The organism is Paenibacillus sp. JCM 10914 (assembly GCF_001315105.1).
Lineage (GTDB): Bacteria > Bacillota > Bacilli > Paenibacillales > Paenibacillaceae > Paenibacillus_AQ.
Genome location: NZ_BAZR01000008.1, coordinates 115,343 through 173,013 on the forward strand (window position 1 = coordinate 115,343; position 57,671 = coordinate 173,013).

Sequence of the window (57,671 nt, forward strand, 5' to 3'; positions counted from 1 at the left end):
TTCTCTCCGCCAACGATAACATGCTCTTCTCCGTTGTAGGTAACGGATCGCAAGGAGCGGGAAGGCTGATCCACGCTCAAGTACATGCCTCCAGGATATGTGGTTTCAGGCTTGACGGCGATAGCATAAGAACGCTCCGCATGCAGCCTCGTAAAGTATAAACCTCCTCCGTCATAGAAAGGGAAGTGGGAGGCGGATACGGCATATTCGCACGTAATTTTATGTCCGCCACGTTTGGTGAATAGCGTGATAGGGCCATCGGATTCTATTTTTTCATCCATGGTTGTGTTTTCATAGACCCTTCCACCGAGCTTGAGGAATTGCTCCGTCATATGTTTCAGGAACGCCAGTGGGTGAAATTGATATTGGCCCGGCATCTTGATGGAGCCGCGGCTTGGAATTGGGAGAGGGAGATGATCTATCCATTCGCCCGGTATGCCAAGCCGCTCATATGCCTTCATCTCATCTTCTAATTTATTTCGGAACTGCTCGTCCTCTTGCACATAGATATAAGCATCTTCAAGCTTGAGTCCGTAGTGGTCCTCTTCAGCACCAATGATGCTTCGAATGAACTCGATAGCCTCCCGATTCCCTTCGTAATACATACGGGCTTGTTCATCCCCGAAATGACTCGACAATTCGTGATAGATCATGCCATGTTGTGCAGTGACCTTGGCCGTCGTAAATCCGGTTGCCCCGTTCAGGATGCGACCTGCATCAAGCAGCACGACGGTTTTACCGGCTTTGGCTAGCAAGTAGGCTGTCGTCACGCCGGTAATGCCTGCTCCGATGACGGCAACCTCCGTGTTAATGTCCTCGGCAAGGCGGGGATACGATGAGAATTCCGTTGTTGCTCTCCATAAGGACTCCGGGTATCGCGGAAGTTCCTGAAACGATTGATTGGATACATTCATGCTTATTCCTCCTCAACATTAAGCGAACCGAATCGATTGTCACCACTAAAATAGATGTCTTGTTCTCATTATTACCACGAATGAATCATTAGAAACGAAAGGGCGGCACATAACGCGTGTACTCTTTTTTTCAGATTAAACGCTCATAATTTGGGAGCATTACGCAGAAGCTAAGGCTCAAGCGGAAGATTCGGCATTCTATGAAAATGAGGGATTCTATATGGCCAGCACGCAGAAACTCGATGCAGAACAAGTCAAACAATGGCTGCAAACACGGCTTCACGACGTTGCGGATCTCGAGCAGCGCGCGATGAAGTGTGAGGACGAGCAGACTTATTTAATGTATATCAAAAGCATGAGTAATCCGCTGTCCGTACACGAGAACCTGGTTAATCGATTTTATGAGCTGGGGTCGGAGGATCTTTACGAAGAATATATTCGATCTTTCCCCTCCAGCAGTGAAGCGGAGGATCAGGAAGAGATCGTTCGCCTGCTCCTTAAAGGCTATGTTGTTGTTATCGTTAATGGAAAAGTACTGTTGTTCGATGCCGTGCTCGTACTTACCAGCTTTATTCAACCGGCGAGCACGGAGAACGTCATACAGGGACCCGACGATTCGTTCACAGAGAATATTGAGATCAATCTGAATTTGATACGCCATCGTTATCAGACCACGGATTTGAAGGCTGATTTCATGAGTGTCGGCAAAATCTCACAAACCAGGGTCATCATTATGTACGACGATAAGAAAGTGGACAAAGGCGTGTTAAAAGAGCTCAAAAAACGTTTATCTGAGCTGAAGTCGGACATCCTGCAATCCGCGTCCGAGATTGAGAAACATACGATGCATCCAAGCTCCGCCTCTTCCCCACGCTGATGTTAACCGAGCGGCCCGATCGGACGGTTATGAATATTTCCCAAGGGAAAATTGCTGTGCTTGTGGACTCTACCGGTTATGCGATTCTGCTGCCGGCCATATTCAATGATTTCTTCACGGCGATGGATGACAAGATTCAGTTGCCGCCGATTGGGTGGTTCTTAAAGGGCGTTCGTTATATCGCTTTGTTCGTAACCGTATTGATGCCAAGCTTCTATGTGGCCTTTACATCGTACAACCCGGAGATACTCAAATTGCAGATAACCCTTCTGGTTGCTGGGAGTCGTGCTACCGTCCCATACCCGTCTTTCTTTGAGGTGCTGTTCATGCTGCTGGCGATGGAATTCTTGACCGAGGCGAGCGTTCGGTTACCTAAAGCGATCGGTCAGACGGCAACCACGGTAGGCGGTCTCATTCTTGGAACAGCCGCAACAGAGGCGGGGCTCGTGAGTAACGTTATGATCATTTTGGTTGCGGCAGTGGCAATTACGAATTTTGTCATCCCGATCAATATGATGAGTTCAGGCATCCGGGTGACCAAATATTTGTTCATCGTGCTGTCGATCTTGTTCGGGCTGGTAGGGATCGTCCTGGGCATGATAGCGATGATTCTGTATCTGACGAGTCTTCGATCCTTCGGTCAACCTTATCTGAGAATGTTCTCGATGGATTGGAAGCGGAAGGGGGATCAGCAGAGTGGTTAAGAATAAATATTTCTATTACCTCTTTCTGCTCAATGCATCGATCAACCTGATCAATTACGTGCCGCGGATTCTGATCCAGGACCGATTCCAAGGGGCGTTAATGTCCATTTTGATTGCGATTCCGGTCGGTTTGCTCTGTATGTTCATCTTCATCAAATTGATACAGAAGTTCCCGAACGAAGGATTGCCAGAAATTCTGAATTCGACCTTTCCAAGGTGGCTCTCCACCATCTTGTTGATTCTCTATGGGTTAGGCTGGTTTTTCTCCAGTGTGATTACGCTTGTGAGCTTTGTGGATATTACTTCAAGATATATCAATCCGGATGTTGCACCCCAGATTGTGCTCATTGGTTTCCTCGTCGTCGTGGGGCTCGGGGCGAGACTGGATTCAGAGTCGCTGCTCTATGCGCTTGAGATGATTTTGTATATGGCGATGCCGCTCATTACATATATTAGCTGGCGGATTTTCAGTAATCCGTATTTCAGTTGGGATTCGGTACGGCAAGTGATCACTTATCTATGGCATCTCCCCACGTATCGGAGCTTGGCTGCGGCCACTTATATCTATACGGGATATATCAATATGGTGGTATTCAATCGAATCTTTCACAAGTTCAAGGTGAGGCATATCTGGGCGATTGGGTTGGTCAGTATACTGGCATTGGTCGTGTCGATAATTGCCCCGATCGGAATCCTGGGTGCTGACGGCGCAGGCGCGCATGTCTATCCCGCGTTCTCCACCGTCGACGCGCTTCGCATCCGGTATTTTATTATTGAGCGCATGATTTATGTGTTCTTTGTGGTGTATATGTGCCTCTCGCTCGTAAATTCCGTTATTCACTGGCATGTCGGCAAGGAGCTCATACTAGGTGGATTGGGGCAGAAAACCGAACAACCGTCCGATCTACCCAAAGATATTCGTAAGAAACGCAAGTTGGAGTGGTGGGTACTTGGAGTGTTTGCGAGCATCACTTTCTGCGCAATGGTTATCATTAACCAATACACGCTGAATGACATGGCGATCGTTTTTCTTGACGTGCGTTTCGCCGGCGAGTTTGTATTGCTTGCCCTTCTGTCAGCTGCTCTTTGGAGAAGAAGGAGGAAGAGAGCGTGAAGACATTGAAGAGATGGTTGGTCGTTTTCCTGTGCGGTTCCTTGATCTTTCTATCAGGTTGCGAATTTCGCGATATTGACCTAAGGCTGTTCGTCGTATCGATTGGCATCGATTTATCGGAGAATCCCCAGATGTACCGTTTTACGTTTAAGATCGCCATTCCGACAGGTGACCCGATGTCTGGTGAAGAGAAATCATTGTTGATTACGCAGGAATCTGTCAGCATTGCCCAGGCGATCCGGGAAGTGAAATCGAAGGTGGATAAAGAGCTGGATTTCGGTCATTGCAAGGGTGTCATGTACGGGGAGCCTTACGCCCGTAGGGATATTAGTAAAATCCAGGATTGGACCGTACGCCGGCGGGACATGCAACTTCTGATGTATCCGGCCGTTGCCGTTCCTACTGCCGAAGAAGTGCTGAAGGCCGAACCGCCTACCGAGCGAATTGCGGGAAATGCCATCTTTTTGGCACTAAGCGAGGAGGGGACGGAGTCTCCGTTTATAACGAAGACCTATTCCTTTGACCTGACCAGACGAATGGTGGAGCGAGGGGAGGATCCCGTGATGCCGGTCGTGGAGATTATGGGCAACAACATATTGAACATCAACCGGGTGGCACTGATGGACAAGAAGAAAGTGAAGATGATTCTAAGTCCGGATGATACCAGACTGTTCAACCTATTGGATTTACGCAATCTGAGTACGAACCTCGGAATTACAGAGAATGGAAATCTGCTTGAGATCAATACAGATCGAACGCGGGCCAAATACAAGATTCGCAAAGACAAGGCCGGTCATGAAGCTATCGATTACACGATCCGAATTACCGCAATTCTGGAAGAGAAGGAAGATCCGCAGCAATTCACACCCGAAGATCTGAAGCGAGTGGAGGATAAGTTCAACAAACATTTATCCCAGGAGATCAAGGACATGCTGGTAAAGGTGCAAAAGACTGGTCTTGATCCCCTTGGCTTCGGTCTCCGGTACGGAGGAACGCACTGGAATAACAACACGGAGATGGAGGAATGGGCGGACATGTACCCTCAGATCAAGTTTAATGTCAACGTCAAGGTTACGATTAAATCCACGGGATATAAGCGTTAGCGGAAGCCTGCCTATTATGGAGGAAGATGTTACAATAACAGGGAAGCATCTATCTTGTATGAAGGAGGTTTCACAGATGGAGTTTAGAAGATTGGGCGGAAGCGGCCTTAAGGTCAGTGAAATCAGTCTCGGCAGCTGGCTTACGTATGGCGGGTATGTGGAGCGGGAGAATGCCGTCAAATCGATACAGACCGCATATGGTCTGGGTGTGAATTTCTTTGATACGGCGAATGTGTACGAACAGGGTGCAGCTGAAGTCGTGGTGGGTGAGACCCTGCGAGCATTCCCACGGGAATCGTATGTACTAGCAACGAAAGTGTTCGGGAAGATGGGGGATGGCCCCAATGATCTCGGATTGTCTCGCAAACATATTAAAGAGCAGTGCGATGCAAGCTTGAAGCGGCTTGGAACCGATTATATCGATATTTATTATTGCCACCGTTACCATGAGGAGACGCCGCTGGAAGAAACACTGCGGGCTCTGGACGATCTCGTGAGACAAGGCAAGGTACTTTATGTTGGGGTGAGCATGTGGACGGCCGCCCAGATGGAAGCCGCGCTGGCTGTTGCTGACCGTTATCTGCTGGATCGGATCGTAGTAAACCAGCCACTGTACAACATGTTTGAGCGCAAGATCGAAGAGGAAATTATGCCGCTCGGGGAGAAAAAGGGGATCGGGCAAGTTGTATATTCGCCTCTGGCCCAGGGTCTTCTGACCGGTAAATATGCTTCTAGACAGGACGTGCCGGATAACAGCCGTGCATCCAAGCTTGGTGCGGACCGACTTCGAATCAGCGACGATCGCATCCAGAAGGTACAGGCGCTTGGCCGCATTGCGGATGAGCTTGGGCTTACCATAGGTCAGCTGGCATTAGCCTGGATTCTTCGTCAGGAGAACGTCTCCAGCGCGCTTATAGGCGCTAGCCGTCCGGAGCAGGTTGAAGAGAACGTGAAGGCTTCGGGGATCAAGCTGTCCTCAGATACACTGACGGTAATTGAAGAGGTTCTGAACTAGTCTAGGTTAAGATCAGATCTTGAATTTCGGGGGCAGAGCACACTTGATTTCGGCCGTTGTTCTTGGCCCGGTACAATTCACGGTCTGCTTGTTCGAGCAACGCCTTGGCATCCTTGGACCGGATCGTGTCCGGATGGACGGCAGCGCCAATCGACACCGTTATCTGAAGTCGCTTCCCGTCCTCTAGCACGAATACATGTTGTTCTACGGCCGCCCGAATTCGTTCGGCGATGGCTGCGGTTTCTTCAATCGTGGCCTCCGGCACCAAGACGGAGAACTCTTCCCCTCCGTTGCGTGATACTTCATCGAAGGAACGGGAATAATCTCTCAGCACTTTGCTGAGCTGTTGCAGAACGACATCTCCGGCCGCATGGCCGTAGGTGTCGTTTATTCGTTTGAAGTGATCGATGTCCACGACAAGCACCCCAAGCCGTTCGCTGAAGTGCTGGGCCTCCAGAAAACGTTCGGACAGCAATTGTTCGAATTGTCGCAGATTGTTCAAGCTGGTGAGGTGATCGGTCTGTGCATTTTTTTTCATCTGCAGGAACAGTTGGTTGGAAGTGTTAATATACTCTGTCAATACGTAGATGAACATGGTAGCCAGTACCGTGATGATCAGATGTTGAGTGAAAACGTTAAGTACCTTGGCGTGATCCTGGATATTCATCCACATAATAAACAGGAGGATGACCATGCTGGAAGTGCTCATGATCAGCATCATGTAAAATCGGTTCCAGCTTGTTCGTGAGAGCGTGCCGCAGATGATCCCGATTAACAGCATGCCGATGCCGGCAATGAGCGAGGAGAGCGACAGGCCGAACAGCAGCATACGTCCAATGGCAATCAGCAGACCCGCAATCAGGAGGGCAGCCAACCTAAATAAGTAGCGATCACTACAATCGCCAAGTGACGTAAATCAGCAAAAAAACGAGGGTCGATCGGAAACGAGTAGTACATTAGTATAATGCCGTAGATGCCAAATAACAGCCCGGCATTAATCTTCACGGTGGTGGAGGGCGACGTGACCCCGGTTACATAGCGCTTGGATAACAAGCCGGAGGCATATAGGAATGTGACGAGTATGCAGAAATTGGTGAACAATATATTAGTCATGGGACGAATTTCATTCCTTTCAAGTACCCCTGTCAGCGCGGACAGGGCCAAGAGGACAGTCATCCCTATTTTATCGGATAATGGAATTGTATGTCGAATAGTAAATACGGTTTCCCGATTTTTTCTGAATTTATTGCACGGTTTGCAAAGGAAGGCGCACTTCGAACGTCGTCATCTCGGTATTGCTTGTGACATGTATGGTCCCGTGATGGGCGTCAATAATTGCCTTCACAATCGCCAAACCCAGCCCGGAACCACCGGTCTGCGTTGTTCGGGATTCATCCACGCGGTAGAATCGCTCGAAGAGATGTGGAATCGCATGCTGTGGGATAGGTGAGCCATAATTGATGACTTGTACGATGGCATGAACGGAATCGCGGGCTACGTTTAGATCGACTCTTCCCGCATCTTTGCCGTGTCTGACTGCATTGGCGAGCAGGTTCTCGAAGGTGCGCATTAATTTATCTCCATCCGATGAGATCATAATCTTCTCTGTGGACGGGGTAAAGACGACCTTAACCTGATCCGTCTGCCCGGGTAAGGAGAAGTCCACGGCCAGTTGGCCGAGTAGTTCCACCAGATTGATATCTGCCCGATTGATAGGGGAGTACCCCATCCGCGTGTATTCGAACAGATCGTTCACGAGCCGGCCTAACCGAAGAGACTTATCGTAGGCAATATCCGTATAATAGCGTAGTTCAACCTCATCTTTATACTGATCCTCATTGACTAGACGCAGATAGCCGATAATGGACGTGAGCGGGGTACGCAGATCGTGGGATACGTTGCTGATCAGCTCATTCTTGGACTGGACGGCTGTTCTCTCCTCAGCGAGCGAGAGCTTAAGCTGCGCTGCCATCTGATTGATCTGTACCGCCATTTGTCCAAGCTCATCGCTCGAGCTTACGACGATCTCTTCGTCCAGCTCACCTCTGGCTAACCGTTTGGTGCCGAGCATCAGTTGATTGATCTGACGAATGGTTCCTTGGCTGAGCAGCATTACTATACCAATAAAGAGCAGGATGCCAATCACGGTCGCGACAACGGGGAACCCGAAGAAATTCTGCAAGGATCGATTGACATAGAACAGGCTCTGCACCCACGATTCCCGCCACATCTCCTTCCCAATCAACCGCATCAATTGCTGCGTAATGAACAGAATGGCTAACGTTAAGGCACCGCTGAGAAAGAACAGCATAATGATTTTCCACTGAAGTTTACGCATGAATCTTATACCCAACTCCCCAGACGGTTTGAATGAGCTTGTACCCCAATTCTTTCTCAAGCTTGTCTCTCAGATTACTGATATGGACCATGACGGTATTGTTAGACACATAATATTTCTCTTTCCATACCTGTTGAAAAATATCCTCGCTGCTGAAGATTCGCCCTGGCTGGCGTGCAAGCAAATAGAGGATATCGAACTCGCGAGCCGTGAGTGCGATCGCTGTACCACTTGCTGTCACTTCATGGGTGGAGCGATTGATTTCAAGTCCGTCGATGCGCAGCCGATCGCTCTCCCCTTGTTGCAGTCCGGGGTTATATTGGGTGGAGCGGCGAAGCAGTGTTTTGACACGCGTGGTTAACTCGAGTGGATTGAACGGCTTGATCATATAATCATCGGCACCGGTCATCAGTCCCAGTATTTTATCCATGTCCTCGCTCTTGGCGCTCAACATCAGAATCGGAATCGGGGAAGTTTCCCTGATTTTGCGGCACGTGTCAATTCCGTTAAGTTTGGGCATCATCACATCCAGGATAACGAGATCCACGGTATCCGGATGTTCCTTCAACGTGAGCAAGGCTTCTTCGCCGTCGTGTGCCTGCAGGACGCGATATCCTTCATTCTCCAGATAGATTGTGATCAATCCGGATATTTCTTTATCGTCATCTACGATTAATACGTTTCGCATAAGGCCCTCCAAATGAATCGGTAAATTACCATACTTCTGTGCGGCTGATAGAAACAGTGTTCCCACAAACAAACGCTCTATTTATATTGTACATGATTAGAACAAGTTTGAAATCAGACTCGGAATAGCCGCACGCCGATTAAATCCATAATCCATCAACTTTTTCGTTTCAGCAAATCGTTGATCAGGATTGCTTGTCCCCATAACAACCGTAATGAGCCGGCTTCCATTACGGGATGCCGTTCCGGTGAAGCAATACCCGGCAGAGCCCGTGTAACCCGTCTTAAAGCCATCATTTCCGTCATAAGCATGGGGCTCTCCCGGCAGCATGAGATTGGTGGTGTGAAGGGAGATTCCTTTTTGAGACCATGAAAGGTCGGGCTGTACAGTTACATCGAGCAGCTCCGGATGATGATTCATCAGCCATCTGGCGAGCGTTGCTGCATCTCGGGCGGTCATGACGGTATCCTGCTGGGCGGCCGCCTCGGCAAATGGAAGTAGATCGGCTGCGGGCAAGCCGGATGCGTTGGCGAATACGGTCCGGCTTGAAAGCCCGATTTCTTTGGCCCTTCGGTTCATCTCCGCCACGAATGTGGTCTCACTGCCGTGGATGAACTCGGCGATGGCTACAGCGGCATCGTTAGCCGAGTGGACAACTAATGCATCGAACAGCTCTTTTAATGTATAAGTGTCACCTTCGTTCATTCCGATCCGAGAGCCTGGTACTTCCGCGGCGTAGCGACTGATGTGCACGTTGTCATTCCATTGGCGCTTTCCTGAGCTGACAGCATCCAGTGTGAGCAGTTCCGTCATCATTTTGGACATGCTTGCAGGCGGGAGTGGAAGATCAGCATGGCGCGAATACAGAATCTTGCCGGTATCGGCATGCATCAGGATGGCCGAGCTCGCTTTGATGGAGGGCGGAATAAATACGTTCAATATGTAAACCGCGAGGACCATGATGCCCAGAATCAGAACAAATAAAATATAGACAGTCTGACGCTGGTGTTTCCTCGTTGATGTAGAGTGTACTTCTGATGGCGTATCCATGCGGGTCTTAACTCCTTTCGTAACGCTGGGATTCGTATGCATCTGTAATCAAGTTTAACTCTGCAAGCTAAAGGAATTGTAAACGGAACCTTAAGAAAACTTTAAGTTTGTCTTCCTATATAGATTGAACTAAACAGTAAATGCTCGATACATATATCAGGATTTAATATGCGGGTTGACCTGAGCATGATTAGGATTTATACTTGATCTAAAAATAAATTAAAAGGGTGAATACCTTGAAAGCTCTAAATCTAACCACACAACGCCAAGCGGTATATGATGTTCTGCGAGAGTCGCATGATCATCCGACGGCTGCTGACATCATGAACCGGCTGGTGGAGAGAGGATATAATTTAGCGTACGGGACCGTGTATAATTCCCTGCGTTACTTGACGGATAAGCAGTTAATTCGAGAACTCAAGCTCGGCGAAAGCGCAAGTCGTTATGATGCCCGGACTGACGAGCATCAGCACATTATTTGCGAAGTATGCGGCAAGGTGGATGAGGTCATGACCGAAGTGCCGGAAGATTGGTCGACACAAGTAGCAGGTGAAACGAACTACATCATCCATCATGCGCACGTTGTATTCGGGGGGGTGTGTCCAGAATGTCAAGCCAAACGCAAGAGATCATGAACCCGGGAGCAGGAAGCTATCCGTTCCCGAACTGGAAATCAGACAGTGTGTACACGAGACCAGATAATGGTATTGCCATAGGCGATGCTTGTCTCACCACGCTGCGGGCAGCTCTGCTGACCCGATCACCCGGACGTGTTCAGGAGATGTTCATTACATTGACGGAGAACTGTTTCGAAGTGATGTTGTTCCGCAAATGGGAACCAAGGCTTCAGTCGGCACTGCATACCGGTCTGATCATTGCGGATATGACCGGGTGCCGCAATATCGTGGCTTTTAATAAAGAGAAGGAATTGCTGCTTCTGGATCATTCAACGCTTCCAATTCTTTATCTGGTCAGTGAGGAACTGATGAGCAATGCCAGCGCAAGTCTGCTGAATGAAGAACTCATGATCTGGCCCGCCGTATCGAAGGATACGATGCTGTATCAGGTGCAGCGAACGATCCGATTATTTGCGCCAGCAGCAGGTAATCAAGAAGATGGATCCTTGCGAGGCCTGATGTTTAAAGATTTGATCATTGATCGTGATCGCATGACGATTCACCGTGAAGGCTTCCCGATTCATTTGACCAAGACGGAGTATCAATTGCTAATATTGCTGCTGGATAGCGAAGGCGCAGTGTGCACGCGTGAGGACCTGATGTGCAAGATCTGGGATACCGACTTCATGGGCGGCAGCAATGTGGTGGACGTGCATGTCAAAAGCTTGCGCAAAAAGCTGGGCGACAATGCCGGAGCACCGCGATATATCGCAACCGTAAGAGGAGTGGGATACCGCCTGGCGGATTAATCCCCTTCTTTTTTTGTCTGTATTCAGGCCGGATGATGCAATTGTCTACGCTTCATGCGAACTTCATAGAAGGATCATGGGACCTCATGACCTGGCAGCTGGTCCGGTGATACAATCATTTCATAAATTTAGATTCAGTCTAAAATCAATTATAGAATGATGGAGGGTTACGCATGGATCGATTAACGACTAACCAAGGGGCTCCCGTAGGAGACAATCAACATTCCAAGACAGCAGGCCGACGCGGACCGACGTTACTGGAAGACTACCACCTGATTGAGAAGATCGCCCACTTCGATCGTGAGCGGATCCCTGAGCGCGTGGTACACGCACGCGGAGCCGGAGCGCATGGCGTGTTCGTGGTAGAGAATGATATGAAGCCGTACACAAGAGCGGCGTTCCTGCAAGAGATCGGGAAGGAGACGCCGGTGCTCGTGCGGTTCTCTACCGTTATTCATGGAACGGGCTCGCCCGAGACCGCTCGCGACCCACGCGGCTTCGCAGTGAAATTCTATACGGAGGAAGGCAATTACGATATCGTTGGGAATCATCTGCCCGTCTTCTTCATCCGCGACGCCCTTAAATTTCCGGATATGGTGCATTCCTTGAAGCCATCGCCTGAGAGCAACATTCAGGAGCCAGGACGCTATTGGGACTTTATGACGTTAAGTCCTGAATCGACGCATATGATGACTTGGTTGTTCTCTGACCATGGCACGCCAGCCAATTATCGCGAGCTTGACGGTTTTGGCGTACATGCCTTTAAATGGGTGAACAGCGAAGGCAAGGTAACCTATGTCAAGTACAAGTGGGAATCCTTGCAGGGTGTACGTAGCTTAATGCCGAGGAAGGAGAGGCGCAGCAGGGCAAGGACTTCAATCATGCGACGCGTGATCTGCGCGAACACATCGACAACGGGCAAGCTCCAAAGTGGCGGTTGCTGGTGCAATTGATGACCGATGACGCGATTGATGATCTAGCATTCGATCCACTGGACCCGACGAAGACATGGCCGGAGGATCGCTTCCCGTTCGTGACCGTTGGCACAATGACACTGAACCGTAATCCGCAGAACTATTTTGCCGAAGTCGAGCAGGCTGCTTTCTCGCCAAGCGCTGTGGTACCGGGCATTGAGCCTTCCGAAGATAAGCTGCTGCAAGGCCGCTTGTTCTCCTATCCTGATACGCAGCGGCATCGCTTGGGTGCCAATTACTTGCAGATTCCGGTCAACTGCCCGTACGCTCCGGTGCGTAACCATCAGCGTGATGGCCTCATGAACGTGAACCAGGATCCGTCACCGGTCAATTACGAGCCGAACAGTTATACCTCTGGACCTGTGGAAGATCCGTCTTATCGTGAGAGTGAGGCTCCGCTCCAGGGTCATGTGACCCGCCAGCGTATCGAGAAGACCGATGATTTCACGCAGGCGGGTGAACTCTACCGTTCGTTTACTGCGGAACAGCAGGATAACCTGATTCGTAATTTGGTCGCAGATTTAAGCCAGACCAAGGACGATATCCAGCTTCGGGCGGTATGCAATTTCTATCGTGCCGATGCCGAGTATGGATCGAGAGTTGCTGCAGGATTAGGCGTCGATCTTAGCGCCTTTGTCCCTCAATCTCCTTCACTATAAGCAATCGAACCTAAATAAGAGCTTGCCCATGCCAAGCCGTTGCATGGAGATGGCAGGCAATGATATAGATCAAGATGAAGAGAGAGGCCCCTAGAATAGGGACCTCTCTCTTGCATTTCCAAGAATAAGACCTAAGTGGCTTTCACTATAGGGGCATGGCTATTATACTTGAAGCATGTGATCTAAAGCTGTACTACTCTAGGAGAGCGAGGCTTATAGAATGGCACAACATATGAAGGATCGGATCGTGGCATTGGCCGGCCCCCGCAAAGCGGCAGATATGGCCAAACTGGTTGAGAAGATGGGGGGGACAGCGTTGCTCCGTCCGGCGCAAGGTACTGTCTTTCTGGATGACGAGGTGCTCAGAGCATCGATTGATGCCTGGCTTAAACAGCCGGCGCCGTGGGCGATATTTACGACGGGAATCGGCCTGGAGGCCATATATAATACGGCGGAGCAAATGGGACTTTTGCCCGCATTGAACGAGATCTTGCAGCATACGTCGATTGCGGCTAGAGGCTACAAGACCGTAAATGCGTTGAGAAAAAGAGACCTGTCTCCGCTCGTCAGAGACGATGATGGAAGCACCATGGGTTTGATTCGTGCATTGGAGCCATACGATTTGTCTGGTCAGCGCGTATTGCTGCAGCTGCACGGCGAGTCGGCACCGAAACTGGTATCGTGGCTGGAGCAACGCGGAGCCGAGGTGCAGCAAATATTGCCTTATCAACATATTCCTCCTTTAGAAGAGGATATCTCGCTTCTTATAGATGAGATTATCGGCGCAAAGGTCGATGCCGTGACGTTCACCAGCGCCCCCCAATTTAGATTTCTGGCTGATTATGCGCGCGAGCAAGGAACGCTCGAGGCGGTACTGGAAGCCTTTCGCGGGCCGGTGCTTGCTGTCGCTGTCGGCAAGGTCACCGCGCAAGGCCTTCGCGAAGAAGGGATCGAGCGAATGGTGGTGCCGGAGGAAGAGCGAATGGGCGCGATGATGGTGACGCTTGGCCGTTATTTTGCCCAACAGTCATGATCGATTGGAGCAGAGATGCATGTAATGCATGCTCCCGTGAAATATTGATACTAATAGGAGGATAACGATGGATAAAAGAAAAGCATTGCTGCTTGGCAGCTATACACACCCGAAGTTTCATCCGTTGCAAGGAATCGATAAACAGGTGACACATCTGCTCAATGACATGTTTACGGTGCAGTGCACCGAGAATCACAAGATGTTGCATGAGAGTAATCTCTATCCCTATGAGCTATGCATCGCATACAGCGATTTATGGGACGAGCGAGTGTCACCGCGCCAAACGGCGGGCCTCTTATCGTACGTCAGCGGCGGCGGCGGTCTGTTGGTCATTCATAATGGCGTGACACTGGCGAACCGCTACGAGTTGGCACAGCTTATCGGTGCCCGCTTTGATGGCCATCCGCCGATGGAGAAGCTGTATTTCGTTCCGTCCGAGACGGAGCATGATATTACGGAAGGCGTGGAGCCGTTCGTGCTGGATGAGGAACCATACCGGTTCGTCTTTGATCCGTTTACCGAGAAGACGGTATTGCTCCATTACGAGTATGAAGGGAAGCAATGGCCGGCAGCCTGGTGTCATACATATGGTATCGGACGCGTGGTGTTCCTGATGGCAGGCCACCATGAGCCTTCATTCCTGCAACCTCAATTGCGTACGTTAATCACCCAGGCGGCCAAGTGGGCCGCGCGCGTTCCCGGCTAATAGGACGTGAGAAATAATCGGTAGGAGGGACGCTTGTGGGCGGGAGAATCCTGATCGTGGAAGATGAAGAGAAAATATCCCGGTTGTTGGAGATCGAGCTTACGAGTGAGGGCTACCAAGTGACAAAAGCCTTCACCGGACCTGATGCGCTGGAGGCATACCGCAGCCGGGAAGTAGACTTGATACTGCTGGATGTGATGCTGCCCGGGATGAGCGGGATCGAGCTGCTTCGGCGCATACGCGCCCAGGATACGCATACCGCCGTGCTGCTGCTAACCGCCAAGGGTTCGGTTGAAGATAAAGTGTCGGGACTTGATCTGGGCGCAAATGATTATATTACCAAGCCGTTTCAGATTGAGGAACTGCTGGCTAGGATTCGTGCTGCCCTTCGCCTGCAAGGCACCCAACGTATGGAAGAAGTGGAGCAGGGAGAATGGCTTGCGGCTGCGGACCTGAAGCTGAACGAGCGCACGCGCGAAGTGCTGCGTGACGGAAGGAGCATCGAGCTGACGCCGCGCGAGTTCGATCTGCTGGTTTATTTGCTGAAGAATAAGCGTCAAGTGCTGAGCCGGGATCAGATTCTGGCAGCCGTATGGGGTTACGACTATTACGGTGATACGAATGTCGTTGACGTCTATATTCGGTATGTACGCAAAAAAATCGATCAGGACAGCACGATGGAACTGATTCACACCGTCCGCGGCGTGGGTTATGTGCTGAAGGACAGTCCATGAAGCTGAGCAGCAAGATTCATCTCTATTCCTCCGTGCTGATGGCAATCATCCTGGTCGTGATGAACCTAAGCGTCTATTATGTGTTCAGCAAAATGGCGCTGGACAGCCAGATGGCGCAAGCGGAAGTGGAGGCATCCAGCATTGCGCAGGGCGTGGCTCGCTCATCTCGGTCCATTCCGATCGGCGATTTGCTGAGAAGCTACGTCCCAGCGAATGGGAAGATTCAGTTCGTTCCGGCTGATCCAAGTGCCGGCTCCCCGTCGGTCACTTCGTCCGGAGAGGATATGGAAGAGCTGCGCGTGCCGTACAGCACCGATAAACAGGTCCGGCAAATTCAGTACGAAGGGACTCGGTATGTGCTGGTCTCATTGCCCGTCATATGGAACGACGGTACAGTCTCGAACATTCAGATTTCCAGAAGTCTGGCTGCCACGATGGAGACGCTGCAAGTGCTGCGGATTGTATTGTTGGCCGTAACCGCGATAGCGCTGATTCCGATCATCGTGTCTACCCGGGTGTTAGGGCGCTTAATTATGCAGCCCATAACCGTCTTAACCCGTACCATGCAGGATATCCGTCACAGCGGACGTTTCAGGCGGATCGAGCTGAAGCAGAGCTCCAAGGATGAACTGTTCGAGATGGGGTCCGCCTTCAACGATATGATTACGCTGCTGGAGAGCAATTACGCCAAGCAGGAACAGTTCGTGTCCAATGCATCCCATGAACTCAAGACACCCCTGACGATCATCGAGAGTTACGCCAGCTTGCTGAAGCGCAGAGGACTTGGTCGACCGGAGCTGTTTCAAGAATCGGTCGAAGCCATTCATTCCGAGGCGATTCGGATGAAAGAGATGACCGAACAACTGCTGCTTCTGGCACGCAATCCGGAGGATTGGCAGGTGGAGATGGAGCGAGTGGATCTGGTCGCCTTAACCAAGTCCTCGGCCAAGGCGTTCCATGACGCATACAATCGTCAGGTCGAGGTGAAAGCCGAAGCGACGATGATGGGTTGGACCGACAGCCGGAGGCTCAAACAGCTGTTATTCATTTTGCTTGATAATGCTCTCAAATACAGTGATGAGTTGATCGTGATCGAGGTGGTAAGGAAGCAGTCGGAAATTCATGTTCAGATCACGGACCGGGGGATCGGGATTCCCAGAGACGAACTTGAACGTGTCTTTGATCGTTTTTATCGGGTGGATGAAGCGCGAAGTCGCCGGGGAGGCGGTGCCGGTCTTGGCTTATCTTTGGCGCTAGATATCGCACAAGCCATCTCCGCGCAGATTGAACTCGATAGTTTGCCGGGGGTGGGTACGACGGCAACGATTCGAATCCAAGCGGCACCATGAACGAATATGCCGTTTCTCATCGAATTCTAACCATGGTGCGATATACTGACCCCGTAAGCCACAATGTACCTGAGGTGATAGAATGCGCAATAAAATCGGTTTGATACTAGGATCGGTTCTGGTCGCTGCCGGACTTATCGTCACAGCCGCCTTGTGGAATCCGCTGGGTAGCACTACAACGGCCCTGTCTTCAGATGAGGCTGTGGAACATGTGTTGGGTCAGTACGATGGCGAGGTCATGGAGACGGTAAGAGAAGGCGATGCGTATCGGTTGGTGCTTCAGTCGGAGACGGGGCGTTATGAGCTGCGGGTCGATGCCTATACAGGCGGGATGGTCTCCATTAACCAGCTCTCGGCAGCCGAACCGGAACCAGATACGGGCCTTGAGCCTAATCCTGATTCTGAAGGGCCTGTAAATCAACCTGATTCAGCCGAAGGGCCGACCGAAGGTGCACCGGGGGACCCGAAAGATCCGGGTGCAGCGGATTTTCCGACTACCATGATCACGAAGGAACAAGCCGTGAAACTGTCACTGGAGAAAGTAGCGGGAACGATCGAAGACGTGGAATACCGCGAGAGTAAGCGAAGTCGATATTATCTCGTGGAAATTGAGCAGGCTGACGGACGAGAGGCTACGGTTCAGGTTCACGCGATCACCGGCGAGATCATGTCGCTCACCTGGGACGATGAGGATAATGACTGATTATTTTAGATTCAGCTTCTCATGATTCTCATCGTTTTCTAATCTTGCTCTTCATTCACTCTCATGTTTGCCGGTTATATTGAAGTTGTACGAATAACCGAGAGAACATAGGAGGCGTTACATGATGAGGCAAAAAATGTGGTGGGCAGGTGCGTTGACGGTTGTTATCGCTGCCAGCGGAATCTATGGATATAACGCGGTGCAAGCGGCGGGGGCTGGTTCGACACCAGCAACTGGCAATCAACATGCAGCGACTCAGACGGATACGAGTGGACAGACTTTAATCGGGATGGAGAAGGCAGAGCAGCTAGCCTTGGCCGAAGCGAAGGGCCAGGTGGAGAGCATTGAACTTGACCGCAAACGCGGCAAGCTTGTATACGAGGTTGACATCCAGCAAGACAACCAGGATGTAGATGTGTGGATCGATGCCTATACTGGCCAATCGCTGGGGATGAAGGTTGACCGTGATGATGACGATGACCGTGATTCTGTGCCGGGTAATCTGATCAATGCCAGCCGGGCTGCTCATATTGCGGTGCAGCACGCCAAGGGCGGAACCGCCGTTGACGTGGATCTGGACCGAGAAGATGATGGGCGCTGGGTTTACGAAGTGGACGTCAAGCATGCCAATGGTGAGACTGAGGTTGAGATCGATGCCGTGAGCGGCAAGGTGCTGAAGGCGGAATATGATAAATTGGATGACGATCATGATGATGATTGAGGCGAATGGCCGGGAAACTCCCCGGCCTTCGCTTTTTTTATGTCGATATGCTACATATTCCAAGTCGTATCCGGGGAACGCTAAATCGAGAGTTTATTCATACTTAGAGCAGCAAGTGTCCAAGGGTAGATGTTTTTATGATCGCAAAAGGGTATAATGGAACGAAGAATTGACCGGGAGGGATATACCGTGAGTGATCTTTTCAAGAAAGCTTTCTCGTTAGGAGTGGGCCTTACCGTCGTCAGCAAGGAAAAAGTGGAGAAAATCGTGGATGATCTGGTGAAACGCGGGGAACTCGCCCCCGCTGAATCCAAGGCGTTCGTCGACCGGCTTGTCGAACGCGGCGAGGAGGAGCAGTCCCAGATCAAGACTTACATCTATGAGCAGGTCGGACGTGTGCTGGCTGAACTGGATGTACCTAAAGAAAGCGATGTTGCCAGCCTTGAGCAGCGCATCGCCGCACTTGAGAAGAAGGTTGTAGAACTCGAAGGACTGCAGCAGGAGTAGATATGGCGGTCCGTATAAGACATGCCGGACGTTACCGGGAAATCGCCATGGCGCTGATGCGTCATGGCTTTGGTTATATGGTGGAGGAGATGGGGTTATTCTATTTCCTGTCGTTGCCTGTGCGATGGAATGCAAGAGAACAGGTAGAGACGGTGACTTTGGGCGAGCGAATACGCAGGGTGCTGGAGGATTTAGGCCCCGCCTTCGTGAAGCTGGGTCAGCTGGCAAGCACGAGATCCGATCTGCTGCCTGACCATATCATCGAGGAGTTGGCCAAGCTGCAGGAGCGGGTTCCTCCTTTTTCATCGACCAGTGCGAAGGAGATTATCGAGCAGGAATGGGGCATGCCTGTTCATGAAGCATTGCTTGAATTCGCGGAGGAGCCGCTGGCCGCGGCGTCCATCGGTCAGGTTCATACGGGTAGGCTGAAATCAGGCGAACGCGTGGCTATCAAGATTCAGCGTCCCGGTGTGACGCGAATGATCGGCCGTGACCTTGAGATATTGAGGGATCTGATCGCCGTAGCGGGTCGGCATTTTGAGTGGGTCGCGCTATATCAAGTCGATCGCATTGTGGATGAATTTGCAAGGGCGATGATGGCCGAACTGGACTATAGTCATGAGGCCCGCAACGCCGAGAAGATGGCAGCACAGCTAAACGAGCATGACTTCATCCATATCCCGCATATTTATTGGGATTACACATCAGCGAGAGTCATTACGATGGAATATGCCGAAGGTCTGACGCTCGGCAAGAGGGAGGAGCTGTTAGCCAAGGGCCACAGCCTGAAAGCGATAGCGGGGCATTTAATCGATGGCATGCTGCAGCAGATTTTTCTCGACGGCTTCTTCCATGCCGATCCTCACCCGGGCAATCTGTTGGTGAGGGAGGACGGAACGCTGGTTTTCCTTGATTTTGGCTTGGTTGGATACTTGAGCGAAGATATGAAGGAACATCTATCAGGCCTGATTATCGCGCTTATTCGTCGCAATTCGGAAGGGATGATCCGTTCCATCTCCAAGATGGGCCTGATCCCGGAGGATTGCGATATGGACGCCCTGCGTGCAGATCTGGACAAATTGCGCGGGGAGTATTATGATATCCCCTTCTCCCAAGTACGGATCGGTAAAGCGTTAACCGATCTGTTCGCGGTCGCCCAGCGTCATCATATCCTATTGCCGCCGGACCTGACGCTGCTCGGCAAATCGCTGTTGACCTTGGAAGGGGTTATTGAAATGCTGGACCCGAGCATCAGCATTGTGGATATGGCGGAGCCGTTTGGCCGCAAGCTCTTGAAGCAGCGATATAACACGAGCCGAATCGGCAGGAAGGTACTGGATGGCCTCACCGGGCTTGCGGAGAGTCTGCTTGATCTGCCAGGTCAGGCCAGACAGTTGTCGGCCTTAATCAACAAAGGCAAGCTGCGTGTGGAGATCAGCTTACCGGAGTTGCACTCCCTCATGCGGAAGATGGATCAGATCAGCAATCGCCTTTCTTTCAGCATTGTACTGCTCTCTTTCAGCATTATCATGGTTGGGCTGATTATCGGTTCTTCGTTGAGTCATGAGACGATGATGCTATGGAACTTCCCCGTTATCGAGGCAGGGCTGATTATCGCTTTGCTGATGGTTATATGGCTGTTATATGCAATTTTTAAATCCGGCAGGTTCTAGCCGGTGAGTATACTAATAATTAAATGAGGTGGAACGCTTGCCTAACTTTCAACAACTGGGCGTAGACGAGCAACGAGTAAAGAAATTGAAAGAACAAGGAATCGCCGTACCGACACCGGTGCAGACGGAGAGTATTCCGTTGCTGCTGGACGGTAAGGATGTCATCGCGCGTGCCCGCACCGGGACAGGCAAGACGCTGGCATTCATGCTGCCCATCTTGCAGCGCATCGACCCGAAACGGGCATATCCGCAAGCGCTGATTATCGCTCCGACACGGGAGTTGGCACTGCAAATTACGGAAGAAGCCAAGAAATTAACCGCCGGTGAGCCGGATGGGATTAAGATACTGGCCGTTTATGGCGGTCAGGACGTCGAGAAGCAGCTGCGTAAGCTTGAAGGCGGACGTCACCTGATTATCGGTACGCCCGGCCGTCTGCTGGATCATTTGCGACGTGGCACGCTGGAACTCGGCGGCGTGAAGCAGCTCGTCCTTGACGAGGCGGATCAGATGCTGCATATGGGCTTTCTGGACGAGGTAGAAGCGCTTATTCATGCACTGCCTTACCGTCGTCAGACGATGTTATTCTCGGCTACGATGCCAGCGGGTGTAAAGCAGCTTGCCGGCAATTATATGAATCAACCGGCGGATATCGTCATTAAGGGAGCTTCCCCGATACCGCTGGAGCAAATCAAGCAGGTGGTGGTGGAATGCACAGATCGCAGCAAACAGGATGCGCTGCGTTCCATGATCGAGGAATATCGTCCGTTTCTGGCGATCATCTTCTGTCGTACGAAGCGCAGAGCCTCTACCTTGAATGAAGCGCTGCTTGCCCATGGTTACCAATCGGACGAGCTTCACGGCGATCTGTCCCAGGCGAAGCGGGAAGCGGTAATGAAGCGGTTCCGCGAAGCGAAGCTGCAGTTGCTCGTGGCTACCGATGTAGCGGCCAGAGGACTGGACGTTGAAGGCGTCACCCACGTCTTCAACTATGATATGCCGCATGATGTGGAGAGCTATATTCACCGTATCGGACGCACGGGTCGTGCCGGAGGCAACGGTATGGCGATTACGTTTGCAGCAGGCAAGGACTTGAACGATTTACAGCGCATTGAAGAGGGGATCTCTCTGAGGCTGAAGCGGGTTCGGTATGATTCCCATGCAGGGAATCTTAGGGAATCATCGGGAGGGTTCGGCCGGGAATCCGGGCGTACATCGAAAGCGAGAAAGGTCACGGCTCTGGAAACGGATAACGAACGTGGTCAAGCCAGAGCACGCGGGGAGAGAGGGACAGGTTCCGGCCGAGCCCGCAGCGGCCCTTCGACCGGCAATCGCAGTGAGGCAGGCCGGGCGCGCGATGAGAAGCCACGCCGTGAAGGACGCAGCTCCGGGCGTGCCGGCAGTCGAACCGTCGCAGTCAGCAGTGAAGGGCGCAGCAGTAAGAATAGTACAGGCCAACGCGGCGGACGCAACAGCGACAGAAGCCATTCGAAAGGACAGGGCGGGGGACGACGAGGTCGTGGCCGTTCTTAGTCAATAACCAACAAGTTAGTATCTCCTGATTCATTTTTGGACAACGCGGTTAAGTACATTAACGTTACCTAGTCCATGACATGGAGGCGTTTATCTTATGTCTGAACATCATCATGTCGTTCATAAAGACGGTGTACTTGATCTGAGCAGGGTAAATGAAGCGTTTGATGAAGCTGGCGCTCAGAACCGGACGGCACAGTAAGGTGAAGATGGAGAATGATATGTCCTTCCCCGGCCGAATGCTTCGGGGAGGGATTTTTTTGGGTTCTCGACTTCATGTACATAATCGCGAAGGGGGAGGGTGTTGCCTGCATGTCATCCTATGTTATTCATGAGCAGAAAGAGCCCCAAATGAAGCCCTTGAATTGGGTGGTCAACTTTGAGCTTTGTTTGCTTGGTATGCTGCTCGGAATCGCCGTGGCCATTGGGCCGTTGGCGTTTGTCTTCTTGTGGCCGTCTATTTGGACGATGCTAAGTTTGTTGGCTATACCGCTGGGCGTTCTTGTTTTTGTGAAAATTCTCAAGCATCTGCGTGAACTGATCTGGATGAATAACCATCGTAATCAACACGTACTGTATGACGATCGTGTAGAGTACCAGCTCTGGAATCATAACTCTAAAGTTCCGGTTGAAGGCAGCGTCAGGATTGCGGATATTCGCGAGATTTATTATGGGCGCTATGTATTTTACTATTCCCAGACCCATAACAGGAATCAACAGAGTAATCCCAATGTGGTGCTGATGCCCGTGTTATTCCTGGTATATAAGCACGGTTTGGAAGACAGAGCGCTGGCCGTTCCGTTCACGGACGTGATGGATGCCAACCGCTGGCTGGAAGTGATCGGCGGGCGCGATATTCCGCTGATGCTCAGCGCACTGCTCGTCCATGATTTCTATGATGAGTCGGTGCCGCAGTTGCTTAGAGAGGATGAAGATGCAGCGCGGGTTCAATTCGAAGGGAATATTGATCGCCAGTATCGTCCGTTTCTCGATCAGTTGATCGAGGAAGCTGAGCAGGAAGAGCAGCGCGAATTGACGGATGAAGAGCTGGACGAATTGGAACTGGAAATGAAACGTCAGGAATATGAGCAGCAGCTGAAGCGGAGAAGATCGCCGTTTCGCGGTGTTGGCCTACCCGGTTGGCTGGTGTTCCCACTCCAATTCGGAGTGGCGCATTGGCTAATGAACCTGGCAGTGGCCGGCACGATTGATCCAAGTGGCATTATCTTTCCCGCACTGCTTCTGATCGTATTCAATACGATATTTTTATTGTTGGTCAAATGGATGCATTGGGGTCAAATGCTCATTTATCCGGTGCTTACATTTTTAAGTTTTGTTTTTCTGGATCTTTCGGATGTGGAGACGAGTCCGGCTTATCAGGTATCCAGCGTATTGCTGGCGATGTCACTGATGTCACCCATCATGGGGATCATCATCTTTTTCGGAGTCAAAGTTATGAGAAAGAACCGGGATCAGAATAATTTACCTCAAGCACCTGCCATCCATAACAAGACTGTGAACTCGGAAGACAAACCCTATATAGCACCGTAAACCAAAGAACGCATCCCCATCTTATTGGGGATGCGTTCTAAAGTTGTAACTGTAAGTTCCATTGGTTGCGAAGTAGATGTCTTCTCCACCTCGATTTTCTGGCCAGGAGCAAGCGATACATCATCATATGTGGTCGTAAATACCTCGTTCCCATCCATATCCTTCAGAAGCACGCTGATCTGGCCGCTGAAGCTCTCGGTTTCGTGATAGTTGCCAACATACACCAGGATATTCGCATATTCGTTACGCTTGTAAGCACCGACATGGGCTATAACATAATCATCCGGACTGACAACGAGATCTGCCCTTTCCTCGAAATTCCGATCCATCTCCTGGATCATGGTCTCTTCCGTATACATGTAATTTTGAGTAACAAGTCCTACCGGAATGGTCAGCAAGCAGTAGAATACGATGGCTGATATTCCTGTGCAGCGCAGCACAGTCTTTCGATCATACCCCCCCATGATGAGGCCGATAAAGGCGATGATTACCAACACCAGGACGATGAGGTGCCAAGGGGATATGAACATTTCCGGGTACAATTTCATGGTCATTCCTCGCTTACGTTGATAAATGGTTGATTTGGAATGCATATGATACACGGCTAACAATTAACCTAGTATTATTACCCAGCTCTCTGACTAGCTAAACGGCGTCATCTCGATTTGGCCTTTGGCCTAAGAATTCGGTATGATGGAGATAAGATTGACGAGCCTTCAAGGGCCGTCCATCATATGTAGCAAAAGATGGGGAGGAAATGACAAATGTCCGTTTACGATTACAGTGCAGTTGATACACAAGGCCAGGATTTCCCGCTAACCGAGTATACAGGAGAAGTACTGCTTATTGCCAATACCGCCAGTCAATGTGGGCTTACGCCACAGTATGGTGAACTGCAGCAGCTTCAAGATTTGTATGGAGCGCAGGGTTTGCAGGTACTCGGCTTCCCGTGTAACCAATTTGGAGGCCAAGAGCCTGGTACAAGCGAAGAAGCAGAGTCCTTCTGTCAGTTGAACTATGGTGTGCAATTTAAGATTTTTGCCAAGGTGGATGTGAACGGAGAAGAGGCTCATCCGTTGTTTCAATTCTTGAAATCGGAGCAGCCGGGTCCCGAGGGCGAAGAAGAGATTGCCTGGAATTTCACGAAATTTCTCGTCGATCGGGAAGGGAATGTAGTTAAAAGGTTCGAACCGCGGGAAACGCCGGAATCAATGAAGGATGCGATTGAGGAACTACTGGGTTAACCTTTAGCGTATGAAAATCAGTGTCGATCGATAAAATAGGACTGTCCCTGTCATGGCGTAATCAGCTCATGATGAGGGCGGTCCTTCTCTTTTTATACGATCGGTTGTTTCAAGCGGCACATATTCCGTTATTAAAGTACAAAGGCCGCTTATCGATTAGCCGTCTGCCCGGCTGGATAATGTAACGCAATCAATACGCCAGTTGACATGTGATAATATTCACATTATAATCAAAGTATAAAGTGAATTAATTCACAATATAGTGATCATGATTCATTTTGTTATTTTAAGGGCTGCACAGGCATGAATCTGGGCCAAACAGCTCATCTTAATCAAGATATAGCTTATTATTGGAGGAGGAAAAACCATGAAAGTCGCCGTTATCGGTTGTACCCATGCGGGAACGTCCGCCATTAAGAATATTGCCAAGCTTTATCCAGATGCCGCTATCACCGTATATGAACGCAATGATAATATCTCGTTCCTCTCTTGCGGCATCGCTCTTTACGTGGGAGGTGTCGTTCAAGATCCGCATGGCCTGTTCTATTCCTCACCGGAAGAGCTTGCACAGCTCGGGGTAGACACCAAGATGCGCCACGAGATTATCTCGGTGGATACGGATCGCAAAATTCTGAAGGTCCGTAATCTTGAAGACTCGGGTACCTTCGAGGATACGTACGACAAACTGATCATGACCACAGGCTCCTGGCCAATCGTGCCTAAGCTTGATGGCATTGAACTGGATAACATTCTACTCTCGAAGAACTATCGGCATTCCAATACGATCATTGAGAAGGCGAAGCAAGCCGAACGAATTACGATTATCGGTGCCGGGTATATCGGGGTGGAACTGGTTGAGGCGTTCCAGCATAACGGTAAGCAAGTCACGCTGATCGATAGCGAGGAGCGCATCTTGAATAAGTATCTCGATCCGGAATTTAGCGATAAGCTCGAAGCTTCGTTTCGGGACAAGGGCATCGTCCTGGCCATGGGCCAGACGGTAACTTCCTTTGAAGGCGAAGCTGGCAAGGTAACGAAGGTCATCACTGACCAAGGTGAGGTCGATACGGATCTCGTTATTCTGTGCATTGGCTTCCGTCCGAATACGGAACTGCTCAAAGGCCAGGTGGAAATGCTGAAGAATGGCGCGATTGTAGTGGATGAATATATGCAGACGAGCAAGCAGGATGTGTACGCTGCCGGCGATTGTTGTTCCGTCCAGTACAACCCGACCGGTAAGATGATGTACATTCCGCTGGCAACTAATGCCGTTCGCATGGGGACGCTTGTTGCTCGCAATCTGGTGAAACCTACCCTTGCGCATCCGGGAACACAAGGTACGTCCGGTTTGAAGATCTACGAGTACAATATCGCCTCCACGGGTCTGACAGAAGGTGCGGCTAACGAGCAGGGACTGACCGTTGAGACCGTCACGATTCAAGATCATTATCGTCCGGAATTTATGCCGACTTCGGAATCGGTTCTGCTCAAGGTCGTCTATGAGACTGATTCACGTCGCATTGTCGGTGCGCAAGTACTGTCCGAGGCCGATTTGACACAGTCCATGAATACCTTGTCCGTATGTATTCAGAATCGAATGACTATGGATCAACTGGCGTTCATCGATTTCTTCTTCCAGCCGCATTATAACAAGCCATGGCATTTCCTGAACCAGGCTGGGCTTGAGGCATTGTCCGAGGCAAAGGTCCCCGATTCTGTGCATGTTTAAATGTCGGCATAGAAGGCCCCTGATTCGGGGGTCTTTTTCTTGTTTATGAAGGAATATGAGCTTTGGCAGCGAATTGGAATACGTCCGAAACATTACATAAAGTCTTACAGGAAGGTAGGATAAGAGAATGAACAAAAAATGGATATGGATTTCAGCCGTATTGTCGGCCATGCTGTTGTTGGCTGCTTGTGGTAACGATGAGACGAAACCACCGGCAGACAACCCGCCAGTCGTACAAGATAACGAAGAGACAGGTTCAGCGCCAACGCAACAAGAGAAGGAGCCGGTCGCACCTGGCGAGATGAAGCCGATCGATGTACCGGCGGCGGTGGGCGATACGATCGATTATCACGGAGCAGTCGTTACGCTGAACAGCGTGCGTGATTCAGATGGCGATGATTATCTCAAGCCTCAGGATGGCCATACGTTTAAGGTCGTAGATGTTACCGTGAAGAACAACGGGGACGAGCCGCTGGTTGTGTCATCCGCTTTGTCCTTTTCCTTGACCGATGCCACGGATCTTAATTATACCGTTGCTATAACGGATGACGTAAGTATGCTGGATGGCACAATAGCTCCGGGTGAAGAACTCACGGGGGAAATTCCGTATCAGGTGTTGAAGGATGCCGAAGACCTGCAGCTAAGCTATGGCGATCCGATGAAAGAGGGAAGGGCGATCTGGTCGCTTGATTAGCATTATCGCCTATATGTTCTGAGAAAAGGGTCTTGCCTTGGCAAGATCCTTTTTGTGTCAGTGCCCCTTTACATAGCTAACGTCTTCGATTAATATTAAACCGTACAGTCGGTTTTATATTTTGGTGTGGGCCTGTCTCCAATACATGCAACATGCAGGCTCGCTTAATAGCGCTTGAAATACAGCAAGGAGTGTTATGATCAATGACTTCAGAAAAAGCAAAGCGTACGCGGGATCTGATTCTGGATAAAGCGAAGGAGCTGTTCATCCAGCGCGGATATACCGCTACATCGATGGATGAACTGGTGAAATACACAGGCGCAAGCAAGGGCAGTATCTATTATCATTTTCAGAGCAAAGAGGATCTGTTCGTCAAGCTGTTAGCCAAACAGAATCAAGAATGGATGGAAGCCTGGGACGACAAGAAGACCGATTTCCACGGCTTCGAGGAGAAGCTGTACGGCATTGCCGATCATATGGTGGATGATTTTCAGAACCCGTTGACCAAGATTGCCGAAGAGTTCCATATTAATCAACCGGAGAATGCAGCCATTGTGGGCGAGATGTTGTTGATCCTGCAAGGTCCGCGCACGCTTTACCGTGAGATTATGAGCGAAGGCGCAAGGGAAGGACACATACCGGAGCAGGATATCGAAGAGATCGCAATTATATTTGGTGCCCTGCTGGATGGAATGTCGGTTGCCTCTTATTACGAGCGCTCCGGGGAGGAATCAAGAGAAATGTATCGCAGGGGAGTGACGTACTTTCTGAACGGTGTGCTGCCCAGGTAACTCGCAAGCATATAGCTACTGATTCAAGGGAACTGACATCAGCGTTCTGAACGCGGGTTGACCTTCTCACACACATAATTAAACCGAATAGTCGGTTTTAAAATGGGGGATAGAGTATGAGACATCTGTTTGGTAACCGCGCGTTCGTCTTGCTCATGGTTTCGGACTTTATGCAAAATATCGGGATCTGGATCCGCAACATGGCCCTATTATTCTTCATTATGGAGAAGAGTAATCATGATCCGGTCGCCGTATCGCTCCTGACCGTGATTGAATATGCGCCGATCTTTGTCATTTCGATGATCGGAGGCGTGCTTGCCGATCGCTGGCGGCCGAAGCGAACGATGATCTGGGGGGATATACTGAGCTTCTTATCCGTCCTGCTCATTCTGTTCGTTGTGATATCGGGATATTGGCAGGCGGTGTTCGCCGTTACGCTCGTATCGGCCGTCGTGTCCCAGTTCTCCCAGCCTTCATCAATGAAGATTATTAAGCGATGCTTGCCTAATGAACATGTTCCGGCCGCCACGGCCCTGTCTCAAAGCTTCATGTCACTGTTCATCATTTTGGGGCCGATGGTCGGAACGACGATTTATCAAGCGTTCGGCCTGCAGGCTTCGTTAATCAGCTTGCTGGTGTTATTCGGAGGCTCAGCTTTGGTGCTCTCCTTTCTGCCTTCCAGTGTCGATGAGACTCCGAAGGGCTCCGAATCGGCTTCGTCGGGCTCCATGTTAGGGGATATGAAGGCCGGCTTCAGCTACATCGTTTCCAGTCCGTTATTGAAAGTGCTGCTGCTTGTATATGTCATCATGGCACTGGGCGGCGGCCTTGTTCAACCGCTTGATATATTTGTTATCACGGAACGGCTGCAACTGGAGATGTCCAGCGTCCAATGGTTTACGGCGCTTGAAGGAGTGGGCATGCTGATTGGCGGTGTGATTGCTGCCGTCATTGCAGGTAAGGTGAAGGGGAATTACTTGCTGTTCGCAGGGCTGTCCTTCCTAGGAATCTCGACCTTTGTGAGGTACTGTCGCAATGGCCGATATTAACAGGCGCGATGCGTCTGATTACGGGAGTGTTGATGGCGCTGGCGCAGACGGTATTAATGGCGGTCATGATGCAGCAGGTGGACGAGAAGTATATCGGCCGTCTGAATGGGGTGATGATGCCAGTCTTTACGGGCATGCTGCTCATCGGCTCAGGGATAACCGGATGGTTTATGGCGGCAACTTCTATCGTTGTCGTGTACTTTACCGCGGGGACCTTGTTCCTGATCTCCTCATTCATCAGCATGAAGCTTCCGCTCAATAAGGCACCGGTTCAGCAGCTCGAAGCACCGGCACAGACAGCGCTTCAGACAGATGCGGTTAAGCTGTGAACAGGATAAAGCTGCGATCCGTCCGTCCTTCAATAGGTACGGAGGGTCGCAGCTTTTCGTTTGCATGAAGCGTTATTTTTTTAAATGATAGGGTACGGTTGTGATAATGACATCTCGTCGATACAGCAGGTGCGCACGGATGAGTAGGCTGGATTGATTGTGCAGGAAATTATGCCAGCCTTTCTTCGGAATGAACTGCGGAATGACGACGGTCACTTGATAGTCGGATTCGTGGGCCTTGCGTTGCACGGTATCGATGAATTTGGTCAGCGGTTGCAGAATGCTTCGGTAGGGGGAGTGCAAGGTTACAAGTCTTACACCGGGCTGCCATTTGTTCCACTTCTCCTCGAAGGCCGCCTCTTCTTCCCGCTCAAACGGAACGTAGACCGCAATAATCTGACCGGCTCCAAGCGATTTGGCATAATTCAGAGAATTCTCCACGACATGCGTGATACCGGCCACGGGTACAATGATGATATTGCCTTCAATCGGTTTTACCGGCTCACAGGTTGTAATCCGTAGCTGGTCGGCTACGGCCTCATAATGCTTGCGAATCCGGATGAAGATCCAGATGATCAAAGGCAGGAAGACCACAACCGACCACACTTGATTGAATTTCGTCAGGAAGAATATCATCGTCACGATAAAGCTGATGCCTGCACCGGTGGAGTTGATGATGAGCTTCGCGATCCAGCCCTTCGGCTTCTCGCGAAGCCACTTCAGCATCATCCCGGTCTGCGAGAGTGTGAAGGGGATAAACACGCCGACGGCATACAAGGGAATCAGATGCTCGGTTTTGCCTTCAAACGCCAGGAGCAGCACAATCGACAGGAAGCCGAGGATGATGATTCCGTTAGAATACCCTAACCGGTCGCCGCGGACCGTGAACATGCGCGGGATAAACTTATCCTTTGCCAGATTAACGGCCAGCAAGGGGAATGCCGAATAACCCGTGTTAGCCGCAAGGATCAGAATAAGCGCTGTCGTTCCCTGGATAAAATAATAGAAACCGTTCCGACCGAAAGTCTGCTCGGCGATCTGGGAGACGACGGTAACTTCGGAGCTTGGATTCACGCCATAGTAATAAGCGAGAAAGACAATTCCCGAGAATAACACGGCCAGCAAAACGCCCATGGCTGCGAGGGTCTTAGCCGCATTATGCGAAGCGGGCTCCTTGAAGTTCGGAATAGCGTTGGAAATCGCCTCGACTCCTGTCAGAGCGGAGCTGCCTGAAGCGAACGCCCGCAGCAGCAGGAATAGACTTAGTCCGGCAACAGGCGTACCGATCGGCGTATGCAGGTCCGGAGATACATGACCGGTGGTGATGTTAAATAGCCCTACTCCAATCATCAGGACCAATGCCAGCACGAACAGATAGACGGGATAAGCCAGGACTGAAGCTGACTCCGTAACCCCTCGTAGATTTAATACGGTAAGGCACAGGACCAACACGATGGAGATCGGTAGATTATAAGCATGCAATTCCGGAAAAGCCGACGTGATCGCATCTGTCCCGGCGGATACGCTGACGGCAACCGTTAGAATGTAATCGACGAGCAGGGAGCCGCCGGCAACGAGCCCGGGATACATGCCTAAATTCTGTTTGGAGACTACATAGGCCCCGCCACCCTGCGGATAGGAAAAAATAATTTGCCTGTACGACAAGATAAGTGCCAGCAGCAAGACCAATACGCCCACAGCAATCGGTATGGAATACCAATAGGCCGCTGCGCCAACCGTAATCAAGACCAATAGGATTTGTTCAGGCCCATAGGCAACGGAGGACAAGGCATCGGACGAGAGGATAGCCAGTGCTTTGGTTTTGTTCAGCTTCTGCTCGCCCAGCGCAGTTGACTTGAGCGGTCTTCCAATGAGGAAGCGCTTAATTGAAGATAACACGGTGATCACCCCGATTTAGATTAAGTTCATGATGTTACATGGTTTGAAGAGTGCTTAATCGGGTGTGTTTTATGCGCTAGACATGTGACTATCCCCATTCGTATGTTGATTTCAGGCAAACAAAAAACACAGGTTAGGACCTGTGTTTCATCACAAGTTCACAACCCTCTCCATCAACGCTGACGAGGTTAGCTGTCGGATTCGGGCGGTGAGAGTCGCCCTATCTGATGAACACGCGGCATAAGGAAGCGCCTGTCATCGGAATTCACCCCAGGGTATGGTCAGTGGATTATATCTAATCCATCCATACATGTGGTTCCCCCGCTCTCCATATCGGAGATTAAGCGATTATCCCGTGAATAGGAGTATGATATTGAAGCTGAATAGTATATTACGCCTGCTGCATTCTTTTGTAAAACATCGCTCAGAGCAAATTGAAGCAGAATTACTGATAAAAAATGTAAGAAAAACGTTTACATATTAATGTGGCTTTGACAGGCTCAGTATTTTGCATTTTATCTGCGGAAATCATCACCACAAACAAATTCGCCATGCTGGTCTCGGGGGAGGAGACGCTAGCATGGCGAATTTTTTGGGAGTGGTCCATGATACGGCAAGAAGAGGAAGGGTCTGGGTTCCTCTTTTGCTCTTGTTAGAAATATACCCGCCTACACAAGCGATGAATCACATCGCTAGAAAAAAATGTATGACTTTACGCAATCTCTTCTTTTCTTATAAGATAAAGGGTATGAATGCAGCGTAAATCTTGGAGGAGGCAGTCAGATGATTCATCAGCAAGATGGCGTATTCCCGGCGGTATGTCCGCTGGATTGCCCGGATACATGCGGCCTGCTGCTGCATAAAGAGAACGGGCGAATTGTAAAGGTTACTGGTGATCCGAACCACCCAATCACACAGGGAGCGATCTGCAATAAGGTGCGTAACATGACACATCGGGTATATCACCCGGAGCGAGTGCTCTATCCGATGCGAAGAGTAGGTCCTAAGGGTGAGGGCAGCTTCGAACGCATCAGTTGGAACGAAGCGGTGCAAGAGATCACGGGACGCTACAAGCGGCTGATCGAGGAGCATGGCTCGGAGAGCATTCTGCCTTACAGCTTCTATGGCAATATGGGCATATTGAGCGTGGATGGCATGGATCGTCGTTTCTTCAACCGGCTGGGTGCCAGCCGGTTGAAGCAATCCATCTGCAATTCGGCGGGGAATGAGGGCTGGATGTCCGTGATGGGCTTTAACGGTGGCACGGTGCCGGAAGATACGGTTCTGGCCGACGTTATTATCGTATGGGGCGGCAATATCGTCAGCACCAATATGCATCAGGTGGTGCTTGCGGAGAAAGCACGCAAGGCTGGTGCCCAAGTCATTGTTATTGATGTGCACAAGAACCAGACCGGACAATGGTCCGACTGGTTCATCCCGCTCTTTCCCGGCACGGACGCGGCACTGGCTGTCGGACTGATGCACATCATGTTTCGAGACGGAATGGTACACGAGGAATTCCTGCAGAGCTACACGCTAGGATACGAGGAGCTTCGTGAGCATGTTAAAGCATATACGCCAGAGCACGTGTCCCGTATCACCGGCATTCCTGCGGCGGATATCGAGAAGCTGGCGGAGGTTTATGGGCGGGCGAACGTTTCTTACATTCATATTGGCAACGGTTTGCAGCATCACGACAATGGCGGGTTGACCGTGCGCAGTATTGCGTCGCTTCCGGCTTTGACGGGGCAATGGCTCAAGCGAGGCGGGGGAGCGGCCAAGTCGAACGGCGGTTATAATAGCATGGATAGCGAAGCGTTGGAGCGTCCGGATCTGAGACCGAATCCAGACGCTCGAACGATCAATATGAATCGGATTGGTGCGGCGCTGGCTATGACGGAGCGGCCGATCAAGTCCGTGTTCGTCTATTGCAGCAATCCGCTGGTCGTCGCTCCGGACACGGAGCGGGTGCGAGCAGGGTTTGCCCGGGAGGATCTGTTCACCGTGGTCCATGATCTGTTTATGACCGATACAGCTAAGTATGCGGATATCGTCCTGCCGGCTACCTCTTCGTTCGAGAATACGGACATATTCGGTTCGTATTGGCACCAGTACATTCAGCTGCAGGAACCGGTCATCCGGCGCTTGGGGAGAGCAAGAGCAATGTCGAGTTGTTCTCCATGCTGGGCCTGGCCATGGGATTCATGGAGCCAGCATTCGAAGAGACCGAGGAAGAGATGATTGCCAGGGCCCTTGACTATCCGGACAACCCGTATCTGCACGGCGTGACGCTGGACAAGCTGAAGAAGGATCGCCGCGTGAAGCTTGATATGTCACCGCTGGAGTCTTATCTGGAACGTCTTCCGACACCATCTGGACGAATTGAGCTTTACTCGGCTCAACTGGAAGCGGCCGGTCTGCCGCCGCTTCCGACTTATGTGCCGCTCAAGGAAGGGTACGATGGCGTAAGGCGAGGTCGCGGGCGTAAATACCCACTGATGTTCATCTCACCGCCGAATCATAACTTCCTCAACTCCACCTTTGCTAATGTGGAGAAGCACCAGAAGCTGGAGAAGGAACCCTTGCTCCAGATTCATCCTGAGGATGCGCAGGAACGTGGATTGCAAGATGGTGATATGGTTACCGTCTTTAACGACCGCGGAACATACGAGGTGCGGGCGAAGATCACGGATCGAATGCTTCCGGGCACGGTAGTCAGCCAGGGCTTGTGGTGGGAGGGTGACGGCCGGAAGCAGCGGGCCAACGCGTTGACGCCTGACAGGCTGTCCGATCTGGGCGGAGGGGCCACCTTCTTCTCTACCGTAGTCGAGGTTAACCTAAAGCAATAGACAATTGACAATCTCATATGGAGTAGGTTGATGAGACTATTCATGGGACGGGCTGCCGTCTTAGGAATAGTCTTTTTTCATTTGTAGACGATCCTTTTATACTTTTGCAGGATGTGTAAATCATGACAATCCCTTCGAAGTATAAAAAATCGAGGGTTTGTTATATAGTTTCATCCATTGTCCGCAGGTAGAATTGTTGTAGCAACTAGTGCTGGTCTAATAGTCATCCGTATGCGCTCGGAATTTTCTTTGAATACATGGGAGGAAGAATATGTCCCCATCCGCACCGAAACAGCAAGCGGCCACAGCTGCCGCACAGCCTAAATTACGCAGCAGAAGCTTTTTGTCGCGCCTCATCCGGCAATGGGAAGTTCAGCTAATGGTCATTCCGGGTATCCTTATTGTCTTTATCTTCTCGTACTTGCCGATGTATGGGGTACTGACCGGGTTCATGGACTATAACCTGTTCACAGGCTCTAACATCTGGGAGAATCCTTGGGTGGGCTTCAAACATTTCGAAGCTTTCTTCGCAGCTCCGGAGTTTGAACGGCTGATCCGCAATACGATTGTGATCAGTTTACTGAAATTTTTCATCGGCTTTCCCGCTCCGATTATACTCGCGCTAATGCTGAATGAAGTTCGTCATATGGCATTCAAGCGCATCATCCAGACCATTACTTATCTGCCGCATTTCATGTCCTGGGTAATCGTTGCCGGCCTCGTCATCGCGATGTTGTCAACGGAAAATGGAACAGTCAATATGATTCTGCAGCAGATCGGAACGATTGATGAACCTATTAATTTTCTATCGATGAAAGAATATTTCCTCACGATTCTGCTCTCGGCTAATGTGTGGAAAGAGATAGGATTTGGCTCGATTGTCTATCTGGCCGCCATAGCTGGTGTAGATCCTCATCTATATGAGGCTGCGGATATTGACGGGGCGAGCAAGTTCAAACAGATCTATTTGATTACGCTGCCATCCATTATTCCAGTTGTTGTTATCTTCATGATTCTTGCCATAGGCAACCTGGTTAACGCTGGCTTTGAAGATATCTTGCTGCTGGCTACCAATCCTGTTGTCAGGCCTGTCGCGGACGTCATAGACACCTATGTATATCGCGTCGGACTAGGTTCACACCGTTATTCATACGGTGTTGCCATCGGATTGTTCAAGGCGATCATCAGCATCGGATTGCTTACCATCGCCAATTACATCGCTCGCCGTTCCGGCAACAGTCTATGGTAGGAGGCCGCTTGTATGTTAAAGAGAATTAGTTATGGCGACAAAATAATGATGGTGGTCATCTATTTATTGTTAACGCTGCTAGCCATGTCTACGCTTTACCCGTTCTGGAACGCCATCGCGGTGTCCTTTAATGTCGGTGTGGATACGGCTAAAGGGGGAATTACCTTCTGGCCCAGGGAATTCACGCTGCAGAATTATGAGATCATTCTGAATGATAGCCGTTTGCTGAATGGATTTCTTATCTCGATCAGTCGGGCGGCGGTCGGGACCGTAACCGCGGTCTTCATGACCGCGCTGCTCGCATATGGCATGACCCGAACGTATTTAATAGGCAGAAGCTTTTACATGGTGTTCTTTGTATTCACGATGTACTTCAATGGCGGCTTAATTCCTACCTACCTGCTGATCCGTTCGCTTGGACTGATGGATACGTTCATGGTGTTTATTATTCCTGCCTTGATCAGCGTGTGGAACATGATCATATTTCGTACCTTCTTTAAGGGTCTGCCGTCCGGACTGGAGGAATCAGCTTATCTTGATGGCTGCAGCACATGGGGGATTTTCTTCCGAATTATTTTGCCTCTGTCTGGACCCGTCATTGCTACCTTGTCGTTATTTACGGCTGTAGCACATTGGAATGATTGGTTTATGCCGAGTATTTATATCACCAACAACGATCTGATGCCGATTCAGACGATTCTTCGCGAGACGCTTAATGCCAATATCGTTACAGAACAGACCGCTATGCTGGATACGAGTTCGATGGCATTAATGGAGAAGACCAAACAGATTACATCGAAGTCGCTGACGATGGCGATGATGATTGTCGTCACATTGCCGATCATGCTGTTGTACCCGTTTTTGCAGAAATATTTTGTAAAAGGCGTGCTGGTCGGATCATTAAAGGAGTAATGGCTTTGGTTTCAGGCGAATACCGCTTTGAACATATATTTGGGAAATGAAGAGAGGGGTTTGGTTCATGAAGAAGAGTTCAAGACCTTTGCTAGTCCTGTTATCGGTCTTGCTGCTGCTTATGACCGTATTGGCTGGCTGCAGTAAATCAGGCGGCACCACCAGTGCACCTGAGACACCACCAAAGGCGCAAGACCCGGGGAACAAGACAAATACGGACGAAAAGCCACCGGCTGAAGACGAAGTAAAGTGGGTTCTGGGGGAGAAGCCGCTGGAATTTACAGCTTACGCACACTATGAAGGCACGAACTTTCCGGCATGGGAGAGCACACCGGCCGGTAAATGGCTCAGCGAGAACAAGCAGGTTAATATCAAGATGATTGCTGCTGCGGGAGCCCACACACAGAAATTGAGTGCGATGATGGCCTCGGATCAATTGCCAGAAATGATCTGGACGGATCGGAATCATCCGGATATGGAGCGGCTTCGGGAGGCAGGGAAGCTCGTAGCCTTCGACGATTACCTCGATAAATACCCGAACCTGAAGACCTGGATGGGTGACAATCTCAACATGCTGCGCTCGGATGACGGCAAGTTGTACATGTTCCCGAACTGGTACACTTCCAGACCCGCAGGTAACGCGGGGTATGTGGTAAATAAGAAGATCTATGATGAGCTGGGGCAACCGCCGCTTGAGACAACAGACGATCTCTATCATTATTTAGTGAAGGTTAAAGAGAAATACGGCACCAGCATCATACCATTTGAGCCGCACCGTGCACAGGATATGCAAGGACTTGGGGTATTGTATACGGCATTTGGCGAAGGTACGCTTTATACTTATCTGAACAGCTCGCTTAGGGGTGTACCGAAGGACGGCAAGTTGATCTCTGTGTTCGAGGATCCAGTGTTCCGCGAAGCGCAGAAGTATATTGCCAAATTATATCGTGAGAAACTGATTTCTCAGGATGCCTTTAACCAAACGGAAGATCAGGTGTTGGAGAAAGTCATGACGGGACGTGTGGCTGTATTTGCAAGCTCCAGTCCGACGACAATGGCAGGTGAAGCGCAGGAAGAGCTAATCAAAACCGATCCGAATGGCGGATATTTCATGATCTGGCCGATTCACAAGCCAGGCCTGGATAAGAACAAAGTCTATCCGGGGACTTATACCAGTCTTGGTTGGAATGCTGCTTACATTACGACAGCTGCCAAGGATCCTGAAGCGATCTTCGCCTTCCTTGATTGGTACACAGGTCCAGAAGGAATGAATCTTCAATTCTTCGGACCCGAAGGTAAGAACTGGGAAGGATTCGACAGTGAAGGTAAACCGAATTTCACCGCGAATTATGACCCGAAAGAAGTAGCTGAAATTCAATCCAATAATGATCCGATCATGTTTGTAGGTAATACAAGTTACATCGATCCTGCGAAATACAAGTACATGGCGGAGCTGCCGTTCGAGGAACAGGATTGGAGAACGAAGTACCAACAGACCATAACATGGCCAACGCAATATAACGTGACTGAGTTCATTAACCTGAACCCTGCACCGGATTCGGAGGAAGGTATCATCAAAACCTCTGTTGATGAACTGTTCCTTGAGATTTATGCCAAGTCGGTCATGGCCACAAGCGATGAAGATGTCGACAAGATTCTCGATCAAGGCAATAAGGATTTAATGGCACTGGGATATGACAAACTGCTGCAGTGGCGTACCGAACGTTGGCAGGAGAATGTCAGCAAGATGAAGCAGCAATAATAGCTTAATAGACGTATGTGTTACAGAGTCGGCATCCCAAAGGGTCTCACAAATCCTTTGGGATCTCTCTGCTTATGGCGCAGTAGAGAAATTTACCCCATACCTGGAAAAAATGTTCTGTTAATATAAATGCGAACTATACTGCAATTTCTATTAAAACGTGGAGAACCAATGCTGTTTATCTAGATTGGGGGTATTCGCATGTATAAGGTATTGCTGGTAGATGATGAAGAGCTGGACTTGGAGGGCATGCGGCGTTTTATTCCTTGGTCTGAGTTGGGGATGGAAGTGAAGGGCAGCGTTAATAATGCCTTGACAGCTTGTGAGATCATGGAAAAGGAAGCGATTGATATCTTGGTTAGCGATGTCAACATGCCGTACATGTCTGGCCTGGAGCTGGCACGAATGGCACTCGAACGCAAGCCCAACATTCGCATTATATTTGTGAGTGGTTATCAGGAGTTCAGTTATGTGCAGCAAGCATTATCTTTGAACGCCTATAGCTATGTATTGAAACCAATGAATGATAGTGAGCTGATATCTTCATTGCTCAAGGTGAAGAGAGATCTGGATGAGGAGATGAAGCAGCGTGAAGTGGAGATCGCCTATCGTGAGATGATTCCGATCGTCAAGAGTGATATTCTGATTCGGCTGCTGCGCGAAGAGGAGACTCAGGACAGTGAAGCGTTGTTGAAGCTGACAGCATCCTGCGGGCTCGATACGATGGCATGGCCGATCCGTGTCGTTGTGGTGGAACTGGACAATCTCCAATGGAGAGTGGGCGGCAACTTCTCTTCCCAGCGCGCGAAATGTCACGCATATTCCTGCAGCAGGTACATGAAGTCATTCAATATCTTGGCGTGGCTCCTTATTGCAAGTTATCCTCGCAGCGAGTGGCGCTATTGCTGGATGACGGATCGGTGGAAATCACTGCGAGCCGGTTGTACTTAGCCATGCGCAATCACAACGGCATTTCGATTACTACGGGAGTAGGCGAACTAGCCCACGCGATTGACCAGTTGCAGCTATCCTATCGCCAGGCCATTGAGGCGGTGGAAGGCAAAATGTTCTTGGGCAAGGGGAGCGTCATTAAATTCGAGGATGTTCGGACGGAGCCGGGGATGCTGGATTCCCGCATGCTGGACGTGCACATGAATGCGCTGCTTACCGCAATGGAAGGATATGAGCTTGTGCGAATCTGCGATGAAATTGAGCAGATGTTCGGTTCTATCAAGAATCTTCGCTCCCGTTTCTCTGTTCATAACATGTCCAACTATATTATTTGGAGACTGGATCAATATCTTAGCGGCAGGAACGAAGACTTGTTTGAATTGCTCGGAATGGAAATTCATCATCTGGACATCTTGATGCAATTCGACACGATTAATGATATTCGTTCATGGTTTATTCAGCGGATCTTCGAAATTTCGGAACGGCTCTATGAGAAGTCCAATTCCAAGGACAGCAAGTTCATTAAGAACGTGATTCATACGATCCGCGAACGAATGAGTGAGAATATTACGATTAAGGATATGGCACAGCATTTTTCGTTCTCGCCGAGTCATATCGGATTTTTAATCAAAGAGAAGTCCGGTAACACTTTCAATGAGTTATTGGTTCAGATCCGCATGGAAAGAGCTTGTGAATTGTTGCGGCAGCCACGATTGAAAATTTACGAAGTAGCGGATCAGGTAGGCTATCGATATCTTCCGTATTTCAGCCGTCAGTTCAAAGAGAGATACGGTATGACACCTCTTGAATACCGCAAGAGAGAGAGCTAGGGGGCGCTGGATGAAGTTGCCGCGGTATAACCATCGTCGTATGCGTTACGTTCCTATTGGATACAAGTTGATGCTGTCCTATATTTTGTTCATCTTGATTCTGGTTGCCGTGAATTTCTACGTCTCCCATTCGATGTACGATGCTTCTATGCGTAAGCAGACCCGCATTAATATTCAGAATACGCTCCGACAGATCAGCGATAACGTTGCCTATAAGGTGGACGATATCGTTCAGACTTCGGCAACGCTCTATGATGACCGGACACTGACGCTGACAATCCGGCCGAGAGAAGAAGGATACAACAACTATACAAGAATGAAGCAGGTGATCACCCCTAAGCTGGAAAGTGCCTCTAAGGCCATCGGACTGAATCTGAGAATGTCGGTCTACTTCCACAACGATACGATCCATCAGAGCTATCGCTCATGGAAAGATCGCACCCTCAGCGAATTCAATGAACAGACCAACGATATCTATCATATGGATCGGATCCTTGATAAGGCGTGGTACCATGATATTCCCCCTGAAATATACAATGTGACCATGCAATGGAAGCAGGTCGAGGAGGACGAGCGAGATGGTAGAATATCGCTCATCCGCCGCATCGTGGATATGAGTAATCCGCTGGCGATAGAGGAAGTCGGCATTATGCGATTTAGTGTGCGATTGAAGGAACTGTTTGACAGTGTGGACTATACCAAGCTGGGGGAAGGCAGTGAGTTGGTTGTCTTGGATGCTGCTGGTCACACCGTGTTCTCATCAGGTCAGCCGTGGAGCTCCTCGACTAAACACGGATCCAGCGTGAACAAGTATGCCTTGTCGACAGATCATTCCGATAAGGAGTATTTGACGATTGAAGAGAGCCTGCCCGAACAGAAATGGAGAATCGTCGCCCATGTTCCACTGACCATCATCGAGCAGGAAGCCGTGCGTGTGCGGACCTATTTTATCACGATCTGTTTATTGTGCGTCATACTATTGATGATCGCTGGTCTTTTCATTTCGCGATACTTCTCTAAGCGGATCAATAAGATTGTAGCGGTGTTGAACTCATTTCGTGAAGGGGACTTGCACAAGCGAATTTCAACCAAGGGGAAGGGCGAGTTCACCCAGATCGCGGTCGCTCTCAATGCGATGGGGGAGGACTTCGAAGCGCTCATCAACAAGGTTTATTTGACCCAACTGCAGAAGAAGGAAGCAGAGCTTGAAATGTTGCAGACGCAGATTAATCCTCATTTCCTGTACAATACGTTGTCTTCGATCAATCAACTTGCCAAGTTCGGCGAGAATGAGAAGCTGCAGAAGATGGTGGTTGAACTGGCGCAGTTCTATCGTCTAACCCTCAACTCGGGCAAGACGATGATCCCCGTTGCCATGGAACTGGAGCAGGTGAGTGCTTATTTGGATATACAGAAGGTAAAGTATGGCCGGAGGATGGAAGTTACCTTCGATATTGATGCTCGAGTGTGGCCGTATGAAACCGTGAAATTGATTTTGCAGCCCCTTGTCGAGAATGTGCTCAAGCATGCGTGGAGCGGGGACCGGATTCATATCCGAATCGTGGTGGAGAAGGAAGAGGATACGATTCTATATCGCATTATTGATGATGGTCTTGGGATGAAGCAGGAGAGAATTCATGAGATTTTCGATCGAAGCGATAACAGTCATGTCGGGTGCGGCATCCGTAATATTGATCAACGAATTAAGCTCCATTACGGGGGAGAGTACGGAGTATACATCTTCAGTCGGGTTGGAATCGGAACGGTAGCGCAGATCCGCATACCGTTAAGAACCAGGGATTTACGGCAGAAGGATAAGACGTAGAAGTATACCTACTCGTTGACGAGTTAAAGCGTCAATGAGTGTGCTTGCTTTAAACACATCGCTCAAGCGATACTATGGTTGAGCGATGATATCATTACAAGATGTGTCAGTTTCACGTACAATCTGATAGGCTGAATAGCCATATTTGTATTCAAAATCAGAGCCCGCAAGGGCTTTTTTTGATCAATTTTTCTCGGATAGCCTGGCCCATAATAGGGTCGAAGATTGCGTCTGTACTTGCTAATATACTGCTGAAAAGGCTGCTGGGAGATAAGAAACATGAAATGGTTGGAGCAATACCCTAGGGAAGTGAAAGGTTTCCTAATTGCAAGTCTCGTTGCATCGGCGGGCGGCTCGTTAATGTGGCCGTTGACAACGATGTACGTATTCGATGAGCTCGGCCGCAGCATGAAGGATGCGGGCCTGGTTATTCTGATCCAGTCATTAGGCGGGATCGGTGGTCAACTGCTGGGCGGCATCCTGTACCATCGCGTCGGTGTCAAGCGGCTGATTGTCGGCTCACTCATTCTGAATGCGCTGGGTCTGTTTACCTTGCCGTTCATCAACGGTCTATGGGGACTGTTTATCGCGATGATGGGCTTTATCGGGTTCTGCAATGCGGTGTCGATGCCAGCGATCCAGGCCTTTATCGGCTTCCGGTTTGCTGATCGACGTGGTGAATTGTTTAATGTAGTTTATGTTGCGAATAATATTGGCGTGGCCCTCGGGACCGCGATGAGCGGATTTCTGGCGGAGTTCTCGTATCATCTCAGTTTTGTGCTGAATGGGGTAACCTCGCTGAGTTTTGCGCTCTTTTTCCTGTCCTATCTCAAGAAGCTGGATGGTCAGGAAGCCACTGCATCCTCTAGTCATCCGAAACCGAAGGCACCGCTGCCGGCAGGTCCAGGAGCCTGGGTGCTGTTAGGCCATACTCGGATTTATCTGTTTATGGGTATCGGTGCCTTGTTTCTGTGGTTCGGTAACTCGATCTGGAACACGGGCGTATCCCCATTCATTATATCGGAAGGCATGTCCAAGACGGCATATGGGTATTTATGGACGCTTAATGGCATCTTGATCTTTGCCGCACAGCCGCTTACCCGGGCGATCAAACGTTGGTTCGCCCGTACGGAGAGCAGCCAGATGACGATCGCAGCGTTGTTCTACCTGTTGGCCTATGTGGTTATCGTCATGATGCACAGTTATCCCGGAATGGTGCTGGCGATGGTGTTGGCTACGCTTGGCGAGATGCTGATCTCCTGCGATCCCGGCTTTCATCACAGAACGTACGGGACAGGCTGCGCCATTCTATATTGGCGTTGCCGGCGGCATGGGGGCCGCCGGCCGTGTTGTCGGACCGTATGCGATGGGTACCATGTATGATAGCGGCGGTTTGGCTCCGGTAGCGTGGTTAGCCGTTGCCGTAGCTGTCGTCTCATTGCTCGCTTTCGCTGTTCATGCCCGGATGAATCGGCCGCGCCAGCATGAACAGCATCAGAGTTTGCAGGGCTAAGGCGGCAGCCAGTTTATCTACTCTGCGGGGTAGATAACAGTTATGATAAAATGAGTGGAAACATTGATGTGAGGAAGCGAGGGATATCGATGAACACCCGTCAAGCAGCATTCGTACTACGCTTATCTGAGATGAAGGATGCCGCTTCTCTGATGGAACTTGACCAGGTTGTGTGGAATCGTGAAACAGCCCCTGAGCCGCTCCACTGGACTTCCAGAGATCAATATCTTCTGCATAATCCGCCAGGTACTCAGGTTGTGGCGTTCCTGGATGATTGCCTGTGCGGTTATGTCGGGCATCGACCGCCGACGGGTCTTGCGAGTAACCGTCATGTATGGGAGATTCATATCGCCGTGCATCCTTCCTGGCAACGGCAAGGGGTCGGATTTCAATTAATGGAAGCGATGAAGGCGATGGCACGATCAGAAGGTATCCGAAAGCTAAGGCTGCGGGTACTCTCCAGTAATCCCGGCGCCCAAGCTTTCTATACGCGCTGTGACTTTATTGAGGAAGGCAGGCTCGTACAGGAGTTTGATGTGGACGGGCGGTTTGTAGACGATATTTTGATGCGTTGTTTTTTATAGCATCTGAAGCTGAAGCCAACGAGGGTGGGGTTGCTGTCCATGACGATGGGAATTGTGTCATTGAATGTAGGAAAGCCGGTTACGGTGGAATATCAGGGCAAGGATTTATCGACAGGGATCTACAAGCAGTCCGTTACGGGTCCCTTGTTCTTGACCCGATTCAATTTCGAAGGTGATGGGCAAGCGGATCTGGTCCATCACGGAGGTGTGGACAAAGCGGTCTGCGCTTATCCTGCCGAGCATTATCCCTACTGGATTAAATCACTGAATAAGCCGATGCCATATGCCGCGTTCGGCGAGAATCTTACCTTACGCGGATTGCTGGAGAACGCGGTCTGCATTGGCGATGTGTATCAGGTCGGGGAAGCGGTGCTACAGGTCAGCCAGCCGAGATATCCATGCTTCAAGCTGTCACAGAAGCATGGGGTGAAGGACATGCCTGCACGTGTGCTCCATTCAGGTTATAGCGGCTTTTATTTTCGTGTGCTGGAGGAAGGGAAGGTCAGCGACGCTTCTCCTATCGTTCAGTTGCAACGGGCGGAGGATGGCGTTACCGTGCTGGAGACCCTGCGGATGATGAAGGATGGTCGCAAGGATGAGCAGGGACTGGTGCGGATGCTCGAGATTCCGGCGTTGTCAGCCAGCCTGAAGCAGCAATTCGGCCAATGGTTGAATCACTGCGCGGCAGCATCGACTAAGAGCAGCTTCTCCATAATGCAAGACGCATAATATATAAGAACAACCGGCTATATCCGAATAAGGATTGAAGCCGGTTGTTCTTATTATCGTACTTTTTTCCATTCGCTCTGGAGCATGCCGTACACCGCGTGGTTCACATAACCTTGAGGGAGCTTTTCAGCTTCGCGAATAACACCCTCCAACACAAAACCTAGACGTTCTGGAATCGCTCGACTGTGATGGTTCGCTGTTGCGCAGCGAATCTCGACCCGGTGCAGGCCCATCCGCATGAGGGCATGGTCAGTAAAGGCTCGGCATGCGCTCGTCATCAGTCCTTGTCCGGTAAAGCGCTGATCCAGCCAGTAGCCGATACTGACCGAGCGATTGTTCCAGTCAATCTCGTGAAAGGAGATCGTGCCGGCAAGCTCTTCCCGGACCCAAATACCGGCCGAGAAACCGCCATTATCCGCAGCCTGCTTCATCGCGCCTTTGATATAATTGAGAGAATCATTCAACTCATTGACGGCATCCACCCATGGCAACCACTTGCGTAGCCTGTCTCGTGAACGATCGGTCATCTCGAACATGGCCCGTGCGTGCTCTACGGCAAGCGGGCGCAATTCTACACGATCGTCAAGCTTATATACGAACATAATGAATCCTCTCTCCTTTCCCGATCGAGCGCCCGACCTATCGAGTGCGTTTCGGTGTTTTCTCCAATGCGTAAATGTCTTCCTCAAGTGACAGCATGCGTTCGCTGACAACGGTTCGGCAGTCGCTGAGCGCCTGATTATACAGATAAGGACCTAGATTTTCCACGAAAAAGTCAAGCATGCCCTCTGCGGCCAAATGACCTAATGTTTCGCCACGTTCGGTTTCAAAATAATGCTGGATTTGCGAGATGAGCTGCTCACGCTGCTCTTTGGGAAACTTCATCGGTTTCATGAGATGCCCTCCTCAAGCTGGGATGCTGTTTTTCTATTCATGCTACCTTAATCAAAACTCCTCGTCAAAAGGTCCGTTGGCATATAGCAGTCACAATCATGGCGCCTCATTCCTTGAACAATCCCACCATTACAGGTATATTTAAGGGAAACACGTTTATACAGAAGAGATAGACGGAAATTACAGTGCGAAAGGTTGATCAACGTGGAGAACCATCGGGGGACACCCTCCAATTTCATAAAAAATGTGATTACTGAAGACCTTAAGTCCGGCAAAGTCAAGGAAGTCGTTACCCGGTTTCCTCCCGAGCCGAACGGTTATCTCCATATTGGACACGCTAAGGCGATATGGATCAATTTCACGCTGGCCGATGAATTCGGCGGACGGACCCACCTGCGGTTTGATGATACCAACCCGGTGAAAGAAGATATTGAATACGTCAATTCAATTAAGGAAGACGTGAAGTGGCTCGGATTCGATTGGGAGGAGCTGCGTTTTGCATCCGACTATTTTGAAGAAATGTACAGCCGCGCCGTATTGCTCATTAAGAAGGGCAAAGCTTACGTAGATGACCAATCCGCTGACCAAATCCGTGAAACGCGCGGCACACTGACCGAGCCGGGACAGAACAGCCCTTACCGGGATCGCAGTGTGGAAGAGAATCTCGACCTGTTCGAACGGATGCGCGGCGGCGAATTCGGCAACGGGGAACGGGTACTACGGGCCAAGATCAATATGTCCTCACCGAATATCAATCTGCGCGATCCGGTAATCTATCGTATTTCTCATGCGTTTCATCATAATACCGGTGACAAGTGGTGCATCTATCCGATGTATGCATTTGCCCATCCGCTGGAAGATGCCATTGAAGGCGTGACGCATTCCTTGTGTTCGCTCGAATTCGAGGATCAGCGTCCGTTCTATGATTGGGTGGTCGCGGAATGCGAGATGAACTGCACGCCGCATCAGTATGAATTTGGACGTCTGAACGTGGCCCAGACTGTAACGAGCAAACGTAAGCTGAAGCAGCTGGTCGACGCAGCACATGTGGATGGATGGGATGATCCGCGCATGCCTACCATCTCTGGACTGCGCCGCCTGGGTTACACGCCGGAAGCGATTCGCAGCTTCATATTTGAGACAGGGATATCCAAGGCGTATGGCACGATTGATCGTCAAGTCATGGAGCATTTTATCCGTGAGGATCTGAAGCTGAAGGCACCACGGACCATGGCCGTGCTCGATCCGCTGAAGGTTGTCATCACCAACTACCCCGAAGGCGAAGTGGAGTGGCTGGATGCCGAGAACAATACGGAGAATCCGGAGATGGGCATACGCCAAATTCCGTTCTCTCGCGAGATATATATTGAGCAGGAGGACTTCATGGAGGACCCTCCAAGTAAATATTTCCGTCTGTTCCCGGGCAATGAGGTTCGTCTGAAGCACGCTTATTTCATTCGATGTAATGAAGTGATAAAGGACGAGAACGGCAAGGTCGTTGAGATTCATTGTACGTATGATCCGGAGACGAAGAGCGGCACCGGCTTTACCGGCCGCAAGGTCAAGGGAACCATTCACTGGGTGGAGGCAAGTCAGGCCGTACCTGCGGAATTCCGTCTGTTCGAGCCGCTGTTCAAGGATGAAGAGGAAGAAGTCCAGCCGGAACTCGTACCTGAAGTAGCCGGTGCGGAGCTCGTGCAAGAGGACGTGTCTGAGTCGGTTGAGACGGGTACGGAGAAGTCCTTCCTGGATGATATTAATCCGAATTCGCTTCAGATCGTGCAAGGTTATGTTGAACCGAACATGAAGGACGCTGCGCCACAGGACAAGTTTCAATTCTTCCGGCATGGATATTTCAACGTCGATTCCAAATACTCACAACCGGGACGCCCCGTGTTCAACCGCGTTGTCTCGTTGAAGAGTTCATTCCAACTTCCGAAGAAGTAATACGGGAGTATCTATAATACGAAACAAGACTCGAATCCTCCTCATCAGGAGTATTCGAGTCTTGTTGGTTTTTAAGTCGTCTCGCGAAAGCGAACGATGACCTAGATCAACTATAATGATCGTTCTTCCGCTTCGTCTTCATCGGGATCGGTATCCAGCTGTGGCTGATAACCGTTTCGGTGCAGATTGTACCACATCCAGCCGAAGCCGATGGCGCCTACAATCGCAAGCATCATGCCCGTACGATACAAGACCTGGGCTCCGAAATTCTGGAACATCCATCCTCCGGCCAATCCGCCGATCACGCCGGAGATACCGCTCCAGCTCAGCGTGTAAATCGCTTGTCCGGAAGCACGGTATGGTGTCGGAACAAACAGCATGGTAAGCTGCACGCCGACGTAGAAATAACCACCGAACGTTACGCAATGCAGCAGTTGGATAAAGGCGACCTCAAGGGCCGTATTGGCCTCGGCCATCAGCAGCCAGCGCAGGGCGAAGAGGATGCTGACAATCGTTAAACAGCCGACCAACACACTGATCTTGCGCTTGAGGAAGCGGTCGAACAGAACGAAGATCGCGACCTCGAAGATCGAGGAGAAGAAGATCGCGAGCCCGACCATTTGCTTGGTACCGCCCAGTTCGAGTATATATAAAGACATGAACGTATTGTTGGCCGTATTCGGAATGGAGACTAGGATACCGAGCAAGATAAACCAGACAAAATATGAGTTCAGGAACAGCTTGCCTAATCCCCTAAGGTTAACCGTTGCTGAGCTTGCCGTCTTCTGTATGTTGGGCAGCGTGAACATGAACAACGCCGCGATTAGCAGCATAACGGAGAATACAATGGCGATTCGGCCTGATCCAAGATGATCGATAACAGGTCCGGCGGCGATCGCCGTTAGTGCCCAGCCAAGCGAGCCCCAGAGCCGGAATGAGCCGAACTTCTGCCCGGTTCCGTCGATGTAGGTGAGGATCAGGGAGTTCGTCTGTGAGAACATTGGCGTCTGGAAGAAATAAAATAAGATCATGGTCATGTAGATCATCGCATACGTGTTGGCCTGGAATACGAGTTGAACCAGCAACAGCGTACCGATCATCATAATTAGTAGCACGCGTTTGATATTCGCTGCACGGTCACTCCAGAATCCCCAGAATGGATTGGCGAAGATAGAGACGAATGGAGCGATAGCCATCAGACTGCCGATCTCCATTTTGCTCATGCCGATGTCTTGCAGATATAACTGGAAGAAACCCGTGAAGATGACCATGGTTCCGTAAATGAAGAAGTTGAATAACTTGAGCGATGCTAATGAAGGTTGGTCTTTATCCATATTCCGCAAGTAGGTCATTCCTTTCAAACCGAATGCAATCTATAATACGGCCTTCGTTTAAACCGCTTTCCCTTCAATGTATCACGCATTGAAAAGGGATACAAACCATCTTTTTTATGATTTTCCATTAATCTGACGATTACCCTATAAACTGAACATCGTTTGTTCAAACAGACAGAACAGGAGGTATACCATGAAAGAGTTGGATCACGAGTCTGTGGCACAGCGTGATGAGGTGACCGGTATCGTGCTTGCAGGAGGTGATTCCCGGAGGATGGGAACGAATAAAGCGATGCTTATGGTGGACGGTGTTCCGTTGATCGAACGAACGGTACGATCCTTGGAGTCAATCTGCAGCCGCGTGCTCATATCGACCAATACGCCCGATAGGTATACATTCCTTGGTTTGGAATGTATACAGGATGTGTATGAGCGCAAGGGGCCCATGGCGGGGCTGCATGCCGCATTATTAACATCCGATACCAACTGGAACGTGGTCGTGGCGTGCGATATGCCGTTTATCCAGACGTCATTCCTTGCGGCACTGCTGGAACTGGCCGATACCACAGCAGGTTGCGAAGCGGTCATACCATTAGTGGATGGAAGATACCATCCGTTATTGGCGGTGTATCATCGCAGCGTAGCAGGAAGCCTCGCACTTAGGCTGCAGCAAGATGAGCTTCGCATGATGAGTTGGATCAGTCATCTACGAACCGTAACCGTGGATGAAGAACGTTTATCGAGATTGACCGGCATGAATCCTCGGAAGATCCTGTTCAATCTGAATGCCAGAGTGGACTTGGAAGCTGCACAAACACTTGCAGGACCGAATATAACCATAGAACCCTTCTGACCATCAATGGACGAGAAGGTTCTATGGTTTACCCGCCGATCTGGGACATGCGTCTCACGGTAGGAGTGTGGCTCTGTGCTTTCTTCTCCAGTGCCAGCGCCATTTCATGGTTAAGCGGCTTGGCACCGAGCGCTTTACGGAACAGGTTGGCAACCGCTGCCGGGTCATCGATTATCCGGCGAACATTGTACTCATCCGACCAATATAGACAAGCTTTGATATGCCCGTCTGCCGTTAATCTCAAGCGGTTGCAGGAATCACAGAAATGATCGCTGACCGGATGAATCAGGCCGAACGTACCGCGTGCCCCATCTACCCTCATATTACGCGAGGGACCGTTACCGGAAGGGCCTGGCTCGTCTTGAATGTTCCAGCCCGCTTCCTCGCATACCTCCGCTACCCGGCTTAGAGGTAAGTACGTATCTCTCCAAGAGTCGGTCGCATGCCCGATCGGCATGTATTCAATAAAGCGAACATGGAGTGGCCGGTCCAACGTAAGCGCAATGAAATCCTTGATTTCATCCTCATTGAATCCCTTCATCAGCACCATATTCAGCTTTATTGGATCGAGTCCGGCAGCGTATGCGGCTTCAATGCCCTCCAGCACTTTATGGACGTTCCCTCCGCGAGTGATGCGTGCATAACGATCCTCTTGGAGTGAATCGAGACTAATATTAATCCGGGTAAGTCCGGCTTCTTTTAACAAACGAGCTTTGGCAGGAAGCAGCATGCCGTTGGTCGTCAGTGATATATCCTGAATTCCCTCGATGGATGCGATTTGGTGGACCAGTGTTTCCAGGTCTTTGCGTACAAGGGGCTCCCCTCCAGTGAGGCGAACCTTGGACACACCCATAGGGGCAAGGACGGACATGATGGCGGTTATTTCTTCATAACTCATAATTTCGTCGTGCGGCTGGAATTCCAAGCCTTCTGAAGGCATACAGTAGACACAACGCAGATTACAGCGGTCTGTTACCGAAATTCGAATATAATCATGGACCCGACCGAAAGGGTCTGCTAGTGGTTCAATCATGGGTAATTTCCCCTTTCGCGACTGTTAGACATGGTCACATTGTAGCGATTCCCAAGATGAGAGTCAATGCAAAAGGCTTGGTGATCGATGGGGACAACGATGGGAGTCATCGGCGTGCGCTGTGAGATGTATCACAGCCATGCATGTGCCAATCATCTATAGTGGAATTGTGAACCATAGCTTCTCCTTTGAAAGTAATCATGAAATTTAGCTAGACACCATTTCTGATACGGGGAGGTTTAATATATGGCGATAACATGGAATGAAACCGTACAAGTCTCTGAGGCTGGTCAGCATTGGATGGAACACCGCAGCACGGTGTATGCGTTATTGATTGATTTTCTGGGCAATCGTCCCAGCTTTTCGTTGATTGCCGATTGGAGTCGGGACAGCAGGATGAAGAGGGTAGCTGAACAATACGAGGCAGCCGGCAAAATCATGAATTATCTTGGCGGACGATCGCCTGAAGAATTATGGAGGATTTATCAGGCTGAAAGCGCTGCTTATGATCTGCTCCTTCAGCAATTCCAACCGCGTCAAGCGACGCAGTCTCATTATGTTGACGAGGGATGCCCTCAGGACGTGGCCGAGTGCTACGCAACCGAAGGGATCGCCTTCAACAAACTTCAAGGAGAAACGGATGATCATATCGCGGTTGAATTGGAATTTATGACACTGCTTCACGATCGTATGCTGGACCATTCGTCCGATGAGCATAACATGAGATACTGGATGATGGTGCAAGAGAGCTTTCTGCAAGACACCTTCTGCGCTGGACTCCTTCTCTTTGCCGGGACGTGAGGTTATCAACGAACAGCCCTCTTTATCAAGGGTTGGCCAATTTGCTTGACGAATTCCTCGTACAGGATGTGCATATGCTTCGGACGTGGATGGGTTCCTATGACAGGCCAGCTTCATCTAAGCATGAAGAGCTTCGCACTCCATTATCTATACTCGCATAAAAAAGAAGCCACGGTCGAATGGAATCGACCGTGGCTTCGTTGTTGCTAGGTAACGTTCATTTTTTACTTAATTCTCAAGCGGGCGCTTCTTGGTGAACTTCATCAGGAACTCATACACGATAGGCACAACGACCAGCGTGAGCAGTGTGGAACTGATCAAACCGCCGATAACGGTGATGCCAAGTCCCTTGGAGATGATACCCGCACTGTTCTCCCATCCGAAGACGAGCGGCAGAAGGGCACCAATCGTAGCCAGAGCGGTCATCAGGATCGGACGAAGACGGGTCGCTCCCGCTTCAAGCAAGGCTTCGCGTGTGTCATACCGTCACGTTCCATATGAATAACGCGGTCGATCAAGACGATGGCGTTGGTTACAACGATACCGATCAACATGAGTACACCCATGAGTGAGGACACGTTCAGCGTCTCGCCTGTAATCAGCAATCCGATGATCGCACCAATGACGATGAACGGCAGCGAGAACAGGATGGCAAATGGCGCCAGTCCTCCGCCAAATGTTACGACGAGAACGAAATACACGATGGCAATCGCAGCGAGCATCGCAAGTCCGAGTTGTCCAAAGGTTTCGTTGATCTGCTCGGTTACACCGCCGAATTGTACGCTGACGCCATCCGGCAGTTCTATCTTATCGACTTCGCTCTGCAGATTGTTCGATGCTGTGCCGACGTCAGCCGTCAGGATGTCGGCCGATACCGTCACCACCATTTTGCCATTGATACGGGTGATCGTATCAGGAGTCGTACCTTGTTCCACCTTGGCAACTTCCTTGATTGGAATTTCCATGCCAAGCGGTGAGGTTACCGTCTCGTTCTCAATCTGTTCAATACTTGTATATGTCGTGTTGTCAGACTCGATATATACTTTGTAGTTCTTATTATCGATCTCAATTTCCGTCAAGACCGGACGCTCTCTAACCGGGCTGAGCTTCATGGCGAGCTGCCCCGCCGTGAGACCCAAGGAGCTGAGTTTCTCTTGGTCGGCTACGAGCGTATACTGTTCGAAAGCCTCGGAAAGACTTGTCTTTGCGTTCTCGAAGGTATCCGTCTGCTGATTAGCAAGTTCGGCAATCTGATCGGCAACCGGCTTGATCTGATCGAGGTTATCGCCGAAGACGTTGACGGTCAGTCCGCCTCCGCCCATGCCTGCAGCCATATCGAGATTGGACCAGGTACCATCCGGCACCTCGGCTGTGAGACCTTCAACGAGTGATTTCTTCACATTCTCGAAATCCTTCGTATCCGGATCGTACATGATATAGAACAGTCCGGAATTGGCATTCCCCATTCCCATCGGATTGCTGCCGCCGATGGAGTATTGCATGCTCTGCACACCGGATTGATCCAGGATATATTCTTCGGCCTTAAGGGCGCGTTCCTCAACATCTTCCAGCAATACGCCAGGTTCCGGCGAATACGTAACCATCACGTATTTGTCTTCCTGTTCCGGAATGAAGCTGACGCCCAGGAATTTGGTGAGGAACAAACTTCCTACCAGCAATAGAATAGCGGCCAGGAATGTAATGGCTTTATGATTAAGCGTCCATTTCAGAATGGAACGGTACCCGCGGGCCATAGCCCCCGGCTTGTCATGGTGGTCATTTTTGTTCTTCAAGCCATTGCGGAACAAGCTGTGCGCCATAGCTGGAACAAGCGTGACCGCAACCACGAGGGATGCCAGCAAGGCGAATACCATCGTCAGTGCAAACGGCATAAACAGCTCGCCGACCATTCCGCTAACGAGTGTCAACGGCAGGAACACGGCGATCGTTACGATCGTGGATGACAGGATCGGTACGAACATTTCACGAGTTGCAGCGCTGATCAGCTCTCGACCCGACAATTTCTCGGTTGAGAGAGACATGCGGCGATAGATGTTCTCGATAACAACGATCGAGTCATCGACAACCCGGCCAATCGCTACGGTCATGGCACCCAGTGACATCATATTCAGCGTAATATCCATTTGTCTCAGGCACAGAATCGCAATGAGCAAGGACAGTGGAATCGAGATAATCGAAATAATTGTCGAACGAATATTGCGCAGGAAGATCATGATGATCAGTACGGCGAACAATGCACCATACAGTGCCTTGAACAACATCGTATGAACGGAATCTTCGATTGGCTTACCCTGATCCAGCATAATGGTCAGGTCCATTCCCGGGAATAAGCCTCTAAGCTCTTCCGCGGTATCTTTTACGCTGTTAACGACATCAACGGTGTTGGCGTCGTTGGCCTTGACGATCTGAATACCGATCGACTCGGCTCCATTGGTGCGGGAGATGGACTCCGATGTACCAATGACTTCGATATTGGCAATTTCACTAAGTTTGACGGTTGGAATGCCAGCACCAGCTCCAGGAGTCGCCCCTTGACCGCCAGCTCCGGCTTCAGGAGCAGTTGCACCGTCTGGTGCACCGCCTTGGCCGTTACCGGCGTTGGCGCCCGGAGCACCGGTGTCAGCACCGCCAGGTGCTGCTCCTTGCCCTTGATCAGCCCCGGCACCTGGAGCGCCAGCTGCTGCTCCGCCTCCGCCAGGAATGACCGGAATTGCAATATTCTTCAGATCATCAATTCCGATGATGCCGCCATCAATCGCGACGGCTTTCTGGGATTTATCCATTTCGAACATGCCCAGTGGAACGTACAGAGCGGAACCTTGCACGATGCCCCGGACGGTATCTTCCGTCAGTCCAAGCTCATTCATTTTGTCCTGATCGAATGTAAGCTGTACTTCGTTGACGAATTGACCGGCTACCTGTACGGAGGCCACGCCATCCAAGTCTTCAAGCACCGGTACAATGTCGTTCTCGGTAATTCTTGTCAGTTCATCCAACGCCATGTTGTCTTTGTTGGAGATACTGAGTGATACCACCGGCATGGAGCTCATGCTGAATTTAGAAATCGATGGTTTCATTGCGTCGTCCGGCAGCGGTACCTCGTTCAAGGCTTCCCGGACGGCCGCTGTAGCGTTATCCAGGTCTGCGCCATAATCGAACTCGACCATGACATTGGCTGCATTCTCCATGGAAGTGGACGTAACGGTCTTTACGCCGTCGATATTCCGCAGCCTGGTCTCCAGTGGTTTGGTTACTTCCTCCACGACCCCTTCAGGGGCTGCTCCCGGATAGATTGCCGTTACGCTTAGAAACGGTACATTAATATCCGGAATAGTCTCTTGTTTCATCGTTAATCCGCTATACAGTCCGCCAAAGCTGACGATAATGGTCAAGAGCCAGATGGCGAATTTGTTGCGTAGCGAGAAATTAATAATTCCTTTCATTATGAGATTCTCTCTCCTCTCCAAATCTTCTTTATGTCTCTAGGGTGGACAAACTTCCTTGTACGATGCCACCCGGTGCAAGGTAGGTTTCCAATACCGTTACAATGGTGCCCTTTAACTCTTCATACAATGCTTCAATACCCTCAATTCCTTCCAAGTTAGCAAGCATGCCCTTAAGAATGGCTCGACTTGGCTGGAGCGAGATCAGTTCCTTCTCCAGGATCGTTAACGATTCGATGGCATCCTCGCGAATATTCTTGGCCAGCGGTATCTGCCGCAAGGAGTTCTTGATTCCCTTGATAACGATAAGCGGGTGTCTCGGCGTACTGGTCTGGGGTTGGCACAAGTCGAGTTGCTCCAGAACATCAACCGGAATGAGGGGCTCAGGCAGTCTGCGCAGGATGCTGGCAACCACATCGTCCAGAAGCTGGATCAGATGCTCGGAGGCTATACCCACGTTCAAATGGAACCCGGGTATGAACATGAAACGGATGTATGAACCGAGCATGCCACCCATGAACATGCCGATCTCCAGCGTATAGGGTTCAGCTTCAGGGCCGTAGATGATCTTCAACTTATGGTTAAACCACTGCAATGCGTCGTGCATTTCTTTCCGGACATCTTCTTTGTCAAAAGGAGGTTTCCCTGGGACGGTCCGATCATGAAACTGCTTCAGCAGGAACTCCCGAATTTCCAGGAAGTGTACCAGCAGCACTTCAACTTGCTTGCGCATCTGTTCTCTGGGCTCAAGCAAGGGATCTTGATCTACCCGTAGAATCTCATCTTTAATCCGTCCCGCAATATACTCGTAGATACTCTTTTCCAGTTCCTCTTTGGACTTGAAGTGTAGATAAAGGCTGCCCTTCGACATCCCGCATACCTCGGCAATCTCCTGCATGGACGTATCCGAAGAACCTTTCGCGGAAAACAGCTGCATCGCAGTGATGAGAATTTGCTGTCTTTTCTCTGCCGTTTTATCAGCCAATCAGTGACTCACCTCTCTCTGAGAACTATGTAGTTCTTGATATGACCAACTGGTCAGAATTTATTATATATGAAAAAGAACGACCGTTTCAACTTTACTACGGTCGTCCTTCCTTATGGTTCTTCCTGAATTGTGAACATTGTTTGAACGAACTAACTAAATAGTTTCAATCCGACGGCCGAGCACAAGATCATGGCGATAAATAAGATTCTCCGCCATTCCTTTGGTTCACCGAACATGAACATCCCGGTAATGGCGCCACCAACCGTCCCAATACCTGTCCAGATGGCGTAGGCAGTTCCCATTGGCAAGTAGATCATGGCGTAGGAGAGAAGTGAGAAACTGATGGAGAAAGAACCGGCCAAAAGCAGGACGTATCGCCATCCCTTTCGCTGAGAGACTCCCTTGATGCCAATGACTCCGCCAATCTCGAACAATCCGGCAAATACAAGCGCGATCCATGCCATTATTTACTCACCTCCGCTGGTGCCTGGTCACTCGTGACGAGCTTAAGGCCGATTACACCAATCAACAATGAACAGATTAGCAGGATTTTAATCGGCTTGAATGGCTCACCGAAGACCAACATCTCGGTTGCGACCGTTCCGGCCGTACCGATTCCCGTGAAAACGGCGTAGACCGTACCGACCGGCAGCCGCTTCGCTGCTTCAATAAGAAGCAGAAAGCTGGCCGCAATGGCAATCAAGGTCCCTGCCCATTCCCATATATTCGAAGAGTGCTTAAGTCCCATCACCCACAATATTTCCACCAATCCACCAAGTAGAACATATAACCAGTTCCGATTCATACGGCCGTCTCTCCCTTAATTCGCAATTCCTAATTTCGTTATTCGTTATGGTTGTATCTTTGTGTCACACCAATCCAAGCAGCATCTACGCGTCGTGCGGCACGTTCCTCACCGCCATATACGATTTCAAGGTGAATTCCATCAAGCAGTGTAATATAAGCGATAGCTGCTTTACGCGGATACCGGATGATTTTTCCGTGAACAGGACATCCGCCGGCCAACAGCTTGGCCAGATTGCTCTCTTGCTGGTCCAGCATCGGATAGACCATGGCCATGACTTCATCATAGAGCGAGCTCGGTGGAAAAAAAGCCATCCGCAGGAAGAAGCGAACCTCATCGTCTCGTTGATAAGCTTGCTGACGATCCTCCAGGAAGCCCTTTAACTGAAGTTCCAGCGGCTGATCTTGAGACTGAAGGAAATGGGATTCCATCTGCCGCTCCTGCCGCTCGAATACATCCTGCAGCACTTGCAGGAACAGGTCTTCCTTGCTTGAGAAGTGAGCATAAATGGATGGCTTCTTAATACCGCTATCGTCCGCGATACTTTTGAGCGAAGCCCCTTCGTAGCCATCCCGAGCAAAGTGAACTAGAGCCGCTTGTTTGATGTTGTCAGAACTCATGGGCGATCCCCTCCTAACTAACGGTCGTTAGGTAATATTTTTAGCAAACGTCAGCTCGACTGTCAATGACTAATTTTGGGGAAACGCCCCACCGAATATATCTTTAGTTCCTGGGGTGGATCATGTAGAATATGGGTGACCATTATCGAGTGTATATAAGAGAGAGAACGATGAAACAAGGGGTAAACCGAGATGAGAAAGGGAATAGAGGCTGTACTGATCACCGCGCTGTTGTTCGCGTTTTATTATTTTGGGATTAATTATTTCGGTAAGACGACCGGTACGATTATCGGAATATTCTCGACGTTGACCGTTGTGTCGATCGGCTTCATGATTTTTATGGAGAATCGGCACCCAACGAGTACGATGGCCTGGATTTTATTACTCGCGCTTGTTCCGATCGTGGGACTCGTGTTTTACTTTCTGTTTGGGCAGAACTATTTTAAACGGAGAAAATATGACAAAAAGGCTCAGAAGGACGTACTGGTCTACACGAGTGAAGTGCTGCGCAAGAGCAGTCCGGACGTATCCTGTTTCAAGCCGGAGTTGCAGCAATTGTTGCAGCTGTCCACCCGACTGGCGCGTACGCCCGTCTCCTTCTCCAGCGATACGCAGGTATTAAC

At 50.2% G+C, this 57,671-nt stretch carries 49 protein-coding genes, 5 pseudogenes and 1 riboswitch (2 of these 55 running past the window's edge); of the genes and pseudogenes, 37 read left to right on the forward strand and 17 right to left on the reverse strand.

All coding sequences use genetic code 11. The annotated features are described in order from the left end of the window. Window positions 1–914, reverse strand: partial view of an FAD-dependent oxidoreductase gene (locus tag JCM10914_RS12185; protein ID WP_023961244.1) — the 5' portion only. Its footprint begins 640 nt before the window's first position; the window shows 914 of its 1,554 coding nt (coding positions 1–914); the start codon lies at window positions 912–914; its stop codon lies beyond the left edge, outside the window. Window positions 915–1,134: 220 nt separating this feature from the next. Between JCM10914_RS12185 and JCM10914_RS31370 the strand changes: the two genes are divergently transcribed. The 5 genes from JCM10914_RS31370 to JCM10914_RS12205 all read left to right on the forward strand — a co-directional run bounded on the left by JCM10914_RS31370 (window position 1,135) and on the right by JCM10914_RS12205 (window position 5,727). Continuing rightward, window positions 1,135–1,791, forward strand: a complete 657-nt coding sequence (locus tag JCM10914_RS31370) for a spore germination protein (protein WP_023961246.1) — start codon at window positions 1,135–1,137, stop codon at window positions 1,789–1,791. A 29-nt stretch (window positions 1,792–1,820) separates the two neighbouring features. Then, the gene (locus JCM10914_RS31375) at window positions 1,821–2,495 is read left to right on the forward strand and encodes a spore germination protein (RefSeq protein WP_269433878.1); all 675 of its coding nucleotides are present in this window, start codon (window positions 1,821–1,823) and stop codon (window positions 2,493–2,495) included. Then, window positions 2,488–3,609, forward strand: a complete 1,122-nt coding sequence (locus JCM10914_RS12195) for a GerAB/ArcD/ProY family transporter (RefSeq protein ID WP_023961250.1) — start codon at window positions 2,488–2,490, stop codon at window positions 3,607–3,609. The genes JCM10914_RS31375 and JCM10914_RS12195 overlap by 8 nt, the downstream gene beginning before the upstream one ends. Next, the gene (locus JCM10914_RS12200; RefSeq protein ID WP_023961252.1) at window positions 3,606–4,712 is read left to right on the forward strand and encodes a Ger(x)C family spore germination protein; all 1,107 of its coding nucleotides are present in this window, start codon (window positions 3,606–3,608) and stop codon (window positions 4,710–4,712) included. The genes JCM10914_RS12195 and JCM10914_RS12200 overlap by 4 nt, the downstream gene beginning before the upstream one ends. 76 nt (window positions 4,713–4,788) lie before the next feature. Then, entirely contained in the window at window positions 4,789–5,727 is a 939-nt protein-coding gene (locus JCM10914_RS12205) for an aldo/keto reductase family protein (protein ID WP_023961254.1), read from the forward strand. A gap of 1 nt (window position 5,728) precedes the next feature. Here JCM10914_RS12205 and JCM10914_RS12210 read toward each other — a convergent pair whose 3' ends face one another. From JCM10914_RS12210 to JCM10914_RS12225, 5 genes are all read right to left on the reverse strand, one after another. Beyond that, on the reverse strand, window positions 5,729–6,601 hold the full coding sequence (locus tag JCM10914_RS12210; RefSeq protein ID WP_023961256.1) for a GGDEF domain-containing protein: 873 nt from the start codon (window positions 6,599–6,601) through the stop codon (window positions 5,729–5,731). Then, complete coding sequence (locus JCM10914_RS30170) at window positions 6,586–6,840, reverse strand: LytS/YhcK type 5TM receptor domain-containing protein (protein ID WP_231638626.1); 255 nt, start codon at window positions 6,838–6,840, stop codon at window positions 6,586–6,588. Before JCM10914_RS30170 ends, JCM10914_RS12210 begins: the two co-directional genes overlap by 16 nt. Before the next feature lie 130 nt (window positions 6,841–6,970). Continuing rightward, window positions 6,971–8,065 carry a cell wall metabolism sensor histidine kinase WalK gene (locus tag JCM10914_RS12215; RefSeq protein WP_023961260.1) on the reverse strand — a complete coding sequence of 365 codons (1,095 nt, stop codon included), beginning with the start codon at window positions 8,063–8,065 and terminating at the stop codon, window positions 6,971–6,973. Next, window positions 8,058–8,753 carry a response regulator transcription factor gene (locus tag JCM10914_RS12220; protein WP_023961262.1) on the reverse strand — a complete coding sequence of 232 codons (696 nt, stop codon included), beginning with the start codon at window positions 8,751–8,753 and terminating at the stop codon, window positions 8,058–8,060. The genes JCM10914_RS12215 and JCM10914_RS12220 overlap by 8 nt, the downstream gene beginning before the upstream one ends. Before the next feature lie 96 nt (window positions 8,754–8,849). Beyond that, window positions 8,850–9,803, reverse strand: a complete 954-nt coding sequence (locus JCM10914_RS12225) for a D-alanyl-D-alanine carboxypeptidase family protein (RefSeq protein WP_023961264.1) — start codon at window positions 9,801–9,803, stop codon at window positions 8,850–8,852. A 236-nt stretch (window positions 9,804–10,039) separates the two neighbouring features. On the opposite strand from JCM10914_RS12225, the gene JCM10914_RS12230 reads away from it, so the two are divergent. The 13 genes and pseudogenes from JCM10914_RS12230 to JCM10914_RS12290 all read left to right on the forward strand — a co-directional run bounded on the left by JCM10914_RS12230 (window position 10,040) and on the right by JCM10914_RS12290 (window position 23,370). Next, entirely contained in the window at window positions 10,040–10,438 is a 399-nt protein-coding gene (locus tag JCM10914_RS12230; protein ID WP_023961266.1) for a Fur family transcriptional regulator, read from the forward strand. After that, complete coding sequence (locus tag JCM10914_RS12235) at window positions 10,411–11,229, forward strand: winged helix-turn-helix domain-containing protein (RefSeq protein WP_023961269.1); 819 nt, start codon at window positions 10,411–10,413, stop codon at window positions 11,227–11,229. Before JCM10914_RS12230 ends, JCM10914_RS12235 begins: the two co-directional genes overlap by 28 nt. 173 nt (window positions 11,230–11,402) lie before the next feature. Continuing rightward, window positions 11,403–12,862, forward strand: a pseudogene (locus tag JCM10914_RS12240) (catalase). Window positions 12,863–13,082: 220 nt separating this feature from the next. Then, complete coding sequence (locus JCM10914_RS12245) at window positions 13,083–13,895, forward strand: uroporphyrinogen-III synthase (RefSeq protein ID WP_023961275.1); 813 nt, start codon at window positions 13,083–13,085, stop codon at window positions 13,893–13,895. Between the two features lie 67 nt (window positions 13,896–13,962). Next, entirely contained in the window at window positions 13,963–14,601 is a 639-nt protein-coding gene (locus JCM10914_RS12250) for a ThuA domain-containing protein (RefSeq protein WP_023961276.1), read from the forward strand. A gap of 35 nt (window positions 14,602–14,636) precedes the next feature. Next, on the forward strand, window positions 14,637–15,335 hold the full coding sequence (locus tag JCM10914_RS12255; protein ID WP_023961278.1) for a response regulator transcription factor: 699 nt from the start codon (window positions 14,637–14,639) through the stop codon (window positions 15,333–15,335). Continuing rightward, window positions 15,332–16,684 carry a cell wall metabolism sensor histidine kinase WalK gene (locus tag JCM10914_RS12260; protein ID WP_023961280.1) on the forward strand — a complete coding sequence of 451 codons (1,353 nt, stop codon included), beginning with the start codon at window positions 15,332–15,334 and terminating at the stop codon, window positions 16,682–16,684. The genes JCM10914_RS12255 and JCM10914_RS12260 overlap by 4 nt, the downstream gene beginning before the upstream one ends. 82 nt (window positions 16,685–16,766) lie before the next feature. Further along, window positions 16,767–17,387, forward strand: a complete 621-nt coding sequence (locus JCM10914_RS12265; protein ID WP_023961282.1) for a PepSY domain-containing protein — start codon at window positions 16,767–16,769, stop codon at window positions 17,385–17,387. Window positions 17,388–17,508: 121 nt separating this feature from the next. Further along, window positions 17,509–18,108 carry a PepSY domain-containing protein gene (locus JCM10914_RS12270; protein ID WP_023961284.1) on the forward strand — a complete coding sequence of 200 codons (600 nt, stop codon included), beginning with the start codon at window positions 17,509–17,511 and terminating at the stop codon, window positions 18,106–18,108. A 189-nt stretch (window positions 18,109–18,297) separates the two neighbouring features. Further along, on the forward strand, window positions 18,298–18,615 hold the full coding sequence (locus JCM10914_RS12275) for a phasin family protein (RefSeq protein ID WP_023961286.1): 318 nt from the start codon (window positions 18,298–18,300) through the stop codon (window positions 18,613–18,615). 2 nt (window positions 18,616–18,617) lie between these two features. Continuing rightward, on the forward strand, window positions 18,618–20,288 hold the full coding sequence (locus JCM10914_RS12280; protein ID WP_023961288.1) for an AarF/ABC1/UbiB kinase family protein: 1,671 nt from the start codon (window positions 18,618–18,620) through the stop codon (window positions 20,286–20,288). A 37-nt stretch (window positions 20,289–20,325) separates the two neighbouring features. Further along, window positions 20,326–21,819, forward strand: a complete 1,494-nt coding sequence (locus JCM10914_RS12285; RefSeq protein WP_023961290.1) for a DEAD/DEAH box helicase — start codon at window positions 20,326–20,328, stop codon at window positions 21,817–21,819. A gap of 312 nt (window positions 21,820–22,131) precedes the next feature. Next, window positions 22,132–23,370: a hypothetical protein gene (locus JCM10914_RS12290; RefSeq protein ID WP_023961292.1), complete on the forward strand. Its 1,239-nt coding sequence runs from the start codon at window positions 22,132–22,134 to the stop codon at window positions 23,368–23,370. On the opposite strand, the gene JCM10914_RS12295 is transcribed toward JCM10914_RS12290, so the two are convergent. Then, a complete protein-coding gene (locus tag JCM10914_RS12295) occupies window positions 23,355–23,918 on the reverse strand; it encodes a hypothetical protein (RefSeq protein WP_023961294.1) in 564 nt (187 codons plus the stop codon). The genes JCM10914_RS12290 and JCM10914_RS12295 overlap by 16 nt on opposite strands. Before the next feature lie 216 nt (window positions 23,919–24,134). Between JCM10914_RS12295 and JCM10914_RS12300 the strand changes: the two genes are divergently transcribed. The 6 genes from JCM10914_RS12300 to JCM10914_RS30175 all read left to right on the forward strand — a co-directional run bounded on the left by JCM10914_RS12300 (window position 24,135) and on the right by JCM10914_RS30175 (window position 29,206). Beyond that, on the forward strand, window positions 24,135–24,614 hold the full coding sequence (locus tag JCM10914_RS12300) for a glutathione peroxidase (protein WP_023961296.1): 480 nt from the start codon (window positions 24,135–24,137) through the stop codon (window positions 24,612–24,614). Between the two features lie 367 nt (window positions 24,615–24,981). Then, complete coding sequence (locus JCM10914_RS12305; RefSeq protein ID WP_023961298.1) at window positions 24,982–26,343, forward strand: FAD-dependent oxidoreductase; 1,362 nt, start codon at window positions 24,982–24,984, stop codon at window positions 26,341–26,343. 127 nt (window positions 26,344–26,470) lie between these two features. Beyond that, window positions 26,471–27,037, forward strand: coding sequence for a DUF4352 domain-containing protein (locus JCM10914_RS12310; RefSeq protein WP_023961300.1), 567 nt, complete (start codon window positions 26,471–26,473; stop codon window positions 27,035–27,037). 203 nt (window positions 27,038–27,240) lie between these two features. Continuing rightward, a complete protein-coding gene (locus JCM10914_RS12315) occupies window positions 27,241–27,828 on the forward strand; it encodes a TetR/AcrR family transcriptional regulator (RefSeq protein ID WP_023961302.1) in 588 nt (195 codons plus the stop codon). A gap of 116 nt (window positions 27,829–27,944) precedes the next feature. Next, complete coding sequence (locus JCM10914_RS12320; RefSeq protein ID WP_023961304.1) at window positions 27,945–28,877, forward strand: MFS transporter; 933 nt, start codon at window positions 27,945–27,947, stop codon at window positions 28,875–28,877. A gap of 8 nt (window positions 28,878–28,885) precedes the next feature. Further along, the gene (locus JCM10914_RS30175; RefSeq protein ID WP_231638627.1) at window positions 28,886–29,206 is read left to right on the forward strand and encodes a hypothetical protein; all 321 of its coding nucleotides are present in this window, start codon (window positions 28,886–28,888) and stop codon (window positions 29,204–29,206) included. Between the two features lie 72 nt (window positions 29,207–29,278). Here JCM10914_RS30175 and JCM10914_RS12325 read toward each other — a convergent pair whose 3' ends face one another. After that, window positions 29,279–31,105, reverse strand: a complete 1,827-nt coding sequence (locus JCM10914_RS12325; RefSeq protein WP_023961307.1) for an APC family permease — start codon at window positions 31,103–31,105, stop codon at window positions 29,279–29,281. Window positions 31,106–31,266: 161 nt separating this feature from the next. After that, a riboswitch (cyclic di-AMP (ydaO/yuaA leader) is annotated at window positions 31,267–31,462 on the reverse strand. Window positions 31,463–31,888: 426 nt separating this feature from the next. On the opposite strand from JCM10914_RS12325, the pseudogene JCM10914_RS12335 reads away from it, so the two are divergent. The 9 genes and pseudogenes from JCM10914_RS12335 (at window position 31,889) to JCM10914_RS12375 (ending at window position 44,309) form a co-directional block, all read left to right on the forward strand. Beyond that, a pseudogene (locus JCM10914_RS12335) lies at window positions 31,889–33,954 on the forward strand (molybdopterin-dependent oxidoreductase). 271 nt (window positions 33,955–34,225) lie between these two features. Beyond that, the gene (locus JCM10914_RS12340) at window positions 34,226–35,203 is read left to right on the forward strand and encodes a sugar ABC transporter permease (protein WP_023961314.1); all 978 of its coding nucleotides are present in this window, start codon (window positions 34,226–34,228) and stop codon (window positions 35,201–35,203) included. 12 nt (window positions 35,204–35,215) lie between these two features. Then, window positions 35,216–36,115, forward strand: a complete 900-nt coding sequence (locus JCM10914_RS12345; protein ID WP_023961316.1) for a carbohydrate ABC transporter permease — start codon at window positions 35,216–35,218, stop codon at window positions 36,113–36,115. 67 nt (window positions 36,116–36,182) lie between these two features. Next, window positions 36,183–37,877 carry an extracellular solute-binding protein gene (locus tag JCM10914_RS12350; protein ID WP_023961318.1) on the forward strand — a complete coding sequence of 565 codons (1,695 nt, stop codon included), beginning with the start codon at window positions 36,183–36,185 and terminating at the stop codon, window positions 37,875–37,877. A gap of 201 nt (window positions 37,878–38,078) precedes the next feature. After that, window positions 38,079–39,658 (forward strand): annotated as a pseudogene (locus tag JCM10914_RS12355) (response regulator). 10 nt (window positions 39,659–39,668) lie between these two features. After that, window positions 39,669–41,483 (forward strand): sensor histidine kinase, encoded by a 1,815-nt coding sequence (locus JCM10914_RS12360; protein WP_023961324.1) that lies wholly within the window; start codon window positions 39,669–39,671, stop codon window positions 41,481–41,483. Between the two features lie 279 nt (window positions 41,484–41,762). After that, window positions 41,763–42,996 (forward strand): annotated as a pseudogene (locus tag JCM10914_RS12365) (MFS transporter). Between the two features lie 89 nt (window positions 42,997–43,085). Continuing rightward, entirely contained in the window at window positions 43,086–43,580 is a 495-nt protein-coding gene (locus JCM10914_RS12370) for a GNAT family N-acetyltransferase (protein WP_023961328.1), read from the forward strand. Window positions 43,581–43,619: 39 nt separating this feature from the next. Continuing rightward, a complete protein-coding gene (locus JCM10914_RS12375; protein ID WP_023961330.1) occupies window positions 43,620–44,309 on the forward strand; it encodes an MOSC domain-containing protein in 690 nt (229 codons plus the stop codon). 53 nt (window positions 44,310–44,362) lie between these two features. Here the strand turns inward: JCM10914_RS12375 and JCM10914_RS12380 are convergent, their stop codons facing one another. Both JCM10914_RS12380 and JCM10914_RS12385 read right to left on the reverse strand, forming a co-directional pair. After that, window positions 44,363–44,911, reverse strand: a complete 549-nt coding sequence (locus tag JCM10914_RS12380; RefSeq protein WP_023961332.1) for a GNAT family N-acetyltransferase — start codon at window positions 44,909–44,911, stop codon at window positions 44,363–44,365. Between the two features lie 37 nt (window positions 44,912–44,948). Beyond that, window positions 44,949–45,203, reverse strand: coding sequence for a DUF2164 domain-containing protein (locus JCM10914_RS12385; RefSeq protein WP_023961334.1), 255 nt, complete (start codon window positions 45,201–45,203; stop codon window positions 44,949–44,951). Window positions 45,204–45,398: 195 nt separating this feature from the next. Between JCM10914_RS12385 and JCM10914_RS12390 the strand changes: the two genes are divergently transcribed. Continuing rightward, a complete protein-coding gene (locus JCM10914_RS12390) occupies window positions 45,399–47,150 on the forward strand; it encodes a glutamine--tRNA ligase/YqeY domain fusion protein (protein WP_036717940.1) in 1,752 nt (583 codons plus the stop codon). A 110-nt stretch (window positions 47,151–47,260) separates the two neighbouring features. Here JCM10914_RS12390 and JCM10914_RS12395 read toward each other — a convergent pair whose 3' ends face one another. Next, complete coding sequence (locus JCM10914_RS12395; protein WP_036717941.1) at window positions 47,261–48,493, reverse strand: MFS transporter; 1,233 nt, start codon at window positions 48,491–48,493, stop codon at window positions 47,261–47,263. A 184-nt stretch (window positions 48,494–48,677) separates the two neighbouring features. Here JCM10914_RS12395 and JCM10914_RS12400 point away from each other — a divergent pair, with 184 nt between their 5' ends. Then, window positions 48,678–49,337 carry a molybdenum cofactor guanylyltransferase gene (locus JCM10914_RS12400; RefSeq protein WP_023961340.1) on the forward strand — a complete coding sequence of 220 codons (660 nt, stop codon included), beginning with the start codon at window positions 48,678–48,680 and terminating at the stop codon, window positions 49,335–49,337. Window positions 49,338–49,365: 28 nt separating this feature from the next. Here JCM10914_RS12400 and moaA read toward each other — a convergent pair whose 3' ends face one another. Further along, a complete protein-coding gene (moaA, locus tag JCM10914_RS12405) occupies window positions 49,366–50,370 on the reverse strand; it encodes a GTP 3',8-cyclase MoaA (protein ID WP_023961341.1) in 1,005 nt (334 codons plus the stop codon). 246 nt (window positions 50,371–50,616) lie between these two features. Here moaA and JCM10914_RS12410 point away from each other — a divergent pair, with 246 nt between their 5' ends. Next, a complete protein-coding gene (locus JCM10914_RS12410; RefSeq protein WP_023961343.1) occupies window positions 50,617–51,171 on the forward strand; it encodes a molecular chaperone TorD family protein in 555 nt (184 codons plus the stop codon). Window positions 51,172–51,399: 228 nt separating this feature from the next. On the opposite strand, the pseudogene JCM10914_RS12415 reads toward JCM10914_RS12410, so the two are convergent. The 5 genes and pseudogenes from JCM10914_RS12415 to JCM10914_RS12435 form a co-directional block, all read right to left on the reverse strand. Continuing rightward, window positions 51,400–54,635: pseudogene (locus JCM10914_RS12415) on the reverse strand (efflux RND transporter permease subunit). A gap of 31 nt (window positions 54,636–54,666) precedes the next feature. Next, on the reverse strand, window positions 54,667–55,620 hold the full coding sequence (locus JCM10914_RS12420) for a TetR/AcrR family transcriptional regulator (RefSeq protein WP_023961349.1): 954 nt from the start codon (window positions 55,618–55,620) through the stop codon (window positions 54,667–54,669). Window positions 55,621–55,772: 152 nt separating this feature from the next. Beyond that, the gene (locus JCM10914_RS12425; RefSeq protein WP_023961351.1) at window positions 55,773–56,087 is read right to left on the reverse strand and encodes a multidrug efflux SMR transporter; all 315 of its coding nucleotides are present in this window, start codon (window positions 56,085–56,087) and stop codon (window positions 55,773–55,775) included. After that, window positions 56,087–56,428, reverse strand: coding sequence for a multidrug efflux SMR transporter (locus JCM10914_RS12430; protein WP_023961353.1), 342 nt, complete (start codon window positions 56,426–56,428; stop codon window positions 56,087–56,089). Before JCM10914_RS12430 ends, JCM10914_RS12425 begins: the two co-directional genes overlap by 1 nt. 38 nt (window positions 56,429–56,466) lie before the next feature. Further along, window positions 56,467–57,048 (reverse strand): TetR/AcrR family transcriptional regulator, encoded by a 582-nt coding sequence (locus JCM10914_RS12435; RefSeq protein ID WP_023961355.1) that lies wholly within the window; start codon window positions 57,046–57,048, stop codon window positions 56,467–56,469. Between the two features lie 192 nt (window positions 57,049–57,240). Between JCM10914_RS12435 and cls the strand changes: the two genes are divergently transcribed. Beyond that, window positions 57,241–57,671, forward strand: partial view of a cardiolipin synthase gene (gene cls, locus JCM10914_RS12440; protein WP_023961357.1) — the 5' portion only. 1,072 nt of this gene lie beyond the right edge of the window; the window shows 431 of its 1,503 coding nt (coding positions 1–431); it begins with the start codon at window positions 57,241–57,243; its stop codon lies off the right edge, out of view.

Bases quoted from the DNA above. Each gene is read 5' to 3' on its own strand.
- JCM10914_RS31370 (WP_023961246.1), top strand. From the start codon at position 1,135: ATGGCCAGCACGCAGAAACTCGATGCAGAACAAGTCAAACAATGGCTG.
- JCM10914_RS31375 (WP_269433878.1), top strand. From the start codon at position 1,821: ATGAATATTTCCCAAGGGAAAATTGCTGTGCTTGTGGACTCTACCGGT.
- JCM10914_RS12205 (WP_023961254.1), top strand. From the start codon at position 4,789: ATGGAGTTTAGAAGATTGGGCGGAAGCGGCCTTAAGGTCAGTGAAATC.
- JCM10914_RS30170 (WP_231638626.1), bottom strand. From the start codon at position 6,840: ATGACTAATATATTGTTCACCAATTTCTGCATACTCGTCACATTCCTA.
- JCM10914_RS12215 (WP_023961260.1), bottom strand. From the start codon at position 8,065: ATGCGTAAACTTCAGTGGAAAATCATTATGCTGTTCTTTCTCAGCGGT.
- JCM10914_RS12220 (WP_023961262.1), bottom strand. From the start codon at position 8,753: ATGCGAAACGTATTAATCGTAGATGACGATAAAGAAATATCCGGATTG.
- JCM10914_RS12225 (WP_023961264.1), bottom strand. From the start codon at position 9,803: ATGGATACGCCATCAGAAGTACACTCTACATCAACGAGGAAACACCAG.
- JCM10914_RS12235 (WP_023961269.1), top strand. From the start codon at position 10,411: ATGTCAAGCCAAACGCAAGAGATCATGAACCCGGGAGCAGGAAGCTAT.
- JCM10914_RS12245 (WP_023961275.1), top strand. From the start codon at position 13,083: ATGGCACAACATATGAAGGATCGGATCGTGGCATTGGCCGGCCCCCGC.
- JCM10914_RS12250 (WP_023961276.1), top strand. From the start codon at position 13,963: ATGGATAAAAGAAAAGCATTGCTGCTTGGCAGCTATACACACCCGAAG.
- JCM10914_RS12260 (WP_023961280.1), top strand. From the start codon at position 15,332: ATGAAGCTGAGCAGCAAGATTCATCTCTATTCCTCCGTGCTGATGGCA.
- JCM10914_RS12265 (WP_023961282.1), top strand. From the start codon at position 16,767: ATGCGCAATAAAATCGGTTTGATACTAGGATCGGTTCTGGTCGCTGCC.
- JCM10914_RS12270 (WP_023961284.1), top strand. From the start codon at position 17,509: ATGATGAGGCAAAAAATGTGGTGGGCAGGTGCGTTGACGGTTGTTATC.
- JCM10914_RS12280 (WP_023961288.1), top strand. From the start codon at position 18,618: ATGGCGGTCCGTATAAGACATGCCGGACGTTACCGGGAAATCGCCATG.
- JCM10914_RS12290 (WP_023961292.1), top strand. From the start codon at position 22,132: ATGTCATCCTATGTTATTCATGAGCAGAAAGAGCCCCAAATGAAGCCC.
- JCM10914_RS12295 (WP_023961294.1), bottom strand. From the start codon at position 23,918: ATGAAATTGTACCCGGAAATGTTCATATCCCCTTGGCACCTCATCGTC.
- JCM10914_RS12300 (WP_023961296.1), top strand. From the start codon at position 24,135: ATGTCCGTTTACGATTACAGTGCAGTTGATACACAAGGCCAGGATTTC.
- JCM10914_RS12305 (WP_023961298.1), top strand. From the start codon at position 24,982: ATGAAAGTCGCCGTTATCGGTTGTACCCATGCGGGAACGTCCGCCATT.
- JCM10914_RS12310 (WP_023961300.1), top strand. From the start codon at position 26,471: ATGAACAAAAAATGGATATGGATTTCAGCCGTATTGTCGGCCATGCTG.
- JCM10914_RS12315 (WP_023961302.1), top strand. From the start codon at position 27,241: ATGACTTCAGAAAAAGCAAAGCGTACGCGGGATCTGATTCTGGATAAA.
- JCM10914_RS12320 (WP_023961304.1), top strand. From the start codon at position 27,945: ATGAGACATCTGTTTGGTAACCGCGCGTTCGTCTTGCTCATGGTTTCG.
- JCM10914_RS30175 (WP_231638627.1), top strand. From the start codon at position 28,886: ATGCGTCTGATTACGGGAGTGTTGATGGCGCTGGCGCAGACGGTATTA.
- JCM10914_RS12340 (WP_023961314.1), top strand. From the start codon at position 34,226: ATGTCCCCATCCGCACCGAAACAGCAAGCGGCCACAGCTGCCGCACAG.
- JCM10914_RS12345 (WP_023961316.1), top strand. From the start codon at position 35,216: ATGTTAAAGAGAATTAGTTATGGCGACAAAATAATGATGGTGGTCATC.
- JCM10914_RS12350 (WP_023961318.1), top strand. From the start codon at position 36,183: ATGAAGAAGAGTTCAAGACCTTTGCTAGTCCTGTTATCGGTCTTGCTG.
- JCM10914_RS12360 (WP_023961324.1), top strand. From the start codon at position 39,669: ATGAAGTTGCCGCGGTATAACCATCGTCGTATGCGTTACGTTCCTATT.
- JCM10914_RS12370 (WP_023961328.1), top strand. From the start codon at position 43,086: ATGAACACCCGTCAAGCAGCATTCGTACTACGCTTATCTGAGATGAAG.
- JCM10914_RS12375 (WP_023961330.1), top strand. From the start codon at position 43,620: ATGACGATGGGAATTGTGTCATTGAATGTAGGAAAGCCGGTTACGGTG.
- JCM10914_RS12380 (WP_023961332.1), bottom strand. From the start codon at position 44,911: ATGTTCGTATATAAGCTTGACGATCGTGTAGAATTGCGCCCGCTTGCC.
- JCM10914_RS12385 (WP_023961334.1), bottom strand. From the start codon at position 45,203: ATGAAACCGATGAAGTTTCCCAAAGAGCAGCGTGAGCAGCTCATCTCG.
- JCM10914_RS12400 (WP_023961340.1), top strand. From the start codon at position 48,678: ATGAAAGAGTTGGATCACGAGTCTGTGGCACAGCGTGATGAGGTGACC.
- moaA (WP_023961341.1), bottom strand. From the start codon at position 50,370: ATGATTGAACCACTAGCAGACCCTTTCGGTCGGGTCCATGATTATATT.
- JCM10914_RS12410 (WP_023961343.1), top strand. From the start codon at position 50,617: ATGGCGATAACATGGAATGAAACCGTACAAGTCTCTGAGGCTGGTCAG.
- JCM10914_RS12425 (WP_023961351.1), bottom strand. From the start codon at position 56,087: ATGGCATGGATCGCGCTTGTATTTGCCGGATTGTTCGAGATTGGCGGA.
- JCM10914_RS12430 (WP_023961353.1), bottom strand. From the start codon at position 56,428: ATGAATCGGAACTGGTTATATGTTCTACTTGGTGGATTGGTGGAAATA.
- JCM10914_RS12435 (WP_023961355.1), bottom strand. From the start codon at position 57,048: ATGAGTTCTGACAACATCAAACAAGCGGCTCTAGTTCACTTTGCTCGG.